Origin of the sequence: Sneathiella glossodoripedis JCM 23214 (assembly GCF_000616095.1) — a bacterium.
Lineage (GTDB): Bacteria > Pseudomonadota > Alphaproteobacteria > Sneathiellales > Sneathiellaceae > Sneathiella > Sneathiella glossodoripedis.
Genome location: NZ_BAMS01000001.1, coordinates 918,665 through 976,335 on the forward strand (window position 1 = coordinate 918,665; position 57,671 = coordinate 976,335).

The window sequence follows — 57,671 nt, forward strand, 5'->3', positions numbered from 1 at the left end:
CAATGATCAGGCCCAGAACAAGCGCGGTCAATGATGACCAGAACCCGCCGGAAGAAATATTAAAATAGCCAAGAGCCTGGCTGTCCCCCTTGGCGAGGCGAAGACAGCCTTGAATGGAACTTGTGATCTCGGCAAAACTGGTCATTGATTATGTTTTGAAATACCCGTCAAGAATACTTGTGTAGATATCGGCAAGTGTCGTTATATCTTCAAGGGCAACGCATTCATCTACTTTATGCATAGTCTGGCCAACCAGCCCAAATTCTACAACAGGGCTGTAGTTCTTGATATAACGTGCATCTGAGGTCCCGCCAGTCGTCGACATATCTGGTCGAGTTCCTAAATGACGCTCAATGGAACCCGCAACAAGCTCGCTGAAGTCACCTTCTGCCGTTAAGAAGGGTTCTGAATTTTTAAGGACTCTTAGCTCGTATTTGGCGTTTCTTTCTGTTGCGACCTGATCTAGGACAGATCTGATCTGTTGATCCAGGCTGTCAAGTGAGTGGTGAGTATTAAAACGGATGTTAAAAGTGGCACGGGCTGTTTTGGGGATAACATTCGTTGCTGGATTTCCAACATCAACCGTTGTGAATTCAAGATTGCTGGGTTGGAAATGATCGCTGCCATCGTCAAGCTTGAGGTCATCAAGTGCGCCCATCATTGCGACCAGATGCGGAATTGGATTGTCTGCCAGGTGCGGGTAGGCCACGTGGCCTTCAACGCCTTCCACAGTTAAAAATCCTGTAAATGACCCTCGTCGGCCAATCTTTACCATTTCCCCCAGTTTTGTCGTTCGTGGGTTCACCAACCAGGCAGTGGTCAATATGTTCCCCCTGTTCTGACATCCATTCGAGTACTTTTCGAGTGCCATTTATCGCAGGCCCTTCTTCATCGCCTGTAATCAGTAGGCTAATCGATCCATTAAGTTTGCCATTACGGGATTTGATTAGACGCTGAGCTGATACCGCAAAACATGCAACTGCGGCTTTCATATCGGCTGCACCGCGACCATAAAGCATGCCGTCTTTAATTACCGAGTCAAAGGGGTCTACGCTCCATTGCTGCAAGTCACCGGGCGGAACCACATCTGTATGCCCGGCAAAGCAGAAATTTGGAGCTGAAGTTCCATACCGTGCATACAGGTTTTCAACGTCCGGAGTATTTGCGTCTGAAAATTTCAGCCTGAAACATTCAAAGCCAATGGATTCAAGCGTTTCTTGTAGAACGTTCAGTGCACCAGCATCATGAGGAGTAACGCTAGGGCAGCGCATGAGTGCCTGCGTCAGTTCAATTACGTCAATATCATTCATATAAGTCATAGATGAGCAATAGCGCTGCTAAACAGATTGGTCAATAATCTTGACCCGCATGAAGGATAACTTTCTTGACAGTGCACTTAAGCAGTGCAATTCATTGAACAAGTTTCAATTACCAGCGGCCGCGCTGTTATCCCCATAAATGAGTTTGCGAATGTCAAATCCAATTCACATTGTGAATAATAATCTGTTGGGCATTGTCTACATCGTACTCGCGATTTTCATGCTTGCCAGCATGGATGCGGTGGCAAAACTTCTTGTGACAAGCGAGTATTCGAGCTTTCAGATTTTGTTCCTGCGTGGCTGCATCAATATGGTTTTGTTGAGTGCGCTCATGCCATTTATGGGAGGAATTCGGCTTGTCAAAACCAGCAGGTTCTGGGCGCATGGCTTGCGCGGATTGTTTGGGTTTCTGGCACCGCTGTGTTTCTTTACCGCGCTCACTTCAATGCAATTGGCTGAGGCAACGGTAATTTTCTTCATCGCACCATTTGTTATGACCGCGTTGTCCGTACCTTTGTTCAAGGAAAAGGTAGGTATTCATCGATGGGGTGCCATTATAGTAGGCTTCTGTGGTGTATTATATGTTGTTCAACCGACAAGTGATATATTTAACCCAGCCGTATTTTTGGTTCTGGCTGCAAGTCTTTTTTATTGCCTGTTGATGTTAAGTAGTCGGTGGCTCGGGCGCGTGGATCCGACTTTCACTATTGTGTTTTATGTAACATTCTGGGTTACGTTGCTCAGCTCCACGACAGTGTTTTTCGTTTGGAAAGACATGCCGTTTCCTGATTTACTGGCAGTTGCTGCGATGGCAGTTTTATCGTTGGCAGGAAATTTTTTCATTGTGAAGGCTTTTACGATTGGGGAAGTTGGCGCCATTACACCGTTTGAATATACCGGTCTGTTATGGGCTGTAACATTCGGGTTTGTTTTCTTTGGTGAGGTGCCAGGATTAAACGTGTGGGTAGGGATGGCAATAATCGCAGCGAGCGGACTATATATGGTCTACCGGGAAAACAAAAAAAAGCCCGCTATCAGCTAGCGGGCTTCAATTCGTTGTGTTCACTCTGCTCAGTCACGAAGCAGGTCGTTAATTGAAGTCTTAGAGCGTGTCTGTTCGTCTACAGTCTTAACAATCACAGCACAATACAGGCTGGGACCTGGAGTTCCATCAGGAAGCGGTTTGCCAGGCATGCTGCCGGGTACGACCACCGAATAGGCTGGAACGCGACCAATATGAACTTCACCGGTTTCCCGGTTTACAATTTTTGTGGAGGCACCAATAAAGACACCCATTGAAAGCACTGCACCTGTTTCAACGACAACACCTTCAACTACTTCTGAACGAGCGCCGATAAAGCAGTTATCTTCAATAATGACTGGTCCCGCCTGTAAAGGTTCCAGAACGCCGCCGATACCAACACCGCCAGACAAATGCACATCTTTACCAATTTGAGCACAGGAGCCAACAGTTGCCCAAGTGTCCACCATTGTTCCGCTGTCCACATAGGCGCCCAGATTGACGAAGCTTGGCATTAACACAACGTTTGGCGCGATATAAGCACTACGCCGAACAATTGTTCCCGGTACAGCACGAAAGCCAGCATTTTTGAATTCGCTTGAAGTCCAGCCTTCAAACTTGCTTGGAACTTTATCCCACCAATTGGTGTTTTGTCCGGGGCCACCAGCGATTTCGGCCATATCGTTTAGGCGAAATGACAGTAGGACCGCTTTTTTAAGCCATTGATTGACGTGCCAGCCGTCAGCGTTTTTTTCCGCGACACGGGCTTGCCCGCCATCCAGAGCGTTAAGCGCAGTTTCAACGGCATCTCTATATTCGCCTGTAGTTGCAGGGGAAATGCTTTCTCTGTTATCCCATGCGGCTTCAATTACAGGCTGTAGGTCTGCAAAACTCATCAGTGTTTCCTTGGAGTTTAGTAAATATTGCACGAAACATACCTGCCCAACTGATTAAGTCAACAAGCAGTCGCATGCCATATTCATTATATAGCGTTGCGACTGGAAATCAGTTCAGTTAGCCAGTCGCCAAGATCTTCTGCAATATGATGAATGTGATCACCTGTCGCCTGTTCATGTGACCATTTTTCTTGATTCGGAATCCAGACCGTTTTCATACCGAGTTCATGAGCAGGCTTCAGGTTTTTTGCCATATCCTCAAAAAAGACGGACCGGTTTGGATTGATATCCAGATCGCTTATCAGCTGTTCATAAACTGACTTTTCAGGCTTGGGGACAAAGTTTGTTTTATGAATGTCAAATACATCTTCAAAATGGTGATCTATTCCCAATTGCCGTGATACATTCATTGCATGAGCTGTGGACGCGTTAGTGAAGATTATTTTTCTGCCGTCAATCTGTTCAAGGGCTGAGTTTAGTCGCTCATCTCGCTCAATGTGTGTTATGTCGATATCATGGACGTAATCCAGATAATCCTGCGGCTCTAACCCGTGACAGGTCATCAGACCGTTCAATGTTGTCCCATATTCTGAAAAATACTGTTTCTGCAGCTTTTTGGCTTCGTCGTAGCTTATGTCCAGGAAGTTAGCGACGAATTCACCCATTTTTACATCCATTTGAGCGAATAAGTTGCAATGAGCGGGGTATAGAGTGTTATCCAGATCGAAAATCCAGACGTCGATTTCTGTAAAATGTGACCAGTTTGCTTCTTTAATCATGTGACGGATTATGCCTGTAGCTTATATGCCTGCAAGTATTTTTCAGTGTAATCGCACTGAAATACACAATTTAAGCAGCTGTTAAGTTAAGCTTAGTAAGGTTCAATCCATTGAGTTCTGGACTAATTTTCAGCGTATGGATCACTATGGGCTTTATTCGTAATCAGCTGGCTTTTTGGGAAAAGTGGAGGCGAAACTCTGATGGGAGTTTGGGCCAGTTTGATATTCGCCAGCATAGTTTGCTTGATAGTTTTCCAGGGCCCGCTTTTGTTGTGGACCAGCACTTGTCTATTGTTTTCCAAAATCCTGAAGCCAAGGAGTTGATCCTTGCCCTTGATCATGAGGAAACCGGGACGCTGCGTGATGCATTGATAAAAGGGTGCCGCATGCAAGGCCCCAGTTTTCAGGTTGCGTCCGTTGAGCGGCAGGGCTGTGAAACGGAAGTATATGATCTCACCTTTTTGCCATTGGAAGATGTCAGGGGCCGTTATCTGGTGTTGGCAAAGAATGTGTCGATTCAAAGAAATCTGACCAATGCGTTGGTAGCATCGCGTCAATTGTTCAAGGACCTGGTCACGTGTACAGCCGAGTTTGTTTTTGAAACTGATGAGGATGGATTGTTTAAATATGTCTCCCCTCGAGGTGGAATGGGTTACAGCGCAGCGGAGCTTGATGGAATGTCCGCAGCGGGCTTGTTGATGGGGGAGGGAAGCAACCAAGCAGTGGATATAGAAAATCCGTTTTCCACCCCGACCCCGGTTTCAGATAAACTCGTCTGGTTGCGCGCTAAAGGCAATGCATTGGTCAATATGCGCGTTACATCCATTCCTTTATTTGACGAAGACGGGAAATGGAAAGGAAGTCGGGGAGCAGGACGTGATGTAACTGAAGAAATGGCAAGAATTAGTCGGATGGAGAGACTGGCTGCACAGGAGGAAGTGCTGGGCGCCATTGTGAATGCCATCAGAACAGAGTTGGATCCGGATAAATTGTTCAATTTGGCCGGTAACGGTGCTTGCGAAGCTCTTAACTCGTCACGGTTGGTAATCGCGAGAAAAGATACATCTGGACATCTTGCAACTGTTTTTCATCAAGGAGTAGATGCAGCTACTCATCAATTTTTGAACGACTGGTTTCAATCTCAAGACAAAATCGCACACCAGACGGCGACATTAGTTCAACAGCAGTTTGAGACATGGAGACTGTATATAAGTCCACTTGTCGCGAAAGGGGAACTTGATGGTTTTGTCGCCCTCGTAAGGACTGAAGAAGCTCTAGAAATTGACGAGGAAGAAAGTCATTTGCTGCGCCATTTAGCAGAGCATCTTGAAGTTGCCCTTATTCAGATTAAAGCGCGTGAGAAGTTAATAGAGATTACCCGTACTGATGAGTTAAGCGGACTGCTTAATCGCCGTGCTTTCCATCAGGATGTCACTAAAAGAATCGCCCACGGGAAACGCACAAAGGTTAATAACGCTTTGTTCTATGTGGATCTGGATAACTTTAAGCCAGTAAATGACCGCTTCGGCCACGAAAAGGGAGACGAGGTGCTCAAGGCTGTGAGCAAGTTACTGGATGAAAACAGTCGGGTAGGTGATTTGGTTGCTCGTCTTGGCGGTGACGAGTTTGCTGTTTGGTTTGAAAATATGACTTCGTCTGAAGCGATTGAAAAGGCAACCGAATTGCAGCGAAAATGCACGGTGGTTTCCAAAGAACTGGATGTAACTGATCCTGCATTGAGTTTTTCAATTGGGATCGTGTGCGCATCGGGCGAGGATGAAGAAACACTTGAGGGGTTGTTGGCTGTCGCTGATTCAGCGATGTATCAGGTGAAAGCCAAAGGCAAAGGTTCCTATCATTTGGCGACTGAATCCGCTCAGCTTAAACAAAAACAAGGATAAATATGATGGTTCTGGGGAAACTGTTTGGACGAAACAAGGTAAAAGCGATCAGCTATGAGGAAAGCAAGTTGCTCGCGAATGATAAAAATCCGAAAGTTCGGGCCAAACTTGCGGCAAATCCTCATGCCAAGCCGGAGGTTTTATATTATTTGACGGAGGACAAATCGAGCGACGTTAGAAAAGTTGTCGCGAAAAATGAGAATACTCCCTATCAGGCAAATAATATTCTGGCGCAGGATGAAAACGACGAAGTCAGGTCCGAGCTTGCGAGAAAAATATGTAGGTTGCTGCCAAGTCTCTCAGGCGATGAAGCCGGCCAGGTCCGGGAACAGACGATTGAAACACTGGAGTTACTTGCTGCGGACCAGCTTCCGGCTGTCAGAGCGATTGTCTCTGAGGCCCTGAAGGAAAGTCTGGAGGCGCCAAAGCACATCATTCTGTCTTTGGCCAAAGATGCCGAGGAAATTGTAGCTAGCCCGGTTCTGGAATATTCACCACTGCTTTCCGAAGCGGATCTTCTTGAGATAATTGCGAGTGGAGTTGCAACCGGTAGCTTACCAGCAATCGCGCGGCGTAAGAATTTGGCAGAAGATGTGACGGATGCCGTTGCGGCCACTCTTGAAGTTCCGGCAGTTGCCGCTTTGCTCGCTAATAAATCCGCGCGTGTTCGGGAGGAAACACTTGATCAACTGATCAGTCAGGCGGAAGGTATTGAAACACTTCACGAACCACTTGTAATGCGCGTTGATTTGTCCATACGTGCGATGAAGCGCATTGCAGGGTTTGTTGCATCATCTCTCGTGGATAAGCTGGTTGAAAAAAACAACCTCTCAAAAGAGGTTGAGAAGGAGCTCAAAAAACAGGTTAAAGGCAAAATTGATGAAGCCAATGATCTTGATTTGGCGGAAAGTAAAGAGCAGGAAAAAAAGGCTGAAAAATTATGGTCAGCGGGTCGGTTGAACGAGGAATCGCTTCAGGAAGCTGTAGATAAGCGACAGCTGGATTTTGTCCATATGGCCCTGTGTCTCATGTCTGGCATTAGTGTTGGCAAAGTGCGTGCGATATTAAAGTCGAGAAATGGAAAAGTTGTGACTGCTCTTTGCTGGAAAGCCAAGTTGAGTATGCGTATGGCGATCAAGATGCAAAAGGAAATCGCTCATGTTTCACCACGGGAATTGGTTAATGCCCGTGATGGGGTTGAGTATCCTTTCAGTGACAAGGATATGGATTGGCAGTTGTCGTTCTTCGCGGATGAGTAGAAATTTTCCATGAACCTTTTAAGGTTCGGGTTGATGGATCATTGTTCCAATCCCGTGTTCTGTGAAGGTTTCCAACAGCAGAACATGGGGGATACGTCCATCTAGAATATGGGCGGCATCTACACCATTTTCCAAGGCAAACAGGCAGGTTTCCAGTTTTGGAATCATGCCACCAACAATGGTTCCGTTGTTTTGAAGTTTTTCTACTTCAATTGGAGTCAGGCGATTAATCAGCTTTTTCTCTTTGTCCAACACACCTTCAACATCAGTCATCATGATCAATTTGCTCGCGCCAATTGCAGCGGCGATATGTCCAGCCGCAGTATCTGCGTTGATGTTGAATGTTTGACCGTTTGGTCCAACTCCGATTGGGGCAATAACGGGGATTACATCTATTTCTTCAAGGCTTTGCAGAAGTTCGGGGTTGATACGGCAGGGCTCCCCTACAAATCCTAAATCCAGAATACGCTCGATGTTACTGTCAGGATCCCTTTTGGTGCGGGTGAGTTTCTGCACCTCAATTAGGTTCCCGTCTTTGCCTGACAATCCAACGGCAAGCCCTCCGGCTTCGTTAATATCCATAACGATATTTTTGTTAAGCGATCCACTTAGAACCATTTCAGCGATTTCAACTGTTGCTTTGTCAGTGACACGCAACCCATCGACAAAAGAGCTTTGAATTTTAAGGCGATCCAGCATTTGTCCAATCTGTGGGCCGCCACCGTGAACAATTATGGGGTTTATGCCAACCTGTTTCAGTAGAGCTATGTCTCTTGCAAAGTCTTGCGCCAGGGCTTTGTCCCCCATCGCATGTCCGCCATATTTAATCACAAAAGTCTGTCCGGAGAACTGATGCATATAGGGGAGGGCTTCGGACAGTATTTTTGCTTTTTTCAGCTGCTCTTCCACAGGCATTTGATTGTCACTCATATTCTAGTCCCCAACATTTTATACCAAAGAAGCCAATTCGGCCCTCAGCTCAGCGATTCCAACAGATTTTGCTGAACTGGTCAGGAATACCTGAGGATGCGCAGCTGGCCGCTTTTTAAGTTCAGCTTCTGTTTTCTCAATCACTTTTTCAAGCTCACTTTTTTTCGATTTGTCCGTTTTTGTGAGCACAATTTGATAACTTACCGCAGCTGTATCCAGCATTTTCATTACGTCTCGGTCTATATCTTTTAAACCATGGCGACAGTCAATTAGCAGACATACGCGGCGGAGCCTGGCTCTGCCTTTGAGATAGGTGTTTACGAGATGAGTCCAGTCAGCGATTTTGGACTTTGAGGCTTTCGCGTACCCGTGCCCGGGTAAGTCTACCAAAGATAGCTTTCCGCCAAGCTCAAAGAAATTGATTTGCTGGGTTCTACCTGGCGTGTTTGAGGTTCGCGCAAGTGTATTCCGCCCGGTAAGGGCATTGATCAAGCTGGATTTTCCCACATTTGAGCGTCCAGCAAACGCGACTTCATTGAGCGGTAAATCTGGTAGCATATCAAGTGTAGCTGCACCTGCTACAAATTGACAGTCCTGTGCAAAAAGGAGGCGGCCTCCTTCAATAAAAGCCGCCTCATTTTCAGTTGTATTATCGTTTGTCATACAAACTTTTAGCTTTCGTTACGCATTAACGGAAACACCCATGCGACGCATGATATACCATTGTTGTGCGATGCTTAAGATATTGTTCCATGTCCAGTAAATCACCAGTCCAGCAGGGAAGCTTGCTAGCAGGAACGTAAAGAAAATTGGCATCAGCATGAAAATCTTCGCCTGCATCGGATCCGCTGGCTGCGGATTGAATTTTTGTTGCAGATACATGCTCAGCCCCATTAGCAGCGGCAGCGCACCAATCATCAGAAACTCAGGTGGAGTCCAAGGAATTAGACCGAATAGGTTGAAAATTGAAGTGGGGTCCGGAGCCGACAGATCTTCGATCCAACCGAAAAATGGTTGATGGCGCATCAGCAGGGTTACAAACAAAACCTTATATAGCGCAAAGAAGATCGGGATTTGTATCAGGATTGGCAAACAGCCTGCAGCAGGGTTTGCTTTTTCCCGTTTATACAAGGCCATCATTTCTTCGTTCAGTTTTTGCCGATCATCCCCGTATCTTTCACGAAGTTTGACCATTTCCGGCTGAAGCTTTTTCATTTTGCTCATGGACACGTAAGATTTGTGAGCGAGCGGTAGCAAAATGATCTTGATCACAACAGTTAGAGCCAAAATTGCGAGCCCCAGATTTCCAATCAGGGTGTTAAGCATTTCCAGACCAAAATAGAGTGGTTTGGTGAGGAAGTAGAACCACCCCCAGTCAATGGCGAGCTCAAGACGGTCAACGCCCAAATCTTTTTCATATTCATCAAGAAGATTAACTTCTTTCGCGCCGGCAAACATGTGGTTCTTGACGGTGTTGTTGGAGCCAGCGGCGATGGTAACGCCTTCCTGATTTATGTAATCAGTCTGGTATCTGTCTGATTTCCCAATATAGGTAAAGCGGCCTTTGATGCGTGCGTTTTGATCAGGCATCAAAGCAGTTAGCCAAAACTTGTCGGTTATACCAAGCCAACCGCCAGTAGTTGGAATAATTCGACTACCTTCCTCCTGAAGGTCATCGTAATCAATTTCTTCCAGTGTTTCATTGAAGACGCCAATGGGGCCTTCATGGAGGATATAGAAACCTGTTGTCTCTGGTGTGCCTGTTCTTGAAATTAAACCGTAAGGGTACAGTGTAACATCATTTCCTGTATTGTTTTGCACCGATTGTTCAACGGTGAACAAATAATCCTTATCGAGGGAATAGGTCCGTTGAAAGATCAGGCCCTCACCATTGTCCCAGGTGAGTACAAGTGGTTTGTCTACAGTGAGTTCACTGGCGTTTGTGGACCAGATCGTATTGGAATCAGGAAGTTTAACAACTGTTCCTGCTGCGGCACTCCACCCAAATTCCGCATAATATGGATTTGGAGAGCCGGCTGGAGACAACAGCTTGATTTCCGGGCTCGTGGGATCCACTTCTTCGCGATAATTGATAAGAGTTAGATCATCAAGTCGCGCACCTTTTGTGGAAATGGATCCATGCAAAGACGGTGTGTTGATTTGAACTCGGTTTGCCTGTTTCAGCGCTTCTTCGCGGGACATCTTTGCCGCAGAAACTGTACCTGGTGCGGATGGAGCGTTGGCATCAGGGCTTGGTTTGTTGCTTTGATCGCTTTCAGCCGTATTTTGCTGGCTGGCTTGTTCGTCAACTACAGGAGGTTCCACGAAATACTGAAACCCGACAATAATCAGGAGACACAATACGATCGCGAGAATCATATTTTTTTGTTCTGACATTAATTTAAGCCCTAATGCTACTCAATTTGTCCACTATTTGCGCGGTGTGCGTCATAGTGATGACAGGTTTTAAATTTTGGTGGAACCGGATCGAAGCCATGTCCCCCCCACGGATGACATCTGCAGATACGTTTTACCGCAAGCCAGCTCCCTTTTGTTGGGCCATGCTGATGCAAGGCTTCAACGGCGTAGGCTGAGCAGGTCGGTTCATATCGACAATTCGCCGGAAGATAAGGGGATATGCAGTATTGGTAAACCCTTATTGGCAGTTTCAGGCAAAATGTAACTGCATTACGCATTACGTTCACTTTCCACTCTGGCCCCGACTTTATTCAAAGCTTTTAACAAGTCTTCTCGTAAAGCGTTGAAATCACGATCAAACGTTGCTTTTCGGCCGATCAGGACATAGTCCCAGCCTGTTTTGGCGTGGCTTGGTAAAATTTCATCTGCCAGTGCCCGCAGACGCCGTTTGATGCGATTTCTTTTTACTGCATTTCCGGTTTTTTTGGTTGCAGTGAAGCCAACACGCAAAAATCCCGCATCTGCGCCTGAATCAGGCGCAGCTTGCAGGACAATTCCGGGTGTGGCCCATTTGCGACGAACGCTTGCTACGCGCAAAAAGTCCGCGCGTTTTTTAAGCCGCTCGACGCCTCTCGGCATGCCTTAAGCAGAAAGGCTCTTACGGCCTTTGGAGCGGCGGTTTGAAAGAACACGACGTCCACCAACTGTGGCGCTGCGGGAACGGAAACCGTGGCGACGGGCGCGAACAAGTTTACTTGGTTGATATGTACGTTTCACAGAACTTCTCCGTAGTCTTCCACGCAACTATGCGCGAAGCGAAAATTAAGCCCCGCTGTATAAGGGGTGTCGCAAAGGAAGTCAATGCAGTAGATGCCTCTTTTATTACTCTGCCCTACATTCCGGTAAATGAAGAGTGTTCAACAAGTCTCACGTTTTCTTGAACGGAGCTTTTACTTTTGATGCCTATGGTTATGTTCACTCTTCTAGTAAGTCGTGTTTTTAGCCTGTGTATGTGACTATTTTGTCTGCATTTCTTTCATCGTTCACTTGGATTGAAGACTTGCTGTAAACACGGTGGGCCTTAAAGTTTAGGGTGTTTGGTAATATGGGTGTGGAATGAATGAGATGACAAATGGTAGCCAATCAACTAACAACAACCGGGTTCGAAGATTCCTTCCACTAATCATTATTTGCCTGCTTTTCGTGTCCTTTTTCCTTTTGGGATTCGATAAATATCTTTCTTTCTCTTATGTAAGTGAGAATCGCGATAAGCTTTTGGCCATGGTGAACGATCACTATGTCTTAGCGCTCTTTCTGTATTTCTGTTTTTATATTATCGCTGTTGCAGCCTCTTTACCCGGTGGATTGTTATTGACCATTAGCGGAGGCTTTTTGTTTGGCTGGATTGTCGGTGGACTTGTAACAGTGGTTGCCGCAACACTTGGCGCAACCGTATTGTTTGTCATTGCCGCGACTTCTGTTGGAGAGGCTCTTCGTCAAAAAGCAGGCCCATGGCTAGCTAAGCTGGAAGCAGGATTTCAGGAAAATGCCTTGAGTTATTTGCTGTTTCTTCGGTTGGTCCCCGCCTTTCCCTTCTGGCTTGTAAATATTGCGCCAGCCTTTTTGGGTGTCAGGCTTCGTACCTACATGTTGGGGACGTTCCTCGGAATTATCCCAGGTACCTTTGTATTCGCGTATCTTGGTACCGGATTGGATAGCATAATAGTCGAGCAACAGAACCGGGTGGAGAAATGTTCTGCGCTGGGGCAAGGTAACTGTCAGGTCAATTTTGAGTTGGGTTCACTCATCACGCAGGAAATAATCTTTGCGTTCATCGCGCTGGGAATAATTTCATTAATACCGGTTGTTCTTAAAAAGCTTAGAAAGTCTTGAAAATACAGGGTTCACAAGCATGACTAAAAATATCATCAAAACTGATTTATGTGTCATCGGTGGAGGTTCCGGCGGATTAAGTGTGGCCGCAGGTGCGGTACAAATGGGGGCAGACACTGTGCTTGTGGAAGGTGGTAAGATGGGGGGGGATTGTTTGAATTATGGTTGCGTTCCCTCTAAAGCGTTGCTTGCCGCCGCAAAGCATGCTGTGGCCCTGAAAGGGGCTGGCAATTTCGGTGTTCAGGAACTGTCGCCTGAGGTGAATTATCCTGCCGTTATGAAACATGTGGAAGAGGTGATTGCAGGCATTGAACCACATGACTCTGTTGAGAGGTTCGAAGGTCTGGGCGTTCGTGTAATACAGGGATATGGGAAGTTTACGGCACCAGATTGCCTTGAAGTCGCTGGTCATATTATCAAGGCACGGCGATTTGTAATAGCGACGGGGTCGTCCACCGCCTTGCCACCTGTACCGGGATTATCTGAAATCAGTTATTTGACCAACGAGACTCTTTTTGAAAATCGTCAGTTGCCGGATCATTTGATAGTAATTGGGGGTGGTCCCATTGGAATGGAGATGGCCCAGGCGCATGCAAGACTGGGTGCGAAAGTTACAGTGCTTGAGGCTTTCAAAGCTTTGTCGAAAGATGATTCGGAACTTACTAAAATTGCTCTTGAATGTATCCGTGAAGACGGTGTTGAAATCAAGGAAGGTGTCAAGATAGCCCACGTCGCCCAAAAAGGACAAAAATCTTTCGAAATCACACTGGAGGAAGAGGGAGAGCAGATAAAGCTGACAGGTTCACATGTGCTGGTGGCAGCGGGGCGAAAGCCGAATGTAGCGGGCTTGGGGCTTGAGGCTGCTGGTGTGGAGACCAATAAAGCAGGTATCATCGTTGATAATCGCCTTCGAACATCAAACAAGAAAATATTTGCAATTGGTGATGTGGCGGGTGGGTATCAATTTACCCATATTGCTGGATACCATGCTGGGATTGTTATTAGAAATATCCTATTTAAATTACCGGCCAAAGTGAATTACGACGCTGTTCCGTGGGTGACTTATACCTCTCCAGAGCTCGCTAACGTGGGCCTCACTGAAGCGGCCGCTCGGGAGCGATATGATGAAGATCAAATTAAAGTATTAAAATTTGAATATGCGGAAAATGATCGCGCACGCGCCGAGCTTCTCACGACTGGCATGATAAAAGCCATTGTTCACAAAAATGGTAAAATTTTAGGAGCCGGTATTGTTGGGGCACAAGCCGGAGAGCTCATTCAACCATGGGGTCTTGCGATTTCATCTGGCTTAAAGATATCCTCGATGGCAAGTTATATCTCTCCCTATCCAACACTTGGGGAGATTAACAAACGAGTAGCTGGTAGTTTCTATACTCCGAAACTTTTTAGTGAAAGAACCCGTAAAGTAGTCAAATTTCTTCAACGCCTGCCTTTTTGAGTGTTAAATCGATCAAATTATTGAGCTGTTCTGGCTCGTAATGTTTGTGTATCTCTGCAGATCGTTTACTCTTCATTTTTATGAGTTATTTTGGAAAAGTTGCAAAAGGTTTCAGAAGTCTGTCGGCACGTTTGTTGCTGCTGACTGTTCTTTTTGTGATGCTTGCCGAGATATTGATTTTTGTACCTTCTATTGCCTTTTTCAGAGAGAATTATCTGGTAAAGAAAGCGGAATTTGCACATCTGGCATCTCTCGCTCTATTGGCATCACCTGATCTGATGGTATCGAAGGAGCTAAAGGAAGAGCTGTTATTTCGGGTAGGTGCTCGTTCTATTGTTTTCAGAAGCGCAAACTCCTCCATGCTGATGCTGTCGGAAGATATGCCTGTGAGTGTTGATGCGAGCTATGATTTATCACAAAAATCCGCTTTTATACTGATAGAGGATGCTCTTGTAACGTTGATGAATTCGGAAAACAGAATAATTCGCGTTACCTCACCAATTGAAAATAGCCCAACATCGTCTCTCGAAATGGTGATTGACGAATCTCCGTTGAGGGTGGAGATGCTGGAATATTCATGGAATATATTCCGGTTATCGCTTGTTATTTCATTGCTGACAGCTTTTTTGGTTTATCTGTCTCTTCACTGGTTGATGGTTCGGCCAATGGGTAGACTGAGCGCGAGCATGATCGCGTTTCGGCGTTCACCTGAAAATGTCGCCAGTGGTATCGTTCCTTCCGGTAGAACCGATGAAATTGGTGCTGCTGAGCGTGAGCTTGAAATCATGCAAACGCGCCTCAGGTTTGCCTTAAAGCAAAAAGACCATCTGGCTGCCCTTGGGGTAGCTGTTACGAAAATAAGTCATGACCTTCGAAATATTTTATCTACATCGCATTTGGTGAGTGACAGTCTGGCTAAAATTGATGATCCCATGGTTCAAAAGATTGTTCCACGTTTGGTTGGCAGCATCGATCGCGCGATTGAGCTTTGTAATCACACCTTGCGTTTTGGACGGGCAGAAGAACATAGTCCCCGCAGGGAACGCTTCTTGTTGTTACTATTGATCAATGAAGTAAAAGCGACTGTTCTGCAAACTGATGCCGAGGATATCGACTGGGTAAATGATTTTGATGATGATTTTGATGTGTTCGCGGATCGTGAGCATATGTATCGGATTTTGATGAACATTTGTCGCAACTCCATCGAAGCTTTGTCCGGTCAACACGGGAAAATAAAAATATCGGCGGTTAATACGGAGACCGAAACGGTCATTCGTGTTGTCGATACAGGTCCGGGGATACCGCCTCGCGCACGGGAACATCTGTTTGAACCCTTTGCGGGATCTGTGAAAACAGGTGGTACAGGACTAGGTTTGTCAATCGCACGGGAGTTGGTTATTGCCCATGGCGGCGAGATAGAGGTCGAGTTCACAGGTGAAACCGGAACCTGTTTTCGTATCCTTTTACCAAATTAACGCTTTGGAAACCTGTTAATTCTAAACTGAAAAATGAGGTGCGTTTGCCTGTTTTCAGGGATGTTACAGAATGTTTCGAATTTTAATGTTAGGTTTTCTTGCGGTTGTTACCTTGTCGTCAACAGGGTGCACAACAGCTGCGGTTGCAGTGCTTGATGAAAAAGTTTCTCAAATGATGGGACAAGACTGTACATCTGTGAATATCATGCTTGGCGAAAGTTATTGCAAAGAAAAACGTAAGGAAATCAAGCAGGAACAGGTTTATTGCTATCGTACACTTGGCAGTATTAACTGTTACGATCGCAAAGATCCCTATTCTAGTAAAACACCAAGGGTTCGTGAGGTGACTGAGCTTGGTTCTTTAGGAGCTAAAGTAGAGTATATTGGTAATAAACCGGTTGTTGAAGAAAACATAGGCGATCCTTTCGCAACTCGCAAAATTGATACCTCCGAAATCGAATAAAATCCCATTTATACTCATCTCTCTTGACAGTTCGTGGTCAGGGCTGGTTTTTTTCTGTATAATTCCCACATAGCACTATGAGGCTTTTGTTTACTCGCAAGCGGAGGCGCCCTTAATGAGTTGGAGCCCTGATCAGTACCATCTTTATACAGATCATCGTCTGAGGCCTGCCCTTGATTTGCTCTCGCAGGTGGATCTGGTCTCGCCAATGATAATTTACGATTTAGGCTGTGGCACGGGGAATGTGACATCCATTTTGTCCCAGAGGTGGAATTCTGCAGTTGTAACGGGGGTGGATAGTTCTGAAGAGATGCTGTCGGTTGCCAAGCGAGAACATCCCTCAATCGAGTGGCAAAACTCTGCGATTGAAGAGTTTGATCCTGCAAGCAAACCAAATCTTATTTTTAGCAATGCGGCACTTCATTGGCTGGATGATCACGAAACTCTGTTTCCCAAGTTAATATCTCAGTTGAGGCTGGTGGTGTACTTGCTGTGCAAATGCCTAATAATTTTTCTGCTCCCTCACATGCTACACTTTATGAGTTGGCCCAATCCGATAAGTGGCTGGATAAGCTCGGTGAGCTGGTGCGGCCTGCTCCTGTCCACAATAGTGAATGGTATTATGATTTGCTATCGCCACTGGTCGAGAAGCTAAATATTTGGGAGACAACCTATTATCAGGTTCTGAATGGTAAAAATGCGGTGCTTGAATGGACCCGATCCACCGCCTTAAGGCCATTTTTGCAGGCTCTGGAAGGAGACGATGTTTCTAAGTTCGAAGAGGAATATGCAGAACTTTTAATCGAAGCCTATCCTCAAAGAGAAGACGGCTCTACATTATATCCGTTTTCAAGGCTGTTTATCGTAGGGCATACATCTGAAGATTAGGTGCAGATGATTGTCCTTTTTACAGACTTTGGAAGCGAAGGCCCCTATCAGGGGCAAATGATTGCAAGTGCCAGAAAACACGGTTTCAAGGGCGATATTGTAACTTTGTTTGCTGATGCGCCAGCGTTTTCTGTTAAATATAGTGCACGGCTGTTGGAAGCATATTATCAGGATTTTCCAGAAAATTCAGTGTTCTTGTGCATTATTGATCCAGGTGTTGGATCAAGCCGTAAGCCCCTCATCATAAAAAGTTGCAACAGATGGTTTGTTGGGCCTGACAATGGATTGTTTGAATATCTGTTGAGGCTGGATAAAAAATCCAAAATTTATGAAATTTCATGGGTTCCAGAAAAATTATCTGCAAGTTTTCATGGGCGCGATTTATTTGCCCCTGTTGCCGCAGAGCTTGCGCAATCGCAGACTGCTAAAAACTTGGGTAGAAGCGTTGATCCCAATAGGATTGTACGGACCAATTGGAGCGATAGTATCGCTGAGATCATATATATAGATCATTATGGGAATTGTATGACCGGTATTGCAGGGGACGCAAATATTAAAGAATTACGGTTTGGAGATCAGGTTTATCCAATAAGTCGTACTTTTTCTGATGTTGCCGTTGGAGCTCCACTTGTTTACGTGAATGCTAATAACCTCGTCGAAATTGCGGTTAATCAAGGACGGGCAGACCAGTGCCTGTCATTGCGCACGGGGGCGACCGTTAAACCAATTGGGTTGGATTAATTTTTCAGTACAACGCCTTCTCTTCTGGGGTCAGCGCCTCCCATCAATTTGCCTGAATTGACTTCAATTCCATGTAAGCCACTATTGAGAGTGCGGGTTTTTACGGCGTAGCCATCTCTTCAAAAACAGATTTTAGTGGTTCAAGTGGGGTCCCTGCCTCCAGATCCAAGGTGCCATTTCGATTAATGTGGTGGGGCAGGTTAATGGCATCCTGAACGTTCATTCTCCAGTCAAGAACAGCAATAGCAGCTTTTGCAACATACCCAATAATACGGCTTCCGCCTGGAGATCCTATTACAAGTCGCAGGTTGTCATCGGGATTGAGGATGATCATTGGGGACATGGAGCTTCGCGGACGTTTGCCCGGCTCAATTCGGTTATTAACCTTTCGACCATCTTGGCTGGGGGAAAAGGAAAAATCCGTGAGTTGGTTGTTAAGGATGAATCCGCGCGTCATAAGCCGTGAGCCAAATACGTTCTCTACAGAGGTTGTCATTGATACCGCATTACCAAATTTGTCAACGATACTGAAATGGCTGGTTGAGGGTAGTTCAATGGAATTGTCTTCATGCAAAAGATCAGCTCTTTTAAGGGGTGTTCCGGCCTCATACGGTATATTTGTTGCGTTAGGCTTTATTAAGCGTGATCGACGTGCCAAATAATCTGTAGAAAGGAGGGTGTCTTTTGGAACATCAACAAAATCTTCATCGGCCAAATACATTCCTCTGTCAGCAAAGGCGAGCGCGCTTGCTTCTGAAATCAGGTTAATGCTTTGAGCGGAAGAGGGTTTCAGGTTTTCAAGCTCATAGGCTTCCAGAATTTTCAGAATTTGCAGGACAGTGATGCCCCCAGATGTTGGTGGTCCCATTCCGCATACTTTGTAAGACCGATAGTTACTACATACTGGAGCGCGTTTTACAGCTTGATAGGAGGCAAGATCCTGTAGTGTAAGGAGGCCTGCATTTTTGGTGTCATTATTTACAGTCTGAACAATGCTTTTAGCAACTTCACCACTATAAAAGCCCTTGGCGCCCTCGTTAGCGATAATGCGAAGGGTTTTTGCGAGCTCTAGATTTACAAGTGTTGTACCTGTCGCTTTTGCGGTGCCGTCGTCATTATAAAAGTAATTTCCTGCCGTTTCTTTTGTCTTTAGAAATTTATCCCGGTCGAGCAGATAATGCAGGCGAGGAGAAATCTTGAAACCGGCTTCAGACAGTGCAATCGCGGAATCAAACAAATTTTTCCATGGAAGCTTACCATGCGTCTGGTGCGCCAATTCAAGCATTGCCACGACACCGGGCACCCCAACTGATTTACCGCCAACAACAGCTTCGTAGAATTTGTATTTTGAACCGTCGGATTTCAGGAAATAGTCTTCGGTGACCGCAGATGGTGCCCTTTCTCTCCCATCATATGTTGCGATAGTTTTTGTTGCAGCGTCATAATGAACAAGAAAAGCGCCGCCCCCAATACCCGATGATTGTGGTTCTACCAAGGTTAGGACCATTTGCACAGCTATTGCGGCATCGACTGCGCTCCCACCATTATTCAAAATGTCGTATCCAGCCTGCGCAGCAAGCGGGTTCGCTGCTGAGATCATGAATTGACCATCTAGATTGGAAGAATGTGCAGGTCTGGTTGCAATGGCACTCGCACATAGCAAAAGGAGTACAGCAATGAGGTTTGAAAGGAATGTGTTTTTCATAGGACGCCTGATAGTCTGTCTCTGTCAAAATTGTTTTTACTCAAACAAATATCTTGATACACTCTTGCTATAAGAGGTTGACCTAAAATATTAGTTTAGTCTACCGCCCATTGACGCGAAAATAATAGAATATAAAGTGTGACGATGATTAAACCGGGTGCGAAAAACCTGATTACGGATGTAGATGGCATTCAAGTTGGGAATGCTCATGATGAAACCGCAATGACGGGTGTAACAGCCGTCATTCCAGATAGCTCCGCTGTTGCAGGTGTTGACGTCCGCGGCGGTGGTCCTGGAACTCGGGAGACTGAGGTCCTTCGCCCCGATTGCTTGGTAGAACGAGTGGATGGCATTGTTCTAAGCGGTGGGTCCGTTTTTGGGCTTGAAGCGGCAGCCGGCGTTACGACAGCGTTGGCGAAAATGTCACGCGGGTTCGAACTTCGGGGACTTAATATTCCTATTGTACCATCAGCGGTGTTGTTTGACCTGTTGAATGATGGCGATAAAAATTGGGGTGACGTGCCGCCGTATCGTCAACTTGGGCAACGAGCAACAGAAACAGTCAGCCATGATTTTGGGCTGGGAAATGTCGGTGCTGGTTATGGCGCTGCTGCGGGTACATTAAAAGGTGGGCTTGGAAGTGCATCTGCGGTGAGTGAAGATGGAATACAGGTGGGAGCGGTCATTGCCGTAAATCCGGTTGGAAGTGTTTTGATTCCCGGTACATCAAGCTTTTGGGCATGGCCACTGGAGCAAAACGGTGAATTTGGAGGTGAGGGGGCACCTCAGCTAACTGAAGATATTTCGCTAGAAGCGATAGCTGAGGGGCGTTTGATGGAAAATACGACAATTGGTGTCGTTGCAACAAATGTTGCAATGAATAAGGCACAGGCACAACGTGTTTCCATTATGGCGCAGGATGGCTATGCCCGCGCAATACGACCTGTACATACACCGATGGATGGAGATACAATCTTTACGTTGTCTACCGAAAAAAGATCGTTGGACGATCCTGAACCACTTGCGCTCGCCCGTATTGGGGCAATCGCAGCGGATTGCGTCGCAAGGGCAGTAGCCCGCGCCGTATATAATGCAGAAAGTTTAGGGAGACTACCTGGCTATCGTGCGCTTTTTAATAAGAACTAAACAGGAGACTGGGATGAAGAAGTTATTGGTCGCTACCGCTCTTGCATCGGCCATATTGGCTCCGATGTCAGCTGAGGCAGCAAAAGATACATTAAATTATGCTATGCGATTGGAGCCACCCGGGCTTGATCCGCGCACAGGTGCCGCAGCTGCGATTTCGCGTATTACGCTTTACAATATTTTTGAGGGCCTCACCCGGATTGACGCAAATGGTGAGGTTCAGCCCCAGTTGGCGAAAAGCTGGACAATCAGCCTGATGGACTGGTTTATACATTCAAGCTTGAAGAAGGCGTCAAGTTTCATGATGGATCGGATTTTGACTCATCTGATGTGAAGTATACTTTTGAAGAAAATGCATCTGAAGATAGTCAAAACAAGCGTAAAGGGCGATTTACGAATATTGCTTCGATCGAAACGCCTGACCCATACACTGTCATTCTGACATTGAAGGAGCCAAGAGGTGACTTCTTGGCACAGCTGGGGGAATCAACAGCCGTAATTGTTGATCCGGACTCTGATGCAGGAAATGCAACCAATCCTGTTGGCACAGGGCCGTACAAGCTGGATCGCTGGATTAAGGGTGATCAGGTTCGGATGGTTATGGCTGATACATATCGGGATAAAGCAAATCTCAAGATCAAAAAAGCAACTTTCCGATTTATCAACGATTCTGCAGCTCGTATGGCAACGCTGCTCGCTGGCGATGTTGATTTTACGTTTGTGCCGAACGAAACCATTCAGCAGTTTAAACTGGGTGATGAGTTTTATGTGCTTGAAGGGACAACAAATGGTGAAACCATTTTGAGCACGAATAACCAGCACGAGGCATTGTCAAAACTTAAAGTACGTCAGGCAATTGCGCATGCTATCAACCGTCAGGAAATTATTGATGGCGCAATGTTTGGGTATGGGACACCTATCGGGTCGCATTTTGCACCCCATCATCCAGACTATGTGGATTTGACTAATACATATCCATATGATCCCGAAAAATCTAAAGCGTTGCTGGCGGAAGCTGGGTATCCAAACGGTTTGGAACTTTCGTTGAAATTGCCTCCGGTTGACAACTATGCCCGTGCAGGCGGTCAGATTGTCGCCGCTCAGCTTGAAAAAGCAGGGTTTAAAATCAAAATTGAAAATGTGGATTGGCCGAAATGGCTCGACGAAGTCTACAAGAAGCGTAACTACGATTTGTCAATTGTGAGTCATGTTGAGCCAATGGACATAAATATTTATGCCCGTGACAACTACTACTTCAATTATAAAAATCCGGAATTCAACAAGGTTATTAATGAGGCTGAAACAGCTCTGACACCTGAAGTCCGCAGTGCGAAATTGAAAGAAGCTCAGATGATGCTTGCGAAGGATGCTGTGAATGGCTTTATGTTCCAGCTGGCAAATGTGCAAGTGGTCCGCAAAGGTTTGCAGGGCGTTTGGAAAGATGCACATCTCTTCGTAACTGACGTTGCGCGTATGAGCTGGGCAGAGTGACGTAAAATCACTTAGGGTAATGTGATGAAGAGCCCGTCGTTTAGGCGGGCTCTTTTTTATGGGGTTGAGCAAGCTGGATAGCGTTGGCCTCTAAGGCCCTTGAAAATAAAAAAGCAGCCAGTGAGGCTGCTTTTTTAATTCGAAAATCTGCTATGTCTTATCTTACATAAATATGAACTTCATTTGTTGCTGCCTGACCACTTGAAGCCGCAGAGAGGTTCACACGTGAAGCAGGAAGCCCCATGTCGGTCAAAGAGCGTAGAACCTTATGGGCATTTCGTGTCGCTTTCGACTGATTGAGCGCGACATCTGCAGCTCCACCTGTCATTGGAGCTACTGCGACAACATCAAACACGGACTGTGGGCGGCTCTGCAGTGTACGATTGACGGCAGTATATAACGCTTGCTCGTAGGGTACGTCTGCACGATCAAAGCGAATGACAACAAGTGGTTGACGATTGCCTGCTGCAAAATTTTGCGTGTTCATCGACGATACTGGCGATGCATTGGCAACAGGTGCCGCAGAGAGGTAAGCTCTGTTTGCGAGGCTTGCTCCCAACAATTCACCATTTTTAATGGAGTGTGAAAGTGTCGTCAGATTTGCACGCTCGTTGCCGACATAGGCGGTCTGGCGGCTGATATCTTCGGATAATTCGTTGAGAAGCCGATCCACCAGCACCACTGTCCGATTTGTTTCATCTTCGAGGATTGCAAGCTGACGGTGGTCTTCTTCGATTGCACCTGAGAGCCCATATGCCGCCCGAGTTGATTCCAGTAGATAGGCAGACATGCTTGAATCGCTCGCTACGGCATTTGCCAGGCTATTCATGGAGGAAATATCAGCACCGATTCGCTCTAGTTGTAATTGGGCCTGATTCCACTGATTGATAAGCACTGGATTTCCAGGTGTCGTTCCCACCTGAAGGCGCGCATTTACTGCCGCGATGGTGCCGTGATAGGCCTGTGAGTTGGCTGTTGTAGCGGCCCTTATCTGCTGCAGTTGCTGATTGCGTTGTTGCAGGCGTTCCTGCAACGCGCCTAGTTCATTTCTCAGAACGGCAACTTTCTGGCCGACGAAAGTACCCGTGTTAGGCGCTGCTGTTACACCCGGGGTTACAAAATTTGTTGTTCCAAGTGCAGGCGGTGCTGCTGTTGGAATTTGTGGAGCTGAAGCAGGTGGTAACTGCGATGCTGGACTTAAAGTGGGGTTTGGGTTTTTTTCTGCTTCGGACTTGGCAATTGGTACAGGAGCACCGCTGCCGTCTGAGCTATCACCTGTGAGGGCAGGCATTAAAGATTCGTCTATAAAAGAACAGCCTGCAACAAATAACGCAGCAGTTAGCGCAATTGGTCGGGAAATGCGAAAAACCATATCGTGAAACACTCTATTTTTGTGATCGTAAACATACACTAAACAGTTTACGAGGCCCCCTATTCGAACAAGTCTGTCATTAAATACAGTAAAACAAAGACAAATACTACCCATTCAAATGCGGATGGACAAGAAAGGATTTAATTTGTGTTTTTTGTGTTTTTTTGGATTCAGCGCTTGCATTGTTCGAACGTTTTGATTAGGTTCCCGATCCGCAGACAACGGCAACGCAAGTTTGCTGTGAAAGACCCTAGCTAATGGGTCCATGATGCACCGGTAGCTCAGCTGGATAGAGCACTAGACTACGAATCTAGGGGTCGGGAGTTCGAATCTTCCCCGGTGCGCCATTTTCAGGGTAATAATTTACAAGTATGCGGTTGAGCCTCGCTTAAACATTTTTTACCCCAATCGATTTATTGGCAAATAGAATTTCGTGTTGAAACAAAGAGCGGATCGTCTCGAAATTCCGGGTAGAAATCCAGTAATCGGGCAAGGCTATCTTTTGCCGGTTGGCTAAGATATGCGCCTCGTCCTGGTTTTCCGATGTTAAAGCGCAAAGATCCTTTAGATTGTGCTTTTTTGATTGCTTGCTCAATTGTCTCGGAATTTTGACCTATATTGAGGTCCTTCGCCACCTTCATTATAAAATTGAGAGGTTCAGTTGTATAATCATCATAGTGGTAAATTGGAGCCGCACCTGAATACCTCCAGCTTCCATAGAAGCTGAGGAACCAGGGAATTGATAAACGAGCAATCATTTCCTGGAGTGTAGAGTCGTCTAACTCCATATGTTTCCTGTCCATAGCAACCATTGGTGATTTGATTGTTTCGGTGCGCAAGTGATCACAGATACTTACGACAGTGTCAGCCAAATTCCTTACCAAAACTATCGGTTTTAGGTTGTATTGTTTAATATATTTCTCGAGGGTGTCGCTATATTTAGTGTGATGTTGAGCTACATAATGTGTCAAGTTATACCTTGATAATCTAATCGCGCAGAGTTCTTGTTCTCGCTCCCCCCAACCAGGTACAAGCGATCTGCGTTTCATTCCAGGTAATTCAGCGAATACATGACTAATAAATGTAGAGGCTGATTTCGGTGCGCAAGCAATAAACAAATGATTTTTTTGCTTTCCCAAGAGGGGGCTTAAGGTAGCATCTTTGGAAATATAGAAAATATTCAAAAGTCGATTATTTCGTTTGGCCATTTTTCAATATTTTGGTGAGAATTTGTTTTAATGAAGGAGGTCACTTTAGATGTGAGGGTAACACTTTTAGAAAATTTGTCATTTGAAAAGGCGTTAATGAGGGGGCGCAGGTGCTGCCTATTACTTTCCAAGCATAATCCACTTGTAACCATTACCTCGCAGAGGTAGAAACTTGGCAAAGCAAACTGAAATTGATGCTGGAGTGTTTTCAAAATGACTAATGTTGATAAAGACCCGATTGAAGCATTTCGGCAAGAGGTTGTTGATACAGTATCTTCTTATGCCGACGAGAAGGAATGGCGTGATTTAACTCATGAGTGGACTAAGCATGCGCTTTCCAAAAGGTATGTTTATAATTTTTCATCATTTGGAAGACCAATTATTCAGTTCCCAACTGACATGGTCGCGTTTCAGGAAATAGTCTGGGAAGTTAAGCCTGATTTAATAATCGAAACGGGGATTGCTCACGGCGGTTCTCTAATTCAGAGTGCGGCTTTGATGGCGAATTTGGACTATTGTGAAGCTGTACAAAGTAACTCAGTGTTGGATCCTTCTAAATCCAACCGAAAGGTCTTGGGAATTGATATTGATATTCGTAAGCACAATCGACAAGAAATAGAGGCACATCCATTCAGTCATTTGATTCAAATGATTGAAGGATCTTCAGTGGATTCCGACATTATAAGTGAAGTTAGATCTGTCGCATCTGAGTACCAAAAAATATTGGTTTGTTTAGATAGCAACCATACTCATGAGCATGTATACGAAGAATTAAAGGCATATGCTCCTTTAACCAGTAAAGACAGCTACTGTATTGTTTTTGATACGGTTGTCGAAGATATGCCTGACGATTTTTATCCTGACAGGCCTTGGGGGCCCGCGAATAGTCCAAAAAGCGCCGTATATCAATATTTGGATGAATTAGAGCAGTCTGCACATTTAGGGGCCGATGGTGAAAAGCTCCTATTTGAAAACAACCAGATGATTGAAGACAAGTTGTTCTTTACAGTAAATCCCAATGGGTTTTTAAAGCGCGTTTAATCTGTTGATGAGTATGAAGCTGGACTATTCAAAAAAAATAAGCATCGTTATTCCAACTCGTAACAGGGCTGAATTTCTTGGACCATGTATAGAAACGTGCACAGCCTCTGACGATCAAAATCTCGAAATCGTCGTTAGTGATAATTTCAGTTCTGATAATACTAAACAGGTTGTTGAAACATTTACCGATCCGCGTGTCAGGTATGTGACTCCCGGTAATGATGTGAGCATGCGTCAAAATTTTGAATATGCACTTTCACAGGCCGATGGGGACTTTGTAATTTTCATAGGTGATGATGATGGAGTATTGGCTAACGGGCTCAAGACAGTCAGATATTTGATTAATAAATTTGATCCAGATGTGCTGCTGTGGAAACACATCACGTATCTTTGGCCTCACATACAAAGTGAGCCTAAGGAAGGATTGCTCAAATTTCGTCTTAGAGATTTTTGTGGACCCATGAAGACATTGGATCCCAAAACTGTTTTACAAAGTTTTGCTGATGGTCGCACGGTTGCCTATCGAGAGGGCGCAAATATATATCATGGTTGTATAGCTAGAAGATTGATTGATGCCGTGTCGTCCAAAGGAGGACAATATTTTCAAGGGCAGATTCCTGACGTGAATACTGCAGTATCAAATCTTGTTTACGCGAAAAGTATGTTGTGGATCCGGAACCCTGTGACGATCGCAGGGCAGGGTGAAAAGAGCAATGGTGCCGCTATGAATACAAGCGCTCAAACAACTCAATCACAAAATAACATTGCCGCAAACTTTAAGGAGTTAGCTGAAGCGGATAGTGTTCTTCCTGAAATTGATTTGAGAATTAGATCTATTCCCGCATACACTTACGCCAATCTTAACCTAGTGAGTCAAATTCACCTTAAGGGGCAGCTGAAATTGAATCATGAACGGTGGAGGCATATCATTGTTGATGATCTTAAGCGTTTTCCAAAGCAACATCGATGCTGGAGTGTGCTCGAAGAGTTTTTTGAGCAAATGGATCCAGATTACGTCGCAAACGGTAGATTAGCGAAAATCGAAGAAACACTTGAAAAACGTACAGAGTTAGCAACAGAAGGGCGCGCCCGAGTGAAGAAAAAAAAGCGCGGGCCAAAGTCGTTACATATTTCTACAGTCAAAAGCACTGCGGATTGGATTAATGCTGTAACTAATCCACCATACAAACCGGTGAATAATTTATTGTTTGCGCGGTGCAAACATTTTTACAGAATGATTTTGATGGTTATCAACCGCCTGCAAGTCACTTGAACGACTTTAAGTACTGACTAATTCCTTGTTCAATCGTCGTCAATTCCTTGAGATTGATTACACTTTTGAGCTTGGTTGTGTCGCCTTGGATAGAAGTTAGTTTTGATACTTTTTCCAGGCGTTCTTTAAATTCGAGTATCAGTTCTTTTTGCTCAAGGATTTGCGCAAAAATTAGTCCGATTTGATCGGGTAGTAGAGCATTGCCGCTACATATGTTTATCGTGCCACAAAAATTTTGCTCACCAAGCTCGGTGAAAATTTTTGCGACATCATCTAGTTGAATTAGATCAACTGCTCTGCGTGGATTATTAAAAGTTGGCAGACTAGAAGCTTTAACGTTTGTAGCAATGTAGTGTAGTAATCGATTTGGGTCTTCAGCAGCATGGTAGGGAAAGAAGATTCTTGCCCAAACCAGTTCAATTTCTTTCGAGATTACATCGGCTATGCCTTTAAAGGCCAGTTTGGACGCTGAATAAGCTGTTAAAGGATTCAATGGAGAACTGTCCTCTGACAGTGACGTGTTTGCCCATTGGTATTCGGCGCAAGTGCCAGCTAGGATTGCGCGCCGTCCGCCGGCAGAGACAAACGCGTCAAGTAAGTGAGCACTAGCTGAAACCCAGTCGAAATTTCTGCTTGAATGCCAAAATTCACCCGGAGTCGCTTCCCAAGCCAGATGAATTAATATTTCGGGTTTTTCTTGAGAGAGAAATTCGGCTACTTCAGTCTTATTCCAAAGGTCTAATTGTAATGACGTTAGCTTGGGGGATGTGATTTCCAGTTTTCGGGTTTTGCTTATAGCAATTACTGAGTTACCATTTTTTAAAAGTTGCTCAACTGTTGCGCGACCGATATTTCCTGTTGCACCTGTAACTATAAACTTAGCCATCTTAATGCCTTAGTGCTTCATCGAATGATGGGAGCATTTGATCTTTCTCGGAAATTACGGTTGGTGTTGCCGGCCACTGTATTCCAATGTTCGCATCTGCCCAGTTAAAACCTGACTCAAAGCCTGGTTTGTAGGCCGGGCTCATCAGGTATGTGACTTCACTATTATCTTCGAGCGTCAAAAAACCATGTGCACATCCTTTGGGAATATACAATCCTTTGCCATTTTCTCGGCTTAGTTCTACTGCACACCATTTGCCGAAAGACGTTGTGTTTTCTCTAATGTCGACAATGACATCAAAAATACTGCCTGAGGTGCAATAGACTAACTTTTCCTCTTCATGTGGTGATATTTGAAAATGCATGCCGCGTAACGTGTGTTTGCGCGTGTTGTAAGAAATATTGGCTTGTGCGGGTTGAAAGTTGATCCCTTGGCTTTTGAATTCGTTTTCGCAAAATACCCGCGCAAAATATCCTCTGTGATCCTCTAATTTTTCTCTCTCTAGGAGAAAGGCGCCGGCTATTTCAAGGCTTTTAAAGATCATCAGATTATTTTCAGGCTGGGAATAGGGGTGACAAACTGTCCATCCCACTGCTTAATTGAGGACATTTGTTGGGTGATTTCTTGTGTGAGATTCCAAGGTAAAATCAGAACGTAATCGGGTTTAATTTCCAGTATTTTGTCTGGAGAATATACTGGAATATGGCTTCCAGGAAGATAAGTCCCTTGCTTCTCCGGGTTTTTATCTACGACAAATTCAATCTGATTTGCGCTGATTTTGCAATAATTCAGTAATGTGTTGCCTTTCGCAGCTGCTCCATAACCAACTACCTTTTTGCCATTTTTAACTGCAGTGTTTAAAAAAGATAGCAAATCCTTTTTCACTTGTTCCACCTTTGGAGCAAATCCTTCATAAGCAGACAAACAATCCAGAGAAGCTGATTTTTCTTTCAGGCGGATTTCTTTTAATTGATCGGAGGTTTGATGAATTGAAGAGCTATCATGACATGCGTAGACTCTGAGGGAGCCTCCATGCGTTGGTAATTCCTCAACATCAAATACACGAAGCCCGTGATTTCGAAGAATTGTCTCTACGGTTAGAAGTGAAAGGTAGGAATAATGTTCGTGATAAATTGTATCAAATTGGGTTTTATCTATAAGGTTCAAAAGGTGAGGGAATTCTATTGTTAGAACTCCGTCTGCTGCCAAAATGATCGGAAAACCAGCAACAAAATCATTTATGTCAGGAACATGAGCCATCACGTTGTTGGCTGCAATTAGATCCGCTTTGTAGCCATCATTGCTTAAACGTTTCGCCGTTTCTTCACCAAAAAAAGCGATTTCTGTAGGTATGTTTTTGTTTTTTGCAACCGAAGCAACGTTTGCCGCGGGTTCGATGCCTAATACGGGAATCTGGTGTTCAGCAAAATGTTGAAGCAAATAACCATCATTACTGGCGACTTCCACCACAAGGCTGTTTTTATTCAAGCTAAGCTTTTGGATCAGGCGTTCACTGTATAATTTTGCGTGCTCAACCCAACTGGACGAAAAGGAAGAGAAATAAGCATAATCTGAAAATATTTCTTCTGCTGGAACAACATCTTCCACCTGGACCAAAAAACAACTGGAGCAAACCCTAGCATGGAGCGGGTATGATTTTTCTGTTTCGAATTCGCTCAGATCTTTAAGATAGCTATTCGCAAGTGGAGTTTCTCCCAGGTCCACGAAGGTGTTTTTCAGCTCTGTTCCACAAAATCGGCACTTTGGTATTGATGTCATTTATTTTCGCCCAAATAATCTTGTATTTGTGAAAGAGTATAGCTGTACATATCCTGCTTATCACGTAGAGCTTGATACCAGGTGACTGTCTTTTCCAAGGTCAATTGTGAATTCCATTTCGCCCTCCATCCTAGTGTTTTTCGTGCGAGGGAGGCATCGAGTGCAAGCGCAGATTTTTCTGCAAATTCGGGCCCTTCTTCAAGCTCCCAATCTGAATTGATGCCGAAACTGCGTTGGATACTGTTGGCAATGTTGCCAACGGTTAGTACTTCTTGGTTGTCCGGTCCAAAATTCAAGGCGCGTGGAATCTGTTTTTCGTCACTTGTAGCTAAAGCTTGCAGATAAGTTAAGTAGCCGGATATTGACTCGAGTACATGTTGCCAGGGGCGAGTTGCGTTTGGATATCTCAGTTTAACAACTTCACCTTTTTCAGCCGCTCTCCAGATATCGGGTATTAGGCGATCTTCGGAAAAATCACCGCCACCGATCACATTTCCGGCGCGGGCTGTCGCAATTGGTATTTTGGAGCCAGTGAAGAAGCTTTTAGCGAAAGATGCTGTAGCAATTTCACATGCTGCTTTTGAAGATGAGTAAGGGTCATCACCACCGAGAGGATCATCTTCTGTAAAAGGTCGTCCATCTTCATTGTTTTGATAAACTTTGTCGCTTGTAACGACAAGAACAGCCTGCAGGCATGAAAGGTCCTTGACCGAATCCAGAATATTTAGAGTACCTATTACGTTTGTTTCATAGGTGTCTAGTGGAAAACGGTAAGATCGCCTTACTAAAGCTTGAGCTGCCATATGAAGTATTATTTGAGGTTTACATTCATGTATAATGTCGCCAACAGCCGTACGGTTGCGGATATCTGCAAAATATGACTTTTGCGGTAGCTTTTGCTTGAGCATATCATGAAGGGAGCGGGGGGGGTCTGGGGGAAGTGAAATCCCTGTCACATCTGCCCCTAGATGAGCTAGGTAAGTTGCTGCCCACGCCCCTTTAAAGCCCGTATGGCCGGTAAGAAGTACTCGCTTTCCATACCAAAACTCTTTGTTGATTTGGTTTGCAGACATCAGTCCCAGACCCGCCATGGTGCCTTGCCACTAGACCAAAGATCTTCCAGGTAGTTTTTTTCTCGCAGCGTATCCATAGGTTGCCAAAAGCCGTGATGCTGATAGGCTGACAGTTGTCCGTCTCGCGCAAGACTAGTCAACGGATCTTGCTCCCAAGGCATTTCGTCACCGGAAATACGGTTAATAACTGAGGGTTCAAGCACAAAAAAGCCGCCATTTATCAGAGCATTATCCCCGGCAGGCTTTTCGGTAAATTTGGTGACCGAGTTATTCTCAATAATTGTTGCACCGAAGCGCCCAGGTGGTGACACTGCGGTCAAAGTCGCTTCTCTTTTTTGCTCTTTGTGAAATGCAATCGAGGCTGTGATGTCTACGTCTGCGACACCATCTCCATATGTCATACAAAATGTTTCATTTGGGGTTAGGTGGTTGGCTGCTCTTTTGAGGCGACCACCGGTCATCGTGTCGGCACCTGTTTCAACCAATGTTACACGCCATGGCTCCGCTTTTTCATTATGGTAGGTTATTTCATTGTTGCCGAGATCAATGGTTACATCCGAACGGTGCAAAACATAGTTCGCGAAGTATTCTTTCACTACGTAGCTTCGATAGCCCAAACAGATTATAAAATCTGTAATGCCGTGGTGGGCATAGATTTTCATAATGTGCCATAGTATGGGCTTGCCCCCAATTTCAATCATCGGTTTTGGTCGAAGATGGGATTCTTCTGATATACGAGTTCCAAGCCCTCCCGCCAAAATGACAGCTTTCACCTTTTGCTCCGTTGATTGTTTTCTCAATAGTTGCTTTGTTCTAATACCTTTATTTCGAAAGGTCCATAATCTGTATGGATTATTTTCAACACCTCATTACTGTTTTCGCCATTCCACATGGTAGAGATCAAATCGTCTGTCTTTTAGATTTTGCACTGTTCCGGAGTTTCGGCTGATGGTGAGCTGATCAAGTCGCAGGTCTGCAAATATGATACTTTCGGTATTGGTATCGGCCAGTGCTGCAATGCCGTCACGTGCGAAGGGGAAATCGCAAGGTGTGAAAATGCCGCTTTCTGCGTAGTGCACGTCCATATTCTCAACGTCGGGTAAATTTCCCACAATTCCGGATGTGACCACATAAATCTGATTTTCGATCGCGCGTGCCTGGCAGCAGTATTTGACCCTTAAGTGACCCTGACGCTCATCTGTGCAATAGGGGACAAACAGGATTTTTGCTCCCTGATCCGTAAGATGTCTTGCGGGTTCTGGAAATTCCGCATCGTAGCACACCAGAACACCGACAGGGCCACAATCTGTCTGGATGGTGTTCAGTCTGTCACCTCCTTTAATATTCCACCAGAAACTCTCGTTAGGGGTTGGGTGCAGTTTGGGCTGAGTATGGCATTGGCCGTCACGCAGAAAGATATAGGCATGGTTTTCGATGGTGTCGTCATCAATACGGGTTGGATGTGATCCGCCGATAATATTGATGTTGTAGGAAACGGCCAGTTTCTGCATCAGGTTGATGTAATCGTTCGTGTATTCCGTAATTTTTTCGATGGATTGCTGAGGAGAAAGGCGCTCAGGTTCAATCGAGACAAGCGGAATTGTCATAAGTTCAGGGAAGGTTACGAAATCCGCTTTGTAGTCGGCCGCAACATCGACAAAATATTCAACCTGTTTTGCAAAGTCTTCAAATGAAGAGACTTTACGAACTTGATATTGAACAGTTGCGATGCGAACAGAGCTTTGGGTGCGTCCGCGCTGTTCCGGTGTACGGTTATCGTTTTCCTCGACCGCCGGGTTGTGCCAAAGCATGTGGGTCGCATGGCCTTTTGAGGCTTTGTCAGAGGGAAGATAGTTTTGTAATACGCCCAGAGGTTCAAAGCCGTTGCGAATATGAAAATTGATGACACTATCTTTGATATGCCCTTCAATTACCTGCTCCAGATATTCCTGAGGATCGGGGAACGCTTTTGCACGGCGGGCATAACCGGGCATGCGGCCACCAAATATAATGCCTTTGAGGTGGAAATCTGTACATAATTTTTTACGGGCATTATACAGTCTTTGGCCAATGCGCAAGCGCCGGTAATCCGGATCAACGCAGACTTCCATGCCATATAGATATTCTCCGTTCGGGTCATGCCGGGATGCATAACCGTAACCGGTGATCTGGTCCCAGCTGTGTGATTGTAGCGCCAGGTGCCGGGAGATAATAAAGGTCGCGCAGTGACCGACAATGCGTCCATTGTATTCGGCGACAAATTGCCCTTCTGCGAAATTGGAAAGCTGGCCGGAGACCATTTTTTCCTGCAAGTTGAGGCCCGGTCCGTATATTTTTGCGCTTAGTGCGACAATGCCTGCAATATCGTTATGTTGAGCCTGGCGAACGATCAGTTTGATTTTGGCGCCTTTGGTGGTTTTTGGGGCAGTCATAGGTTTGTCTTTTTTCATGGAAGTTGGAATGCGTTGCCGGATTTCAGTGCAATCGGACAGGTACATTTAGTGTACCAGTTTTTTCCAATATTCTAAAAATATTAGCTTGTCTATTTGATAATGAATGCTTGCACTAAATAATAAATTTTATTGAATGTTCTCTTTTTGTTCTATATAATGAGGCGTTCCCTATAATCTGGTGAACAGGATTCTCAAGTTACAATGTCGGGCACTAAAGAGCAGGTACTTGCGCGGCTTAAGCAACAGATACATGACCTTGGGCATCATGTGGCGTTGCCTGAAGGTGATACATCTGACTGGCAGCGGCCAAACAGTTTAACGCTAAGGCAGGGTTTCTTTGGGATACCCCAAATGGATAAATGTCTGCCAGATGGGCAATTGACAGATGGGGCTGTACATGAGTTTGTGCCTGCCAGTCATTCTGATTTTCCTGCGGCTCTCGGGTACGCATTATGCTGTCTGCAACGCTTGCAGAGACGAAATGTAAAAGAGCGCCCTGTTTTATGGTGCAGCTCAACGCATCGAGGGGATTATCCGGGTAACCTGCATCCACATGGCCTCATGTGTCTGGGGCTTAACCCCGCCAATTTTTTGCATATTCGGGTCTCTAGTGAGAAAGAGTTTTTGTGGGTTTTAGAAGAAAGTTTGGCATCAGAAGCCTGTCCATTGGTGATTGGGGCCTATATCGGGGCTGAAAAAAACTATGATTTTACAGTCAGTCGCCGACTTGCGCTACGGGCGTCACGTGTAGGCAGTACTTTGCTGATAATCAGGAATTACAGGGCGGTTGAGGGCGAAGAGCGGAGCAGTGTGACAGCGGCGTTAACGCGCTGGTCGGTTCAGGGTGCGCCCAGTGCGCCGGAGTTTTTTAAAAATGCACATATACCCGCGATGGGCAAGCCGCGCTGGCAAGTGAAATTGACACGATGCAGGGGAGGGCGAACAGGGCAGTGGCAGTTGGAGTGGCAGCATGAGACGCATTCTTTCAATTTGGTTTCCTCGCTGGTCAATCGAGCGGCGGTTCATAAACCGACAAGATCCCCCTTTGCAGCAACAGCAAATGTCACAATACGGGACCAGGCCGGGGCATCCCGCAAAATACGTCGGGGATAGATCCCCCTTCGCACTGATAGCAAATGGGGGGAGAGGTATTCGTATTGTGGCGACCAATCTTCTTGCCGAAAAGGAGGGCGTTTTTATAGGGCAGGCTCTGGCTGATGCACGGGCGCTGTGCCCAACACTTGAAACTGCAAAAGCGACACCGGAGTTGGACCATATATCACTTGAGCGATTGGCATTTTGGTGCATGCGCTATAGTCCGTTGGTGCGGGTTCAGGCTCCTGATGGAATAGCGCTGGACATTACCGGTTGTGCCCATCTGTTCGGAGGTGAGCCGGACATGATGCAGGAGTTGTCCTCTCGGCTTAATCGATTTGGTTTGACTGTGAGGATTGGGCTTGCAGATACAATTGGCGGTGCATGGGCAGCAGCACGTTTTGGGGAGGATCAATTAAACAGAGTGCGCCCCGGTGAAATGGGAGACTTTCTCGCCCCTCTGACAATAGCCGCTCTGGATTTGCCAGCAAATATTCAGGAGCAGTTGGAGCAGTTGGGGTTGCACCGGATTGGACAATTGATTGAAACACCTTCAGCACCGTTAATGGCACGATTTGGGTGCTCATTACCTGAGAGGCTGGATCGGGCTTTGGGACGAGCGGCTGATGTTTTTGAGCCTCTTGTATTGCCGACAGAGTATCACGCTGAATGTTCCTTGATGGAGCCTGTGACATATGTGGAAGGAGTGCAGACATGCTTGCAGAAACTTGGAGGGCATCTGCAGCACCTTCTTAAGTCGGAATACAAGGGTGCGCGTGCATTCGAGCTCAGGCTGTTTCGTGTAGATGGGCATGTGCAGAGGCTGGCTGCAGCCAGTCGGACTTTGTGTGATGACGCAGAATATATACAGTTGCTGTTTAAAGAGGCTTTAGTCCGCTTACAGACAGATGTGGATTTAGGGTATGGGATTGATTTTATATCCTTGTCAGCATTTTTTGTTGAAGAAAGAGCCTCTGAGCAGCGGGGGTGGGGGGATGAGACGCATGCCAAAGACCAAACGGTGGCAATAAATCGATTGCTTGATCGTTTTGGCAACCGGCTGGGGTTTGAGCAAATTACCCGCAGTATTCCAGAAGATAGCCATATCCCCGAGCGGAGCCATCGTGAGGTGCCTGTTCATATTGATACAGGTAAAACCTCTTTTTGGATGGGAAAGAAATCAATCTCACAGGAACGACCCTTGTTACTGTTTCGTCCGCCTGAACCAGTTTCAGTCCTGGCCGAAGTGCCGGATGGTCCCCCTGTGCGTTTTGAGTGGCGAAGACGGTTGCATCATATCACGCGAGCGGAGGGGCCAGAAAGAATAGCACCTGAATGGTGGCGGTTGGAGGGGCGAACTTCACAGCAGACCCGGGATTATTATCGTGTGGAAGACAGACGGGGGCATCGGTTCTGGTTATACCGAGACGGGTTGTATGAGCGTGAAAATGATAAACCGTGCTGGTTTGTTCAGGGAGTGTTTTCATGAGGCAACCACGGTCGGGGTCATATGCGGAATTGGCAGTTTGTAGCAATTTCAGCTTCCTGCGCGGTGCTTCCCATCCCGATGAGCTGGTAGTGACAGGAGCTGCGTTGGGGTTAGATGCTATTGCAATTGCGGACCGGAATACCTTGGCAGGTGTCGTGCGGGCGCATAAGACAGCTAAAAAATTAGGAATTCGGCTGGTTGTCGGTGTTCGACTGGTTCTTCAGGAGGGGGTCGAAATACTGTGTTTTCCAACCAGCAAAGTTGCTTATAGCCGATTGACGCGGTTACTTAGCCGCGGCAATCAGCGGGCAAAAAAAGGCGAATGTCATCTATATTTTGAGGATCTCGATGAATTCGCCAACGGGCAGATTTTTATTGCTATGCCGCCAACCGAACTGACAGATGAATTTAGAAAGAATGTAAACCGTCTGGCATCTGCATATCCCGAACAAAGTTATCTGGCACTGGTACAGCATTTTGGAGTATCCGATGCAAGAGTGCTAGAGCGCCTCGCAACACTGGCAGCTGAGCATGCAATTCCGACCGTGGTATGCAATGATGTCTTGTATCACATTCCAAACCGCCGTCCCTTGCAGGACGTGATCACATGTATTCGTGAGCATGTCCCAATTGATCAAGCAGGTTTGCGCCTTGAAGCAAATGCAGAGCGGCATTTGAAGAGTCCTGCGGAAATGTACCGATTATTTCCAGGCTTTAGCGAAAGTGTCGCGCGAAGCATGGAAATAGTTGAAAAATGCCGGTTCTCTTTGGATGAACTTGCATATCAGTATCCTGATGAACCATCTGGAAATAGTAAAACCCCGCAGGAGGAACTGGAGAGGCTGACATGGCTTGGGGCTGCTGAGCGATACCCAAGTGGTATCCCACAAAAAGTCAGGCAAACGCTCGAGCATGAGTTGGGGCTTATTGGGTCATTAAGGTACGCCCCCTACTTTCTGACTGTGTATGATATTGTGCGTTTCGCGCGATCACTTGACCCTCCCATTCTTTGTCAGGGGCGTGGATCGGCTGCGAATTCAGCCGTGTGTTATTGTTTGGGTATAACGTCCGTTAATCCTTCAGAAGTTAATCTGTTGTTCGAACGTTTTATATCCGCAGAGCGTGGGGAACCCCCGGATATTGATGTGGATTTTGAACATGAGCGCCGAGAAGAAGTCATCCAGTATATTTATAATAAATATGGCCGGCATCGAGCTGGACTGGCGGCAACTGTTGTAACTTACAGAACCAAAAGCGCAATTCGAGAAGTAGGCAAGGTCATGGGCTTGTCCGAAGATCTTATAAAAGCGCTTTCCAGTAGTGTGTGGGGCCAAAGTTCGACGGGCCTTTCATGGGAAGAGGCTGCGCAGCTCGGAATTGGACCAGCAGATAGAAATATTCGTTATGTACTGAAACTGGCGAAAGAACTGATTGGATTTCCACGTCACCTTTCCCAGCATGTAGGTGGCTTTGTCATTACGCGTGATCCGTTGATTGAGCTTTCACCAATATCCAATGCAGCGATGCAGAACAGAACTATCGTTGAATGGGATAAGGATGACCTGGATGCTCTGGGCATTTTGAAAATTGATGTTTTGTCTCTTGGCATGCTGACCTGCATCCGCAAGGCATTCGATTTGCTAAAAACGCATTATAATGTGGATATGGATCTGGCCGGTGTTCCTAGGGACGATCCGCAGACATATGAAATGATCCAAAAGGCGGATACTGTTGGCGTGTTTCAGATTGAAAGTCGCGCGCAGATGTCCATGTTGCCTCGCCTGAGGCCAGCAGATTTTTACGATCTGGTTATTCAGATAGCCATTGTTCGTCCAGGACCAATTCAGGGTGATATGGTCCATCCATATTTACGCCGTCGTCAAGGACTGGAGGAGGTGGAGTATCCATCGGAGGAGTTGGCGGGCGTTTTGAAAAAAACATTGGGCGTGCCTCTGTTTCAGGAGCAGGCAATGCAAATCGCCATGGTTGCGGCTGGTTTTACGGCTGAAGAGGCTGATCAGTTGCGCCGAGCAATGGCGACGTTCAAACGCACAGGAGATATTGGGAATTTCAAGATTAGATTTATTGAAGGGATGATTGCACGCAAATACACTGCAGAGTTTGCAGAACAGTGTTTTCGGCAAATTGAAGGTTTTAGTGATTATGGCTTTCCCGAAAGCCATTCGGCCAGTTTCGCCTTGCTGGCCTATGCGTCAGCTTGGCTCAAATGCCATTACCCGGATATTTTTGCGGCAGCCATTCTGAATTCCCAACCGATGGGTTTTTATTCAGCAGCCAGTTTGGTTCGTGATTTTAGAGAACATGGTGGCACTGTTTTACCGGCGGATATCAATTTTAGTCAGTGGGACTACGTATTGGAGAAAAACCGGGATTGTACTGGCCGATATGCATTGCGATTAGGGTTGCGGCAGGTCAGAGGCGTTAAGGTTGATATGATCGAAAAATTGATTCAACGACGCGGTGAGGGCTATGACAGTGTGCGCGATTTATATTTTCGCTCCGGTATGGATATGCGCACCTTGGAATGTTTGGCGCAAGCGGATGCATTCCGATCGATTGGATTGGATCGCCGAGGAGCCCTTTGGGCTGTTAAGGGGCTTTCCGGAGTGGGAGGGCGCCGCGGAGCGCTGGAGGATTTACCGTTATTTGCATCCGTTGCTAAGGAAGGACGTAACTTGCAGCGCGAAGCTGAAGTTCGGCTGCCAGCAATGCCGCTTGGTCAGCATGTAATCGAGGATTATGCAAGTTTGCGTCTGTCGTTGAAGGCACATCCTGTTTCTTTTTTGCGAGAGCAACTTTGGCGGCGGCATATCATTTTCGCAAGAGAATTGAAAACACGGCCTACAGGAGAAAAGGTTCAGGTTGCGGGGCTTATACTGGCGCGGCAACGCCCGGGCACAGCCGCCGGAGTTATTTTTATGACACTGGAAGATGAAACAGACACGGTTAATGTGATTGTGTGGCCAAAGGTTTTTGAAAAATATCGACGCGCTGTATTGGGGGGGCGTCTGGTCCGTGTGTATGGAGAGTTACAGGTTGAGCAGAATGTTATCCATCTGATCGCTAGAGAGATAGAGGATCTCAGTGATCAGCTGTCGCTTCTGATGGAAGAGGATACAAGGCCAACCCGTATTTATCATAAAGAAATTGAGAAACCAAATTTATGGCAACATCCACGAACAACCTCTGTTATGCCAAAAGGGCGTAATTTCCACTAATTGTATGAACTATATATGATGCTTTTTTACACGTTCTCTGTGAAAGACATACAGGCCGCTGGCGCTGACAATCGCAATACCAATCCAAGTCAACATACCGGGTAAATGTCCAAAGACAATAAGCCCAAAGAGGGTGGCGCTTATAATCTCAGCGTAAGAAAAGGGTGCCAGGCTGGATGCGTCACCATTTTCAAAGGCTTTGATAATAAAAAAGTGACTAAGTGTACCCAGAATACCGGTAAGGGCCATTAAGCCAAGCCCCTTAAGGTCTGGATTTGTCCAGTAAAAGGGTAAAATTGCAGTCATTACCAATGTGCCAATTATTGCGGTAAACAGGAGTGTGTTTAACGGTGCGGTATGGCCAGAGACCTTCCGTGTAAGTAACAGATATAGTGCGTAAAATGCAGCGGAACCAAAGGCGAGAATATATCCGAGAAGCTCACCATCAGCTTCAGGCCTCAGGATAAACAATGTTCCACTGAAACCAATGATAACCGCAAGCCACCGATGAAAGCCGACTTTTTCAGCAAGAACAAATGGCGCAAGAGCGTCATAATCAGCGGGGAGACAAAAAACACGGCTTTGCCATTTGTTAAAGGAATAAACGATAAGGCGGCAAAAAAGAGCGCCGTATCAATCAAAAGAAACACTGCCCGTGTGAATTGGAGGCTGAGATTGTCAGGTTTAAAACTGATATTAACGCGGAGTATGAGAAAGAGAGGCAACAGGGAAAGCAGATGAAAAAAATAGCGACCCCAGACCACCTGCACTACCGAAAAATCAGCAACGAGTAACTTTGCTGTGCCATCCATTAAAGGCACCAACAGCATTCCCAAAATCATATAAAGTGGGGCAAGAAGATTTGCCCGCGCGCTAATATTTGCAGAATTACTCATTACTCCTTACTAGGGGTAAAAAAATAATTGTGCAATCAAGATTGTAGGGCTTCTTCTAAAGTCGAAGCTGTTCGATTTCCTTAATGTCTTTTTGCATTTCTGCCAGCTGAGTTCTTGGCATCGTTGAATAGTCTGCAAAAATTCTTATTTTGCTGACCTTCTCTTTCTCAAACGTCCAGATTTGCATCCAGCTTGAATTCCATGTGTCGTGCGTGGAAAGCAGTTCACATTTCAAATCACCTCGAACGATCAATTTATGTGTGTTGTGGTGAAACTCAGTTGGGATAATTTTATGGAACTTAAAAAATTGTCCGCAAAGATTAAACAGGTTTACGGCTCCTCGAATGCCGACAAAGGTCCCAGAGTAGCTTTCCGCATAAAACTGATTTCCCAGACAGACATGAATTTCAGTGTTTTGAGCTAAACAGTCTATAAACAGATTCGCTTCACCGTTTTTTATTCCATTCAAAAATGTATGTACCAGTTTTTCTGTAGATTGCATTTTCGTTGCCTCCTAATCCCTCCAATCCGGATAAGGCTTCATTGGATAAGCGAAAATTAAATTTCGCCTTATATCTAATTATACTAATACATTAAAAAGAAAAGTAAAAAAAATGCACATTTTGTAATAAAAATGTGCATTTTGTGATTTCGACTATAAAAACAGTGGTTTAGGCGGCTGTATTTAGAGCGCTCCAGACTTTTATAGGGGTGACCGGCATGTCGATATGGCTAATACCCTTGTCATTGAGTGCATCAATAGTTGCATTGACGACGGCGGGGGGGGCCGCGATACAACCTGCTTCTCCGCAACCTTTGACACCCATTGGGTTCATTGTGCAAGGAACCTCAATTGTCTCATATTCGAGATCCAGTGGAATATGGTCGGCACGCGGCATACCATAATCCATAAATGATCCAGTCAGAAGCTGCCCGTCTTCGGAATAAACGGTACTCTCGGTCAGTGCTTGACCAATACCCTGACCAACACCGCCAATTACTTGGTGCCTTACAAGCGCCGGATTTACAATCGTTCCAAAGTCATCAACAATAACGTATCGAACGACTTCAACAGCGCCAGTATCAGGGTCAATTTCGACTTCTGCTATGTGACAACCGTTTGGATAAGTGAAGGCCTCTACAGTAAAGCTCGCTTCACTATCAAGCCCTTCTTCTAACCCTTCTGGAAGTTGCCCCAATCCTCGTGCGCGTTCTGCAACTTCCAGGATGCCGATTTTGCGATCTGTTCCTGCAATGGAAAAAGTACCCTCTTCCGAAGAAAACTCTATATCCTGTGCGGCGGCTTCCAGAAAATGGCCCGCAAGCTGAGAGCCTTTTTCAATGACTTCGTCGCTGGCGGCGTGAATTGCAGGGCCTTGTGTTGTTAGGGAGCGAGACCCACCGGTTCCACCACCAGTTTTGATTTTATCTGTATCACCCTGAATAATTCGGATGTTTTCAAAAGGGACACCAAGCCTTTCAGTGAGCACTTGTGCATAGGCGGTAGAATGTCCCTGTCCACTAGATTGTGTACCCACAGCGAGAGAAACTATGCCATTTTCTTCAAATCGAATTGTGGCAGTTTCTGTAGGATTTCCTGCGGTGGCTTCAATATAGTAACACATGCCAATGCCGCGAATTTTCCCGTTCCGTTCGCTTGTATTTTTTCGCTCGTTGAAACTTTTCCAATCAGACTTTTCAAGAGCACGGTCCATAATGCGCTCAAATTCTCCGCTATCGTAAACGCAGCCAGTCGCCGTTTTGTATGGGATGGCGCTTGTGGGGATAAAGTTGATCCGACGAATTTCATCTGGCCCGAGGCCTAATTCCCGAGCAGCCGTATCCATAAGCCGCTCAATAATATAAATTGCTTCAGGACGCCCAGCACCGCGATAAGCATCTACAGGAACCGTGTTGGTAAAGACGCCGACACTTTGATAGTACAGGACCGGTATGTCATAAACACCCGGCAAAACCTTTACCATTGCCATAGTCGGGATCATCGGGCCGAATGTGGAAAGATAGGCACCCAAATTGGCGTTGGTTTTGATCTTCATGCCAATTATTTTGTGATTGTTGTCAAAGGCTAACGATGCAGTCGTCATATGATCGCGGCCTTGTGTGTCAGATAAAAACGCATCACTTCGCTCGCCAATCCATTTGATTGGCCGCCCCAGTTTTCGGCTGGCCCAGACGGTAACTGCGCATTCGGAATAGAAAAAGAGCTTCATTCCAAATGCACCCCCAACGTCCGGGGTAATAATGCGTATTTTCTCTTCAGGTATATGGAGCACATGATTTGCAAGGATCGAACGGGTTACCCAGCCTCCTTGCGTGCCCATACGGACGGTCATCTTCTCTTCGCTGTTATCCCAATCGGCAATAACGCCTCTGGGTTCCATGGAATTGACAACAACCCGGTTGTTGACAAGGTCTAGAGTTGTGACATGCGCAGCTTTTGAAAAAGCTTCATCTATTTCGTCTCTTGACCCGTGCTCCCAATTAAAAGCGCGATTATTTGGAACGGATGCGTGAACTAGAGGTTGACCCTCTTTATCTGCACTTGCTGTGTCTGTTACAACGTCAAGCTCGTCAAAGTCTACATAGATTAGCTCGGCTGCATCTTTTGCCTGCTGCAGGCTTTCTGCGATGATAAATGCAATATTATCGCCTACATAGTTGACTTCATCAGTTGCCAGAACCGGGTGACCGGGGTCAGCCCGGTCACTGCCATCGGCATTTTTCAATGGGATCATACAAGGGCGTTGATTGGCGTTATCTGCCTCAAGCTCCTTGCCGGTAATAATGTCAACAATTCCGGGCGCAGCGATGGCTTCTTCCAGATCAATGGATAAAATCTTTCCATGTGCAATAGGCGATCGCAACATATATCCATAAAGTTGCCCCGGCAGGTTTATATCATCAGTATATTCACCTGCCCCGCGGATCAGTCTGTCATCTTCTACGCGTGTGATCGACTGATTAACCCCAAATTTCACCATATTTCCCATCCATTCCCGTTGGAAGAACCTAACCCGGTCGGCTCTTATCAGTTTTGTCTATTTTTATGCGCCCTGATAGTGTCGTCAAGTGGGAGTGCTTAAACCTTAGGCTCCTCCCATAAGACACCTTCCTTCAACAAGCTGGTAATTTTTTCTTCCGAATAACCATAATCTTGCAGGATCTTTTTGCCGTTTACCCCAAATGCTGGCGGTGCAGCTTGAACAGAGCCAGGTGTTCTTCCCATTTTAATCGGAATCCCGGTACCGGAATATCCGTCCTTCTCAACAACCATATTGCGATGTTTTGTATGGGGGTGATTTAAGGCTTCAGGAACGCTCATAGCGGCACCTGCAGGAACACCGGCATCCAGCAGAATTGTTGCAAATTCAACGCCATCCTTGTCCTTCAGGCGCTCTTCAAGCAGTTGATTCAATTCATCGCGATGCGCAAGTCTTGAAGAGTTGTCTTGAAGCGAGGATCGTCCGGAAGTTCGGGGCAGCCAGAGCAGCGCAAAGTTTTCTAAATTGTCCATTATTTCCGATCCCAAGAAAAATGGGTGCGCTTGCAGTTCTGTACAAATCATAAGGCGCGATATTCGGGTGCGAGTTTCCGGTAAGTTTGGGTTCTTTCCCGCTCATCAACGTATTGGGTGCATGCGGGTGTTGTAACTGAATTCCGGTGTCATATAGAGAAACTTCGACAAACTGACCTTTACCCGAGCTGTGACGCTCATTCACTGCCATCAGGATTCCGATTACAGCGTTCATCCCAGTTCCCAGATCAACCAGTGGAATGCCAACACGAACCGGACCGGATTGAGGAGAGCCATTGACGCTGATCAGTCCTGCCCATGCTTGGATAACCGCATCATAGCCCGGAAATCCGCCAAAGGGTCCGTCAGCACCAAATCCAGTCACACGGCAATGGATTAGTCTTGGAAATCGGTTTTTTAAAACGTCATCATATCCAAGTCCCCATTTTTCAAGTGAGCCCGTTTTGAAGTTTTCTACAAGAATATCGGCATCTTCCAGTAGCTTGAGAAGAATATCCCGGCCCTTTTCATTCCGAATATCCAGAGCGATTGATTTTTTGTTTCTGTTTGCTCCTGAAAAATATGCGGATAGTCCATCCTCATTGAAAGGAGGGCCCCAGGTACGGGTTTCATCTCCTTGAGGGGCTCTACTTTAATTACGTCTGCGCCATGATCTGCCAGTATCTGTGTGCAAAATGGACCACCCAATACACGGGATAAATCAACGACTTTGAGGCCGCTTAATGCGCCTTTGCTTGACATTTTATAATTTCCTCAACTTGTCTAACTACTATGCTTTTACGAAGTCTGTTCAGTGTTTGCAAATAGAGTTCTTGCAAACTGGGGGTAGACTTCCTCGATTTTCGGTCGAGTGTTCTGTTGAAGTGTTTGCCTCATTTTTTGGGATGAGAGCACTGTTTGGGGAGTGTTTGGCTGATAATCAAAACTAAAGCCAGTGTTATTCAGAATATCTTCTAAAGATGATCCTTCATGTATGGATTGTAACGAAAACCGGCGTGTTTGCTTGTTAAATTTGAAAAACGCCTTATTGGTTAGCAGGCCATAAGGACCGCCCGTCCGATATATGTTGTCTTCGCTTGCGCCTGGGGCACTGATGAAATCAACCTTGTCCACGAGAACCCGCCTTGAATGTTCCTCCCGAAACAGAATTACTTTGGGGATCAGAAAATAAAGATATGCGGATCCAAAGGTTCCTGACCAGCGAGGACTATTTGTTGGGTAATCACCGACACCCATCAAGTTGATGTTGGCACTTCCGTCAATTTGTCCACCACTTAGAAAGAACGCGTCAATTCTGCCTTGAGCAGCGCAATCGAATAATTCCTGTGCTCCATTTGTAAAAAAGTTGTTTTTAACCGAACCTAGAATATTTACATGTCGCGGAGAACCATAGACTTCTTTTGCAAGAAGAGCTGCTGCACCGGGAATGGGGGACGCAGCGCCGACGGCCACGTGGTTAGTATCTTTTAATAGATTGGCTATAAAGCAGATCAGTTCAATTTTGGTGTTGATGTCAGTCATTGGGACACCTCCTGAAAAACAAACTGATCCAGATATTCGCGGAAGCCCTCTTCGGTTTTCGCCATCTTGCAATATAGTTTTAGATGTTCTGAATCTTCATCCCGACCATGCCAGAATGAAAGCGGCCAGCTTCCGTTAGGAGTAACCGCGCTGGCAGTAACGTATAGTGAAGGTAATGTTCCTGCGGCCAGTTTTTCATCTTCCAGAAGGTTCCCTTCATATAACTTTTCTGCAGTAACAAGAGCCCCGCGGGAGGCTTGAGACATCGTCACGAGTTCTTTTCGTCGGCCAACCCAGACATTGCCGTGTTCGTCCACAAGAGGAGCATGGAAAAGCGCAAAGTCGGGTTTAATTGCTGGAATGATGACAATCGGGTCTTCCTGCTCAGCAAGCGGGTTTTGAATAGTTTTCCAATTGGGATGATGGTTGAGAAGGTCGCTGCCGATAATTCCTCGCAAAGGCATAAAAGGTATTCCTTTTTGCGAGGCCTGTAGTGCCGCATGAATAGCTGGGCAGGTAGCATCGATTAATTTGATTGTAGAGTTCTTTACTGCACGACTAAAACAGGGGGCGGGATTGTATTCGCCGAGTGTTAAAGCTGAACTTTCGAATACCTCAACAGCACCTGCACCGATCAATAATTCGGCTTGCAAGCCGCAGGTAGGGACCCCAATTAAATGCAGCTTTTTGATATCTTGTCGGATGATTTCACGAATAGCAGACATGGCTACGCCGGAATAATCGGTTGGAACGGCAACCGACATTCCGCTCTCGATATGAGCCACGAGTTCCCTCAGAGATGTTGTCATATGCATCTTCCCGTTATTTTCTTTTTGATTTTGGGACAGCAATTTAAAAATTTAATCGCTTTTTTTGATAGGTGGTAGTCTAAGCTAATCTTTGCGGGTTTGGAAACACTATTGCTAATCTTTTCTAAAGATTGCAGAGGCAACCCAACCTGCCAGCAAAGAGATGATGATAGCCACGAGACCATGCAGATATGGGTGTTTATGAGCAAATTCATAAATTCTTCGCCCAATCCCGAATTTCTTAATAAACAGGGGGGACGTTTGAGCGCTGATTAACTCAGCGTTATGAAACAAGTAAACCTCTGCGATATAGTTTCCAACGGGAACATGAGCCGGAAATTTGATTGTTGTTCTGAATAGCGCGTTTCCTAGAAAATTGACGGCGGATTCACTATCCACATACAATTTGCTTTGGCCGTTTTGACGAATGACTGCATCTTCAAAAGGTTGTTGATCTGCAATACTGCTTGTTGACGAAAAATTCAGCCGCTCATAGCCAATTCGTAGTCTTCGCAATGTGGCATCGTCGGTTATATCCTTTAAGGGGCGATTGCTTGCGACTGCATAAAAGCCCGGGACATCTGCGAAAGTGACAGACTCAGTATTAGCCCAAATACCTGCCACGCGTTCTTTCTTGCGAACAATGACATTTTTTTTGGGGCCTCTGACAACTACGATGATATCACCATGGTTAGTTATACCATACTGATCTGCGGTTTTAACGGCGCCGAAAATTAACAGCTCAGTCCCGGTAAAATCCGATGTTACAGAGATCAAATGAGAAGATATATCGGTTACAAGAGATTCATCAGCTCGCAAAGTGTGACTGAAATGCAGTATCAAAGCTATGGCGCAAAGAATGTTGAATGGCCAGCGCATCAGCTACCCGCCTTCGAAGTGATGATACCGAAGGAATAAAGGTCTTCGGGGGTCAAAAACAAATCCAATGCCAGTTTGCCACATACGATCAGAACCATTAACGCAAGTAGGGATCTCAGCTGTTCCCCTTTTAATTTTGCGCCTACGCGGGTCCCGATTTGGGCGCCAATTACAGCGCTGCTCATGAGCAAGAGCGCTAACAGGATATCCACTGTTTGAGTGGTCGCAGAATGCAGGAAGGTCACATTGGCTGTTACAAAAATAATCTGAAATAAAGAGGTTCCGATTACGACAGATGTTGGCATTCCCATCAGATAAATCATTGCCGGAACCATAATAAAGCCACCACCAACCCCCATAATAGCGGAAAGGATGCCAACAAAAAACCCGAGGCTGAGCGGAAGTAGAGCGCTAATATATAGCTTGGATTTTCTGAATCGCATTTTGAACGGGAGGCCGTGAATCCAGTAATGCTGATGGAGTTTTTTACGCCGTATGGTTCCTTTTTTGGTCTTGAGAATGGATCTTACGCTTTCAAAAAGCATTAGTCCGCCAATCACCCCCAAAAACAGAACATAAGAAATGGAGATGAGCAGGTCGACTTGGCCCGCTGTTTTCAGGACTGCGAATATCCACGTCCCTAACGCAGATCCAACTATACCGCCCACGAGCAGGACGGTTCCCATTTTGAAGTCTACATTCCCTCTGCGCCAGTGTGCGATTACTCCCGAAACGCTTGCGGCGACTAATTGATTTGCACCTGTTGCCACAGCGACAGCGGGTGGTATGCCTGTAAAAATCAGTAGCGGGGTCATGAGGAAGCCACCGCCTACGCCAAACATGCCTGACAGTAGTCCGACTGCACCACCCATGCCCAGAATCAGAAATAAATTCACTGAAATCTCGGCAATGGGTAAGTAGACTGGCATATGGGGGGTGCCCCGGTATTTCTGATTATTAGACCTATAAACTGAGCTATATACTAAATTGACAACAAATGTAATCGCGTCAACAAGAAAACAGGCTTGTTGGGGTCTAAATATCTAATGAATTACGCGGCAAGTCGCACAGATTTAAGCAGATTGAGAATTTTTTCATTATATAATGAATAATAAATTGTCTGAGCATCTCTTCTGGTTGTGACAATTTCGTCTCGACGAAGTCGTCCCAAATGTTGCGATAGCGCAGACTGGCTAATCTTGATTTTTCTCTCCAACTGACCAACAGATAGTTCCTGTTCAGCAAGACATGTGAGTATTTCAAGCCGTCTTTGATTACTCAGTGACTTTAGAATTTTGCTGGCACGGTATAGTGATCCAGTTAGTTGAGTAAAATCTTTTTCGATGTCTACAGTAGCGGTTTTAATCATCAGTACCTCCCCCCAGAGGCTGTGTCACCATCAGGCTTACTCCCTGATTGCATTAGATCTAAGTTCCCGACCAAGATTGCCTCTGATCCACATGAAATACATACGAAAATCACTTATGAGTGACCAGAGCGGATACTTAAAGGTAGCAGGTCGGTTTTTTTCAATAAAGAAATGCGCAATCCATGCGGGGCCATATCCGCATATTAATGCAGCCAGAAAAAAGACTGTATTGAGTGTAACTAAAAAAAGCGCAAGCATTATCAAGGAGAGGGTCGTGCCAAAATAGTGAAGTGCACGGCACTCGGGTTTTGAGTGCTCCCTTAAATAGTAAGGCCAAAATTCCTTATATGACGAAATTCTCCTGCCCATAAAATACACACCTTCCCATGTGTATAAACTTGATAACGGCGTATATAGTATAGAAATTTTCAGAATTTGCACGTTTTTGTATCATTTTTAATGATTTTTTTTACGTTTACGTAAAGGGGAGTTGACGTTTACGTAAACGTCAACTATATTTTCTGGCATCTGACAACATTCTTTTGGGAGATGGAATGGAAAAAGAACGCTTTTCGATCACCGATCTGGCTGAGCAGTTTCAGGTGACTTCCAGAACTATCCGATTTTACGAAGACAAAGGATTGATTACTCCCTCTCGTGAAGGGTTGACGCGCATTTATTCCAGAAGTGATCGTGCAAGGCTGAAGCTCATTTTGCGGGGAAGAAGGCTTGGTTTCAGCCTTCAGGATATCAAGAAGATGATTGATTTATATGATCCTGCGGAAGGCTCAACAGAGCAGCTCAATTATACTTTGGGAAAATGCAAGGAGCAGCTGGAAAAGCTGAAAGTGCAACGCCAGGATATTAATGAAGCGATTGATGAGCTTGAAGATAGCATTTCGGATCTGGAAGACTATTTGAAAAATGGAGCCCCAGCTGAATTAAAAGCTGAGAAAAAACTCGCATAGTATTGTTTCTAAGTGTTGGTGCGGATGCACCAGATCAAATTCAAAAAACCCCCTTCGTCTTTACTAACAGGAAATGGGCGATATATCGAAAGGAAATTGGATTATGAAGAACGTGGTCATCGCTGGTTACGCTCGCTCTCCGTTCACACTCGCAAATAAAGGCGAGCTTATTAAAGTTCGTCCTGATGAAATGACTGGTCAGGTTGTGCGAGGCCTTATTGAAAAAACAGGTGTTAATGTCGAAGATATTGAAGATGTTATCATCGGCAGTGCTTTTCCAGAAGCAGAGCAGGGGTTAAATGTTGCGCGTATTGTGAGTTTCCTCGCAGGGATCCCGAAATCAGCGGCGGCAACAACTGTAAACCGGTTCTGTGGCTCATCCATGCAGGCTATTCACATGGCGGCGGGTGCAATTCAAATGGGGGCTGGTGATGTCTTCGTGTGTGGCGGCATTGAAAGTATGACCAGGGTGCCTATGGGTGGTTTTAACCCGGCACCGCATCCGCGCCTTTACAAAGAATATCCAGAGGCATATGTGTCTATGGGGATTACAGCCGAAAATCTGGCGAAACAGTACAACATTTCTCGCGCTGAGCAGGAAGAAATGGCTGTTGAAAGCCATGCACGTGCAACGGCGGCTCGTGCTGCAGGCAAATTTACAGATGAAATAATTCCGATCGTAGATGGCAATATCCGTGTGGAACAGGATGGATGTATCCGTCCGGAGACAACAATGGAAACATTGGCGGGGCTGAAGCCTGCCTTTGATGAAAGTGGTAGTGTCACGGCGGCGACTTCCTCTCCATTGACAGACGGTGCGTCTGCTACGCTGATCTGCTCAGAGGAATATGCTGACGCGAACGGCCTGAAAAAAATGGCGCGGATCAAATCTATCGCGGTGGCCGGTTGTGCTCCTGAAATTATGGGGATAGGTCCCGTTCCAGCAACCGAAAAAGCACTCAAGAGAGCCGGTCTTCAGCTTTCCGATATTGATATTATCGAGCTTAATGAAGCGTTTGCGGCTCAGTCGATTGCCGTTCTTAAAGAGGCAGGAATGTCTTATGAGAATACCAACATTGATGGCGGGGCAATCGCGATTGGTCATCCAATGGGGGCCACTGGCGCACGGATCACTGGTAAAGTTGCAAGTCTATTGCAGCGTGAAGGCAAGGCATTAGGTCTTGCGACGCAATGTATTGGTGGCGGACAAGGCATTGCGACAGTTCTGGAGGCGTGCTGATTATGGCTATTGAAAAAGTAGCCGTTATTGGCGCTGGTGTTATGGGCGCAGCGATTGCCGCTCATGTCACAAATGCTGGATATCAGGCCGTACTGCTAGACATCGTGCCTGAGGGGGCTGAAAATCGCAATATGCTTGCCGAAGGTGCTGTTGCGACAATGCTTAAGACCAAGCCAGCACCTTTTATGCATAAAAAGAATGCGAGGCTGATTACAACCGGCAATCTTGAAGACAATTTGGATCTGGTATCAGACTGTGACTGGATTTGTGAAGCGATTATTGAGCGTACAGATCTGAAGCAGGATCTTTACAAAAAGCTTGAAACAGTCAGAAAGCCCGGTTCAATCGTTACTTCTAATACCTCAACGATTCCGCTAAAGACGCTGATGGCGGGAATGCCGGATAGTTTGCAAAAAGATTTTGCGATTACCCATTTCTTTAATCCGCCGCGTTACATGCGCCTGTTCGAACTTGTAAAGGGTGAGCAGACGCGAGCAGACGCAATTGAAGAATTGCGCCGCTTTGCAGACGTTGCTTTGGGTAAAGAAGTGGTCGATTGCTATGACACGCCCGGCTTTATCGGAAACCGTATTGGGATCTACTGGTCATTCGTTGCAATCAAATCGGCGTTTGATCTTGGCATGACTGTTGAGGAAGCAGATTCCGTTTGCGGCAAACCAATGGGTATTCCAAGTACAGGTATTTTCGGACTTGGTGACTTAACCGGAATTGACTTAGGGCCAAAGGTCAATGCTTCTATGTTAAGCGAATTGCCAGAAAGTGATCCGTTCTGCCAGGAATATGATGAAAACCATCCAATGGTTTCTACAATTTCAAAAATGATTGATGAAGGTTATACCGGTCGTAAAGGTAAAGGTGGCTTTTATCGAATTAACAAAGAGGGCGGCGGCAAAGTCAAAGAGGCCCGTGATTTGAAAACCGGTGCTTATGCTCCGGTTCAAAAGCCAAGACTTGCATCCGTTAAAGCTGCAAGGAAGGGCCTGCGTGCACTCGTCGAATGTGAAGATGTGGGCGGAAAATATGCATGGGAAATCCTGTCCAAGGTAATAAGCTATTCCGCAAACTTGGTTGGCGAAATTTCCGATGATATCCGTGCTATTGATCTCGCAATGAAGACCGGATACGCATGGAAATACGGCCCATTTGAGCAGCTTGATCAACTGGGTAATCAGTACTTCATAGATCGGTTGGCAGCCGAAGGAAAGCCAGTTCCCGAATTTCTTGCTAAAGTTGGTGACCGTCCGCTTTATAAAGAAGAAGGGGTCGATGCCTTCTATATGGGGCTAAGCGGTGAATACGAGAAAATTGAGGTGCCAGACGACGCTTGGATGCTGAGTGACATTAAGCGAGGCAAAGAGCCGTTCATGTCAAACAAGGGTGCCAGCATCTGGGATCTAGGTGACGGCGTTGCCTGTCTTGAACTGCATACGAAAATGAACAGCATCGATCAGGATGTGGTGAGTATGCTGCAACAATGTGCGAAGCTGGATAAGAAAGGTTTCAAGGCGCTGGTCATTGGTAACGATGCTGATAACTTTTCAGTTGGCGCCAATGTAGGTGTTGTTCTATTCGCGGCAAACGCAGCCATGTGGCCGGTCATTGAAAATTCCATCAGTGAAGGTCAAAACGCGTTAATGAAGCTGAAATATGCACCCTTTCCGGTGGTGGCAGCACCTGCAGGCATGGCCCTTGGCGGTGGTTGTGAAATTGTTTTGGCCGCCGATGCTGTACAGGCGCATGCTGAAAGCTATATGGGACTGGTCGAGGTTGGCGTCGGTGTATTGCCCGGTTTTGGTGGCTGCAAAGAGTTGGTCATGCGCGCCATGACTAACAAGAAGCGGCCTGGTGGCGCGATGCCGGCTCTGTCTGCTGTATTTGAAAATATTTCAACAGCGAAAGTTGCAACAAGCGCAGCTGAAGCAAAAGATATGTTGATTATGCGCGAAGGTGATGCTGTCACCATGAACCGTAAGCGTGTGTTAGCGGATGCCAAGGCGAAAGCGTTGCAGTTGGCTGAAGGGTATCAACCGCCGGAACCCGTTGAGGTCAATCTTCCCGGTCCAACTGCGGCTGCGGCATTCGATATGGCTGTTCAAGGGTTTGTAACCATGGGACGGGCAACTCCTTATGATGCTGTTGTCAGTGGTGCTGTAGCGAGGGTTCTCTCGGGTGGTGATACGGATATTACCGAAACTGTATCTGAGAAAAAATTGCTGCAGTTGGAGCAGGAAGGGTTCATGTCCTTGCTTCGTAATACCAAAACGCTTGACCGGATTGAGCATATGCTCACGACCGGTAAGCCTCTTCGAAATTAAGAGAGGTCAAAATGCCAATTTATAATGCACCTGTAAAAGACATTAAATTCGTACTGAATGATTTACTCGGTCTGGACAAACTGACCAATCTGCCGGGTTTCGAAGAAGCAACTCCAGATATGCTGGATGCAATTTTGAATGAAAGCGCTAAACTGATGAGTGAGGTTATTCAGCCTCTCAATCAGGTCGGCGACAAGGAAGGTTGCACCTGGAATGATGGGGAGGTGAAAACACCTACTGGCTTTAAGGAAGCCTTTGATGAGTATCGTGAAGCTGGCTGGATGGGTATCGACGCCGATCCGGAATATGGCGGGCAAGGCTTGCCACATGTTGTGGGGATTGCGCTTGCTGAAATGATGTCATCTGCCAATATGGCGTTCGGAATGTATCCGGGGCTGACCCATGGCGCCTATGCTTCAATTCATCGTCATGGAACTGAAGAACAGAAGCGCACCTGGCTTCCCAAAATGGTGACGGGTGAGTGGACAGGAACCATGAACCTGACTGAGCCGCATTGTGGTACTGATCTTGGTCTGATGCGTACGAAAGCCGTGCCTCAGGAAGATGGCAGTTATAAAATCACAGGGACGAAGATTTTTATCAGTGCCGGTGAGCATGATATGGCAGAAAATATCGTTCACCTTGTGCTAGCCAAAATTCCTGGGGGACCGGAAGGCATTAAAGGTGTTTCCTTGTTCATCGTTCCAAAGTTCATTCTGGATGCTGACGGTAATCCTGGCGAGCGGAACGGGGTGGCCTGTGGTTCGATTGAACACAAGATGGGCATTCATGGAAACTCCACTTGCGTGATGAATTATGAAGATGCCACTGGGTATTTGCTAGGCGAGGCACACAAAGGCATGCGTGCCATGTTTACAATGATGAACGCGGCTCGTTTAGGTGTGGGAATTCAGGGGCTGTCCCAAGCGGAAGTGGCTTATCAGAACGCTGTCGAATATTCCAAAGACCGGTTGCAGGGGCGTTCCATTTCCGGCACGAAAGCCCCAGAAAAGCCAGCGGATCCGATCATCGTGCATCCTGATATTCGCAGAAATCTTCTTATGTGCCGTGCCTTTACTGAAGGGGCTCGCGCTTTGGGATTGTGGGCTGGGTTGCAGGTGGACATGGTTGAAAAACATCCTGATCCGGATGTGCGCCGTGACGCGGATGATGCGCTTGGTCTTTTAACACCTGTGATTAAGGCCTATTTCACGGACATGGGATTTGAACTGGCTGCAACTGCAATGCAATGTTACGGTGGCCATGGATATATCCATGAATGGGGGATGGAGCAATTTGTCCGTGATGCGCGTATCACGCAGATTTATGAAGGTGCAAACGGAATTCAGGCGCTCGATCTTGTAGGTCGTAAATTACCTGCCAACATGGGGCGTGCGCTGCGTCAGTTTTTCCATCCGGTAGATGCCTTTATTCAGGAAAATATGATGAACCCTGAATTGAAGGACTACGTTATGCCACTCGCAAAAGCATTTGCCAAATTACAGCAGGGCACAGCTTTGTTGGGTGAAAAAGGAATGGCAAATCCTGATGAAGCAGGTGCAGCTTCAAGTGAATATTTGAGAATGTTCGGTATTGTTGCACTGGGCTTCATGTGGCAAAAATGGCCAAGATAGCGAAAGAAAAACTCGCGGAGAATGTAGAAGACAAGCAGTTCTATGAAACTAAATTGGTGACAGCTCGTTTCTTCTTCGAACGAATTATACCCGATGTTTCTTCTTTGCTTGTTAAAATGAGCGCAGGTTCCAAAACCATGATGGAGTTGGAGGCAGAAGCGTTCTAGCAAACCGGGACTTGATGAACAGGCCGTAATAGTGAACACTATTGCGGCCTGTTTCATTTGAGTGTGTATAAATGCGTTCAAAAAATGACAAAATGTCATATGTGGTTAAAAATATTAAAAATAACAATATTTTAGGGAAGAAAACGAAATGGCAGCGAGAAAAATATTTGGGGAGGAACATAACATTTTTCGGGAATCGGTAAGACGTTTCTACGAAGAACATATAATCCCGCATCATGCTCAGTGGGAAAAGGATGGTCAGATTAGCCGGGAAGCCTGGCTGGAAGCAGGTCGGCAGGGGTTGCTCTGTATGACGATTCCGGAAGAGTATGGTGGTCTGGGAGTGGATAAGCTGTTTAGCGTTATCATGATGGAAGAGCAGGCGCGAGCAGGCACATCTGGACCGGGTTTTGGTCTGCATTCTGAAATTGTGGCGCCTTATATCCTAAATTACGGCACGGAAGAGCAGAAAAGAAAATATCTGCCCAAACTCGCTAGCGGCGAAATGATTGGCGCAATTGCAATGACCGAGCCAGCTGCGGGTTCTGACCTGCAAGGTGTGAAGACACGAGCTGTAAAGGTTGGCGATGAGTACATCCTAAATGGATCGAAAACGTTCATTACAAACGGCTTCATGAGTGATCTGGTAATTGTAGTGGCTAAAACTGACCCTGATGCGGGGGCGAAGGGAACCACTCTGTTTCTTGTTGAGGCAGACACTCCTGGTTTTTCCAAAGGTCGTAATCTGGATAAGTTGGGCCTTAAAGCCCAAGACACGGCGGAGCTCTTTTTTGAAGATGTCAGGGTGCCTGAAACTGCAATCCTTGGGGGAGAAGGAAAAGGCTTTTTCTGTCTGATGCAGGAGCTTGCATGGGAACGCTTGCAGATTGCAATCGGTGCGACCTCTACCATGGAAGCGGTCCTGGATGAAACCATTGAATATACGAAAGAAAGAAATGCTTTCGGGCGCAGCATAGTCCAATTCCAGAATACAAAATTCAAACTTGCAGAACTCAAAACCGAGGCAACTATTGCACGCACTTTTGTGGATGACTGCCTGCAAAAACTGCTGGATGGCGAATTAAGCGCGGAAACCGCCGCAATGGCGAAATACTGGTGCTCGGATTTGGAAAACAAATTGGTTGATGAGTGCCTTCAACTGCATGGTGGATATGGCTTCATGTGGGAGTATCGGGTGGCGCGGGCGTATGCGGATGCCCGTGTGCAGCGAATTTACGGCGGCACGAATGAAATCATGAAGGAAATTATTAGCCGGACACTTTGATCGCGGCAAAAGGGAGAAAAATTATGACAGAAGCATTTATTTATGATGCCGTAAGAACTCCGCGCGGGAAAGGCCGCGCAAGTGGTAGTCTGCATGAGGTTACGCCTGTAAATCTGGCGGCAGCGGCCCTGAAAGCCGTGCAGGAGCGAAATGAACTGGATACCTCGCTGGTGGACGATGTTATCCTGGGCTGCGTTGAACCCGTTGGGGAGCAAGGTGCTGTTATTGGTCGCGTTGCACCTCTTCACGCAGGGTATGCGGAAACAGCGTCGGGTGTTCAGATCAACCGATTTTGCGCATCCGGGTTGGAAGCTGTGAATATGGCAGCCGCGCAGGTCATGTCCGGTCAAAGTGATCTGACTGTTGGTGGCGGCGTAGAAAGCATGTCCCGAGTGCCGATGGGATCATCGGGCGGTGCATGGTCAGCCGATCCTCAGGTTGCATTTAAAACCTATTTTGCACCGCAAGGAATTGGTGCCGATATGATTTGTACCAAATGGGGATACAGTCGGGACGATGCTGATGCCTATGCGGTCGAAAGTCAGAAACGTGCCAAACATTCATGGGACAAAGGATATTTTGAAAAGTCAGTTATCCCTGTCAAAGATATGAACGGACTGACAATTCTTGATCACGATGAGCATATGCGGCCGGAAACAACGATGCAATCCCTTGGCGCATTGGAGCCGTCATTTGCTGTGCAGGGGGCTCAATATGGTTTTGATGCTGTGATCAAGCAACGCTACCCTGAAGTTGAAGAGCTCAATCACGTACATCATGCAGGAAATTCATCAGGTATTGTGGATGGTGCAGCCGCAGTGCTCATCGGTAACAGGGAAGCTGGTGAAAAAATAAATGTGAAGCCAAGAGCAAGATTTAAATCCTTTGCTTCAATCGGTAGTGAGCCTTCAATCATGCTGACGGGGCCATCCTATGCCGCAGAGAAAGCATTAAAGCGAGCTGGTATGAGTAAGTCAGATATCGATTTGTGGGAACTCAATGAAGCTTTTGCAGGAGTGGTTCTGCGGTTCATGGATGTGATGGGAGTAGATCATTCTGAAATCAATGTAAATGGTGGTGCAATTGCGATGGGTCACCCGTTGGGCGCTACTGGTGCAATGATACTTGGAACCGTTCTGGACGAGTTGGAGAGACGGGATCTGAACACAGCACTTGTAACCTTATGTGTAGGCGCTGGTATGGGAACCGCGACTATTATTGAGCGGGTATAAGGGAGGAACAATAATGATAAATTATTCAGTTGATACTGATGGAATTGCAATAATCTCCTGGGATATGCCAGAGCGTTCCATGAATGTCCTCAATAATGAAAGTATTCCTGCATTTGCGGAAGCTGTGCAAAAAGCGATTTCTGATACTGACGTCAAAGGTGTGATCATTACTTCAGGCAAACCGGATTTTATCGCTGGAGCCGACCTTGAAATGCTACAGGCCTGGAATGGTGCAGAGGAGATGTTCAACAACGGTATGGAATTGCAGATGCTGTTCCGATCCATCGAAAAATCGGGAAAACCGTTTGTCGCTGCCATTAATGGAACCGCGCTCGGAGGTGGGTTTGAAATTTGCCTTGCGTGCCATCGTAGAATTGTTGCTGACAATCCAAAAGCAAAACTCGGTCTGCCAGAAGTGAAGGTTGGTTTGCTGCCCGGCGGTGGTGGGACACAGCGCCTGCCACGTCTTATTGGCATTCAGGCAGCTTTGCCAATCTTGCTTGAAGGTACACATATGAGCCCTGAAAAGGCGTTGAAGTTGGGGGCCGTTGATGCCCTGGTCCCGGCGGAGAAGCTTCTTTCATCAGCGCGTGACTGGCTCTTAAGTGCGAAGCCTGAAGATGCAATACAGCCTTGGGATCTGAAAAAGTTCAAGATCCCAGGTGGTGCCCCGATGAGCCCATCTGGAATGATGACATTCACTGCCGGTAACGCAATGCTGCGTGAAAAGACACAAGGAAATTATCCTGCGGCGCTGAACATTATGTCCTGTGTTTATGAGGGATGCTGCGTAGATATTGACAATGGTTTGAAAATTGAAACCCGTTATTTCGTCAAAACCTGTTCTTCACCAGAAGCGAAAAATATGATCCGATCATTATTTTTCGGAATAGGTGCTGCTAACAAATTGGCATCACGGCCTAAAAATATTCCAACTCAGAAATATGGCAAAGTTGGTGTTCTTGGGGCTGGAATGATGGGAGCGGGTATTGCTTATGCTACTGCGATGGCTGGTATCGAAGTGGTGCTTATCGATCAGGATATGACAGCAGCAGAAAAAGGTAAGAGCTATAGTCAAAACCTGCTT

General features: G+C 46.1%; 51 protein-coding genes, 1 tRNA gene and 4 pseudogenes (2 of these 56 running past the window's edge). 26 read left to right on the top strand and 30 right to left on the bottom strand.

Annotated features, from left to right (window positions below; genetic code table 11):
* Positions 1-145 carry the start of a hypothetical protein gene (locus JCM23214_RS04605; RefSeq protein ID WP_025897819.1) on the bottom strand. It extends 434 nt beyond the left edge of the window, so the window shows 145 of its 579 coding nt (coding positions 1-145); the start codon lies at positions 143-145; its stop codon lies off the left edge, out of view.
* Between the two features lie 3 nt (positions 146-148).
* Positions 149-1,319, bottom strand: a pseudogene (dapE, locus tag JCM23214_RS26910) (succinyl-diaminopimelate desuccinylase).
* A 151-nt stretch (positions 1,320-1,470) separates the two neighbouring features.
* Between dapE and JCM23214_RS04615 the strand changes: the two are divergent.
* On the top strand, positions 1,471-2,361 hold the full coding sequence (locus tag JCM23214_RS04615) for a DMT family transporter (protein WP_025897820.1): 891 nt from the start codon (positions 1,471-1,473) through the stop codon (positions 2,359-2,361).
* A 29-nt stretch (positions 2,362-2,390) separates the two neighbouring features.
* Here JCM23214_RS04615 and dapD read toward each other — a convergent pair whose 3' ends face one another.
* The gene (gene dapD, locus JCM23214_RS04620) at positions 2,391-3,236 is read right to left on the bottom strand and encodes a 2,3,4,5-tetrahydropyridine-2,6-dicarboxylate N-succinyltransferase (RefSeq protein WP_025897821.1); all 846 of its coding nucleotides are present in this window, start codon (positions 3,234-3,236) and stop codon (positions 2,391-2,393) included.
* Positions 3,237-3,322: 86 nt separating this feature from the next.
* Positions 3,323-4,015 (bottom strand): pyrimidine 5'-nucleotidase, encoded by a 693-nt coding sequence (locus JCM23214_RS04625; RefSeq protein ID WP_025897822.1) that lies wholly within the window; start codon positions 4,013-4,015, stop codon positions 3,323-3,325.
* 110 nt (positions 4,016-4,125) lie between these two features.
* Between JCM23214_RS04625 and JCM23214_RS04630 the strand changes: the two genes are divergently transcribed.
* Both JCM23214_RS04630 and JCM23214_RS04635 read left to right on the top strand, forming a co-directional pair.
* Positions 4,126-5,916 (top strand): sensor domain-containing diguanylate cyclase, encoded by a 1,791-nt coding sequence (locus tag JCM23214_RS04630; protein ID WP_148301767.1) that lies wholly within the window; start codon positions 4,126-4,128, stop codon positions 5,914-5,916.
* A 2-nt stretch (positions 5,917-5,918) separates the two neighbouring features.
* Positions 5,919-7,175, top strand: a complete 1,257-nt coding sequence (locus JCM23214_RS04635) for a DUF2336 domain-containing protein (RefSeq protein ID WP_025897825.1) — start codon at positions 5,919-5,921, stop codon at positions 7,173-7,175.
* An 18-nt stretch (positions 7,176-7,193) separates the two neighbouring features.
* Here the strand turns inward: JCM23214_RS04635 and argB are convergent, their stop codons facing one another.
* Genes argB through rpmH form a run of 6 tightly spaced genes read right to left on the bottom strand, consistent with a single transcriptional unit; the run spans position 7,194 to position 11,300 of the window.
* A complete protein-coding gene (gene argB / locus JCM23214_RS04640; RefSeq protein ID WP_025897827.1) occupies positions 7,194-8,105 on the bottom strand; it encodes an acetylglutamate kinase in 912 nt (303 codons plus the stop codon).
* A gap of 18 nt (positions 8,106-8,123) precedes the next feature.
* Complete coding sequence (gene yihA / locus JCM23214_RS04645; RefSeq protein WP_025897829.1) at positions 8,124-8,768, bottom strand: ribosome biogenesis GTP-binding protein YihA/YsxC; 645 nt, start codon at positions 8,766-8,768, stop codon at positions 8,124-8,126.
* Positions 8,769-8,786: 18 nt separating this feature from the next.
* On the bottom strand, positions 8,787-10,502 hold the full coding sequence (gene yidC / locus JCM23214_RS04650) for a membrane protein insertase YidC (protein ID WP_025897830.1): 1,716 nt from the start codon (positions 10,500-10,502) through the stop codon (positions 8,787-8,789).
* A 17-nt stretch (positions 10,503-10,519) separates the two neighbouring features.
* Positions 10,520-10,801, bottom strand: a complete 282-nt coding sequence (yidD, locus tag JCM23214_RS23025; RefSeq protein WP_084264559.1) for a membrane protein insertion efficiency factor YidD — start codon at positions 10,799-10,801, stop codon at positions 10,520-10,522.
* The gene (gene rnpA / locus JCM23214_RS04655) at positions 10,794-11,162 is read right to left on the bottom strand and encodes a ribonuclease P protein component (RefSeq protein ID WP_025897832.1); all 369 of its coding nucleotides are present in this window, start codon (positions 11,160-11,162) and stop codon (positions 10,794-10,796) included. Before rnpA ends, yidD begins: the two co-directional genes overlap by 8 nt.
* Before the next feature lie 3 nt (positions 11,163-11,165).
* On the bottom strand, positions 11,166-11,300 hold the full coding sequence (gene rpmH, locus JCM23214_RS23030) for a 50S ribosomal protein L34 (protein ID WP_084264561.1): 135 nt from the start codon (positions 11,298-11,300) through the stop codon (positions 11,166-11,168).
* 339 nt (positions 11,301-11,639) lie between these two features.
* Between rpmH and JCM23214_RS04660 the strand changes: the two genes are divergently transcribed.
* From JCM23214_RS04660 to JCM23214_RS04685, 7 genes are all read left to right on the top strand, one after another.
* On the top strand, positions 11,640-12,416 hold the full coding sequence (locus tag JCM23214_RS04660) for a TVP38/TMEM64 family protein (protein ID WP_084264563.1): 777 nt from the start codon (positions 11,640-11,642) through the stop codon (positions 12,414-12,416).
* 19 nt (positions 12,417-12,435) lie between these two features.
* On the top strand, positions 12,436-13,875 hold the full coding sequence (locus tag JCM23214_RS04665) for a dihydrolipoyl dehydrogenase family protein (RefSeq protein ID WP_025897835.1): 1,440 nt from the start codon (positions 12,436-12,438) through the stop codon (positions 13,873-13,875).
* A gap of 80 nt (positions 13,876-13,955) precedes the next feature.
* Positions 13,956-15,350 carry a sensor histidine kinase gene (locus tag JCM23214_RS04670; RefSeq protein WP_025897836.1) on the top strand — a complete coding sequence of 465 codons (1,395 nt, stop codon included), beginning with the start codon at positions 13,956-13,958 and terminating at the stop codon, positions 15,348-15,350.
* A 70-nt stretch (positions 15,351-15,420) separates the two neighbouring features.
* Complete coding sequence (locus JCM23214_RS04675) at positions 15,421-15,813, top strand: hypothetical protein (protein WP_025897838.1); 393 nt, start codon at positions 15,421-15,423, stop codon at positions 15,811-15,813.
* Between the two features lie 115 nt (positions 15,814-15,928).
* Positions 15,929-16,468, top strand: coding sequence for a methyltransferase domain-containing protein (locus JCM23214_RS26475; protein ID WP_084264565.1), 540 nt, complete (start codon positions 15,929-15,931; stop codon positions 16,466-16,468).
* Positions 16,441-16,701: a class I SAM-dependent methyltransferase gene (locus JCM23214_RS22095; RefSeq protein ID WP_084264567.1), complete on the top strand. Its 261-nt coding sequence runs from the start codon at positions 16,441-16,443 to the stop codon at positions 16,699-16,701. The genes JCM23214_RS26475 and JCM23214_RS22095 overlap by 28 nt, the downstream gene beginning before the upstream one ends.
* Positions 16,702-16,707: 6 nt before the next feature.
* A complete protein-coding gene (locus tag JCM23214_RS04685; protein ID WP_025897840.1) occupies positions 16,708-17,442 on the top strand; it encodes an SAM hydrolase/SAM-dependent halogenase family protein in 735 nt (244 codons plus the stop codon).
* 100 nt (positions 17,443-17,542) lie between these two features.
* Here JCM23214_RS04685 and ggt read toward each other — a convergent pair whose 3' ends face one another.
* A complete protein-coding gene (ggt, locus tag JCM23214_RS19095) occupies positions 17,543-19,147 on the bottom strand; it encodes a gamma-glutamyltransferase (protein ID WP_199899298.1) in 1,605 nt (534 codons plus the stop codon).
* A gap of 144 nt (positions 19,148-19,291) precedes the next feature.
* On the opposite strand from ggt, the gene JCM23214_RS04695 reads away from it, so the two are divergent.
* The 3 genes from JCM23214_RS04695 to JCM23214_RS19100 are packed head-to-tail and all read left to right on the top strand — an operon-like array spanning position 19,292 to position 21,784.
* A complete protein-coding gene (locus JCM23214_RS04695) occupies positions 19,292-20,293 on the top strand; it encodes a P1 family peptidase (RefSeq protein WP_025897841.1) in 1,002 nt (333 codons plus the stop codon).
* A gap of 13 nt (positions 20,294-20,306) precedes the next feature.
* The gene (locus JCM23214_RS23940) at positions 20,307-20,627 is read left to right on the top strand and encodes a hypothetical protein (RefSeq protein ID WP_199899299.1); all 321 of its coding nucleotides are present in this window, start codon (positions 20,307-20,309) and stop codon (positions 20,625-20,627) included.
* Complete coding sequence (locus tag JCM23214_RS19100) at positions 20,555-21,784, top strand: ABC transporter substrate-binding protein (protein WP_234397670.1); 1,230 nt, start codon at positions 20,555-20,557, stop codon at positions 21,782-21,784. The genes JCM23214_RS23940 and JCM23214_RS19100 overlap by 73 nt, the downstream gene beginning before the upstream one ends.
* A gap of 157 nt (positions 21,785-21,941) precedes the next feature.
* Here JCM23214_RS19100 and JCM23214_RS04705 read toward each other — a convergent pair whose 3' ends face one another.
* Complete coding sequence (locus JCM23214_RS04705) at positions 21,942-23,075, bottom strand: hypothetical protein (RefSeq protein ID WP_199899300.1); 1,134 nt, start codon at positions 23,073-23,075, stop codon at positions 21,942-21,944.
* Between the two features lie 351 nt (positions 23,076-23,426).
* Here JCM23214_RS04705 and JCM23214_RS04710 point away from each other — a divergent pair.
* Positions 23,427-23,503: transfer RNA gene (locus JCM23214_RS04710), tRNA-Arg, on the top strand.
* A 66-nt stretch (positions 23,504-23,569) separates the two neighbouring features.
* Here JCM23214_RS04710 and JCM23214_RS04715 read toward each other — a convergent pair.
* Positions 23,570-24,364, bottom strand: coding sequence for a sulfotransferase domain-containing protein (locus JCM23214_RS04715; RefSeq protein ID WP_025897845.1), 795 nt, complete (start codon positions 24,362-24,364; stop codon positions 23,570-23,572).
* Between the two features lie 213 nt (positions 24,365-24,577).
* On the opposite strand from JCM23214_RS04715, the gene JCM23214_RS04720 reads away from it, so the two are divergent.
* Both JCM23214_RS04720 and JCM23214_RS04725 read left to right on the top strand, forming a co-directional pair.
* Positions 24,578-25,405, top strand: coding sequence for a cephalosporin hydroxylase family protein (locus tag JCM23214_RS04720; RefSeq protein WP_037492589.1), 828 nt, complete (start codon positions 24,578-24,580; stop codon positions 25,403-25,405).
* Between the two features lie 13 nt (positions 25,406-25,418).
* Positions 25,419-26,678: a glycosyltransferase family 2 protein gene (locus tag JCM23214_RS04725; protein ID WP_025897849.1), complete on the top strand. Its 1,260-nt coding sequence runs from the start codon at positions 25,419-25,421 to the stop codon at positions 26,676-26,678.
* Here JCM23214_RS04725 and JCM23214_RS22100 read toward each other — a convergent pair.
* From JCM23214_RS22100 to JCM23214_RS04755, 6 genes are all read right to left on the bottom strand, one after another.
* Positions 26,671-27,564, bottom strand: coding sequence for an NAD-dependent epimerase/dehydratase family protein (locus JCM23214_RS22100; protein WP_025897850.1), 894 nt, complete (start codon positions 27,562-27,564; stop codon positions 26,671-26,673). The two genes, JCM23214_RS04725 and JCM23214_RS22100, sit on opposite strands and share 8 nt — an antisense overlap.
* Before the next feature lies 1 nt (position 27,565).
* The gene (rfbC, locus tag JCM23214_RS04735; protein WP_025897851.1) at positions 27,566-28,108 is read right to left on the bottom strand and encodes a dTDP-4-dehydrorhamnose 3,5-epimerase; all 543 of its coding nucleotides are present in this window, start codon (positions 28,106-28,108) and stop codon (positions 27,566-27,568) included.
* Positions 28,108-29,343, bottom strand: coding sequence for a class I SAM-dependent methyltransferase (locus JCM23214_RS04740; protein WP_025897852.1), 1,236 nt, complete (start codon positions 29,341-29,343; stop codon positions 28,108-28,110). The genes rfbC and JCM23214_RS04740 overlap by 1 nt, the downstream gene beginning before the upstream one ends.
* On the bottom strand, positions 29,340-30,434 hold the full coding sequence (gene rfbG, locus JCM23214_RS04745; protein ID WP_025897854.1) for a CDP-glucose 4,6-dehydratase: 1,095 nt from the start codon (positions 30,432-30,434) through the stop codon (positions 29,340-29,342). Before rfbG ends, JCM23214_RS04740 begins: the two co-directional genes overlap by 4 nt.
* A complete protein-coding gene (gene rfbF, locus JCM23214_RS04750) occupies positions 30,416-31,189 on the bottom strand; it encodes a glucose-1-phosphate cytidylyltransferase (RefSeq protein ID WP_025897855.1) in 774 nt (257 codons plus the stop codon). Before rfbF ends, rfbG begins: the two co-directional genes overlap by 19 nt.
* Before the next feature lie 96 nt (positions 31,190-31,285).
* Entirely contained in the window at positions 31,286-32,848 is a 1,563-nt protein-coding gene (locus JCM23214_RS04755; protein ID WP_025897857.1) for a GNAT family N-acetyltransferase, read from the bottom strand.
* Between the two features lie 222 nt (positions 32,849-33,070).
* On the opposite strand from JCM23214_RS04755, the gene JCM23214_RS23420 reads away from it, so the two are divergent.
* The 3 genes from JCM23214_RS23420 to JCM23214_RS04770 are packed head-to-tail and all read left to right on the top strand — an operon-like array spanning position 33,071 to position 38,692.
* Positions 33,071-33,982, top strand: coding sequence for an ImuA family protein (locus JCM23214_RS23420; RefSeq protein WP_025897858.1), 912 nt, complete (start codon positions 33,071-33,073; stop codon positions 33,980-33,982).
* Positions 33,930-35,453 (top strand): Y-family DNA polymerase, encoded by a 1,524-nt coding sequence (locus JCM23214_RS04765; RefSeq protein WP_267879378.1) that lies wholly within the window; start codon positions 33,930-33,932, stop codon positions 35,451-35,453. Before JCM23214_RS23420 ends, JCM23214_RS04765 begins: the two co-directional genes overlap by 53 nt.
* The gene (locus tag JCM23214_RS04770) at positions 35,450-38,692 is read left to right on the top strand and encodes an error-prone DNA polymerase (protein ID WP_025897860.1); all 3,243 of its coding nucleotides are present in this window, start codon (positions 35,450-35,452) and stop codon (positions 38,690-38,692) included. Before JCM23214_RS04765 ends, JCM23214_RS04770 begins: the two co-directional genes overlap by 4 nt.
* Positions 38,693-38,701: 9 nt before the next feature.
* On the opposite strand, the gene JCM23214_RS22105 is transcribed toward JCM23214_RS04770, so the two are convergent.
* From JCM23214_RS22105 to JCM23214_RS26485, 11 genes and pseudogenes are all read right to left on the bottom strand, one after another.
* A complete protein-coding gene (locus JCM23214_RS22105) occupies positions 38,702-39,163 on the bottom strand; it encodes a DMT family transporter (RefSeq protein WP_051548025.1) in 462 nt (153 codons plus the stop codon).
* On the bottom strand, positions 39,151-39,588 hold the full coding sequence (locus JCM23214_RS23425) for an EamA family transporter (protein ID WP_051548026.1): 438 nt from the start codon (positions 39,586-39,588) through the stop codon (positions 39,151-39,153). Before JCM23214_RS23425 ends, JCM23214_RS22105 begins: the two co-directional genes overlap by 13 nt.
* A 55-nt stretch (positions 39,589-39,643) precedes the next feature.
* Entirely contained in the window at positions 39,644-40,090 is a 447-nt protein-coding gene (locus tag JCM23214_RS04780) for a nuclear transport factor 2 family protein (protein ID WP_025897861.1), read from the bottom strand.
* 169 nt (positions 40,091-40,259) lie between these two features.
* A complete protein-coding gene (locus JCM23214_RS04785) occupies positions 40,260-42,590 on the bottom strand; it encodes a xanthine dehydrogenase family protein molybdopterin-binding subunit (RefSeq protein ID WP_025897863.1) in 2,331 nt (776 codons plus the stop codon).
* Positions 42,591-42,688: 98 nt separating this feature from the next.
* Positions 42,689-43,885 (bottom strand): annotated as a pseudogene (locus tag JCM23214_RS26480) (CaiB/BaiF CoA transferase family protein).
* Positions 43,886-43,921: 36 nt separating this feature from the next.
* Positions 43,922-44,665, bottom strand: a complete 744-nt coding sequence (locus tag JCM23214_RS04795) for a CoA transferase (protein WP_025897864.1) — start codon at positions 44,663-44,665, stop codon at positions 43,922-43,924.
* Positions 44,662-45,474: a CoA transferase subunit A gene (locus tag JCM23214_RS04800; RefSeq protein ID WP_025897865.1), complete on the bottom strand. Its 813-nt coding sequence runs from the start codon at positions 45,472-45,474 to the stop codon at positions 44,662-44,664. Before JCM23214_RS04800 ends, JCM23214_RS04795 begins: the two co-directional genes overlap by 4 nt.
* A gap of 114 nt (positions 45,475-45,588) precedes the next feature.
* Positions 45,589-46,353 (bottom strand): TIGR02186 family protein, encoded by a 765-nt coding sequence (locus JCM23214_RS04805; protein ID WP_025897867.1) that lies wholly within the window; start codon positions 46,351-46,353, stop codon positions 45,589-45,591.
* On the bottom strand, positions 46,353-47,282 hold the full coding sequence (locus tag JCM23214_RS04810; protein ID WP_025897868.1) for a sulfite exporter TauE/SafE family protein: 930 nt from the start codon (positions 47,280-47,282) through the stop codon (positions 46,353-46,355). The genes JCM23214_RS04805 and JCM23214_RS04810 overlap by 1 nt, the downstream gene beginning before the upstream one ends.
* Positions 47,283-47,404: 122 nt before the next feature.
* The gene (locus JCM23214_RS04815; protein WP_025897869.1) at positions 47,405-47,722 is read right to left on the bottom strand and encodes an ArsR/SmtB family transcription factor; all 318 of its coding nucleotides are present in this window, start codon (positions 47,720-47,722) and stop codon (positions 47,405-47,407) included.
* 36 nt (positions 47,723-47,758) lie between these two features.
* Positions 47,759-48,091, bottom strand: coding sequence for an Mpo1-like protein (locus JCM23214_RS26485; RefSeq protein ID WP_025897872.1), 333 nt, complete (start codon positions 48,089-48,091; stop codon positions 47,759-47,761).
* Positions 48,092-48,276: 185 nt separating this feature from the next.
* Here JCM23214_RS26485 and JCM23214_RS19120 point away from each other — a divergent pair, with 185 nt between their 5' ends.
* From JCM23214_RS19120 to JCM23214_RS19130, 7 genes and pseudogenes are all read left to right on the top strand, one after another.
* Positions 48,277-48,690, top strand: a complete 414-nt coding sequence (locus JCM23214_RS19120; protein ID WP_025897873.1) for a MerR family transcriptional regulator — start codon at positions 48,277-48,279, stop codon at positions 48,688-48,690.
* Positions 48,691-48,793: 103 nt separating this feature from the next.
* Entirely contained in the window at positions 48,794-49,930 is a 1,137-nt protein-coding gene (locus tag JCM23214_RS04830) for a thiolase family protein (protein WP_025897875.1), read from the top strand.
* A 2-nt stretch (positions 49,931-49,932) separates the two neighbouring features.
* Positions 49,933-52,266: a 3-hydroxyacyl-CoA dehydrogenase/enoyl-CoA hydratase family protein gene (locus tag JCM23214_RS04835; protein WP_025897876.1), complete on the top strand. Its 2,334-nt coding sequence runs from the start codon at positions 49,933-49,935 to the stop codon at positions 52,264-52,266.
* A 281-nt stretch (positions 52,267-52,547) separates the two neighbouring features.
* A pseudogene (locus JCM23214_RS19125) lies at positions 52,548-54,067 on the top strand (acyl-CoA dehydrogenase C-terminal domain-containing protein).
* Between the two features lie 148 nt (positions 54,068-54,215).
* Positions 54,216-55,352 (top strand): acyl-CoA dehydrogenase family protein, encoded by a 1,137-nt coding sequence (locus tag JCM23214_RS04845; protein WP_025897877.1) that lies wholly within the window; start codon positions 54,216-54,218, stop codon positions 55,350-55,352.
* Between the two features lie 23 nt (positions 55,353-55,375).
* Positions 55,376-56,584 carry an acetyl-CoA C-acetyltransferase gene (locus tag JCM23214_RS04850; protein WP_025897878.1) on the top strand — a complete coding sequence of 403 codons (1,209 nt, stop codon included), beginning with the start codon at positions 55,376-55,378 and terminating at the stop codon, positions 56,582-56,584.
* A gap of 13 nt (positions 56,585-56,597) precedes the next feature.
* A pseudogene (locus JCM23214_RS19130) lies at positions 56,598-57,671 on the top strand (3-hydroxyacyl-CoA dehydrogenase NAD-binding domain-containing protein) (it continues 1,061 nt past the right edge of the window).

What these genes read in the sequence shown, in the direction of transcription:
- JCM23214_RS04800 (WP_025897865.1), bottom strand. Translation starts at nt 45,474, where the DNA reads ATGACAACATCTCTGAGGGAACTCGTGGCTCATATCGAGAGCGGAATG.
- JCM23214_RS19120 (WP_025897873.1), top strand. Translation starts at nt 48,277, where the DNA reads ATGGAAAAAGAACGCTTTTCGATCACCGATCTGGCTGAGCAGTTTCAG.
- JCM23214_RS04670 (WP_025897836.1), top strand. Translation starts at nt 13,956, where the DNA reads ATGAGTTATTTTGGAAAAGTTGCAAAAGGTTTCAGAAGTCTGTCGGCA.
- JCM23214_RS04835 (WP_025897876.1), top strand. Translation starts at nt 49,933, where the DNA reads ATGGCTATTGAAAAAGTAGCCGTTATTGGCGCTGGTGTTATGGGCGCA.
- JCM23214_RS22100 (WP_025897850.1), bottom strand. Translation starts at nt 27,564, where the DNA reads ATGGCTAAGTTTATAGTTACAGGTGCAACAGGAAATATCGGTCGCGCA.
- yihA (WP_025897829.1), bottom strand. Translation starts at nt 8,768, where the DNA reads ATGACAAACGATAATACAACTGAAAATGAGGCGGCTTTTATTGAAGGA.
- JCM23214_RS04685 (WP_025897840.1), top strand. Translation starts at nt 16,708, where the DNA reads ATGATTGTCCTTTTTACAGACTTTGGAAGCGAAGGCCCCTATCAGGGG.
- JCM23214_RS04720 (WP_037492589.1), top strand. Translation starts at nt 24,578, where the DNA reads ATGACTAATGTTGATAAAGACCCGATTGAAGCATTTCGGCAAGAGGTT.
- JCM23214_RS04780 (WP_025897861.1), bottom strand. Translation starts at nt 40,090, where the DNA reads ATGCAATCTACAGAAAAACTGGTACATACATTTTTGAATGGAATAAAA.
- JCM23214_RS04850 (WP_025897878.1), top strand. Translation starts at nt 55,376, where the DNA reads ATGACAGAAGCATTTATTTATGATGCCGTAAGAACTCCGCGCGGGAAA.
- JCM23214_RS04695 (WP_025897841.1), top strand. Translation starts at nt 19,292, where the DNA reads ATGATTAAACCGGGTGCGAAAAACCTGATTACGGATGTAGATGGCATT.
- JCM23214_RS26475 (WP_084264565.1), top strand. Translation starts at nt 15,929, where the DNA reads ATGAGTTGGAGCCCTGATCAGTACCATCTTTATACAGATCATCGTCTG.
- argB (WP_025897827.1), bottom strand. Translation starts at nt 8,105, where the DNA reads ATGAGTGACAATCAAATGCCTGTGGAAGAGCAGCTGAAAAAAGCAAAA.
- JCM23214_RS04845 (WP_025897877.1), top strand. Translation starts at nt 54,216, where the DNA reads ATGGCAGCGAGAAAAATATTTGGGGAGGAACATAACATTTTTCGGGAA.
- JCM23214_RS04660 (WP_084264563.1), top strand. Translation starts at nt 11,640, where the DNA reads ATGAATGAGATGACAAATGGTAGCCAATCAACTAACAACAACCGGGTT.
- JCM23214_RS04815 (WP_025897869.1), bottom strand. Translation starts at nt 47,722, where the DNA reads ATGATTAAAACCGCTACTGTAGACATCGAAAAAGATTTTACTCAACTA.
- ggt (WP_199899298.1), bottom strand. Translation starts at nt 19,147, where the DNA reads ATGAAAAACACATTCCTTTCAAACCTCATTGCTGTACTCCTTTTGCTA.
- JCM23214_RS04785 (WP_025897863.1), bottom strand. Translation starts at nt 42,590, where the DNA reads ATGGTGAAATTTGGGGTTAATCAGTCGATCACACGCGTAGAAGATGAC.
- JCM23214_RS04755 (WP_025897857.1), bottom strand. Translation starts at nt 32,848, where the DNA reads ATGACTGCCCCAAAAACCACCAAAGGCGCCAAAATCAAACTGATCGTT.
- JCM23214_RS04635 (WP_025897825.1), top strand. Translation starts at nt 5,919, where the DNA reads ATGATGGTTCTGGGGAAACTGTTTGGACGAAACAAGGTAAAAGCGATC.
- JCM23214_RS04665 (WP_025897835.1), top strand. Translation starts at nt 12,436, where the DNA reads ATGACTAAAAATATCATCAAAACTGATTTATGTGTCATCGGTGGAGGT.
- JCM23214_RS04810 (WP_025897868.1), bottom strand. Translation starts at nt 47,282, where the DNA reads ATGCCAGTCTACTTACCCATTGCCGAGATTTCAGTGAATTTATTTCTG.
- JCM23214_RS04675 (WP_025897838.1), top strand. Translation starts at nt 15,421, where the DNA reads ATGTTTCGAATTTTAATGTTAGGTTTTCTTGCGGTTGTTACCTTGTCG.
- rfbG (WP_025897854.1), bottom strand. Translation starts at nt 30,434, where the DNA reads ATGGCGGGTCTGGGACTGATGTCTGCAAACCAAATCAACAAAGAGTTT.
- yidD (WP_084264559.1), bottom strand. Translation starts at nt 10,801, where the DNA reads ATGCGTAATGCAGTTACATTTTGCCTGAAACTGCCAATAAGGGTTTAC.
- JCM23214_RS04715 (WP_025897845.1), bottom strand. Translation starts at nt 24,364, where the DNA reads ATGGCCAAACGAAATAATCGACTTTTGAATATTTTCTATATTTCCAAA.
- dapD (WP_025897821.1), bottom strand. Translation starts at nt 3,236, where the DNA reads ATGAGTTTTGCAGACCTACAGCCTGTAATTGAAGCCGCATGGGATAAC.
- JCM23214_RS04765 (WP_267879378.1), top strand. Translation starts at nt 33,930, where the DNA reads ATGTCACAATACGGGACCAGGCCGGGGCATCCCGCAAAATACGTCGGG.
- JCM23214_RS04615 (WP_025897820.1), top strand. Translation starts at nt 1,471, where the DNA reads ATGTCAAATCCAATTCACATTGTGAATAATAATCTGTTGGGCATTGTC.
- JCM23214_RS26485 (WP_025897872.1), bottom strand. Translation starts at nt 48,091, where the DNA reads ATGGGCAGGAGAATTTCGTCATATAAGGAATTTTGGCCTTACTATTTA.
- JCM23214_RS23425 (WP_051548026.1), bottom strand. Translation starts at nt 39,588, where the DNA reads ATGAGTAATTCTGCAAATATTAGCGCGCGGGCAAATCTTCTTGCCCCA.
- yidC (WP_025897830.1), bottom strand. Translation starts at nt 10,502, where the DNA reads ATGTCAGAACAAAAAAATATGATTCTCGCGATCGTATTGTGTCTCCTG.
- JCM23214_RS04770 (WP_025897860.1), top strand. Translation starts at nt 35,450, where the DNA reads ATGAGGCAACCACGGTCGGGGTCATATGCGGAATTGGCAGTTTGTAGC.
- JCM23214_RS04625 (WP_025897822.1), bottom strand. Translation starts at nt 4,015, where the DNA reads ATGATTAAAGAAGCAAACTGGTCACATTTTACAGAAATCGACGTCTGG.
- JCM23214_RS04795 (WP_025897864.1), bottom strand. Translation starts at nt 44,665, where the DNA reads ATGACTGACATCAACACCAAAATTGAACTGATCTGCTTTATAGCCAAT.
- JCM23214_RS04805 (WP_025897867.1), bottom strand. Translation starts at nt 46,353, where the DNA reads ATGCGCTGGCCATTCAACATTCTTTGCGCCATAGCTTTGATACTGCAT.
- JCM23214_RS23940 (WP_199899299.1), top strand. Translation starts at nt 20,307, where the DNA reads ATGAAGAAGTTATTGGTCGCTACCGCTCTTGCATCGGCCATATTGGCT.
- JCM23214_RS04830 (WP_025897875.1), top strand. Translation starts at nt 48,794, where the DNA reads ATGAAGAACGTGGTCATCGCTGGTTACGCTCGCTCTCCGTTCACACTC.
- rfbC (WP_025897851.1), bottom strand. Translation starts at nt 28,108, where the DNA reads ATGATCTTTAAAAGCCTTGAAATAGCCGGCGCCTTTCTCCTAGAGAGA.
- JCM23214_RS04705 (WP_199899300.1), bottom strand. Translation starts at nt 23,075, where the DNA reads ATGCCTGCCCTCACAGGTGATAGCTCAGACGGCAGCGGTGCTCCTGTA.
- rnpA (WP_025897832.1), bottom strand. Translation starts at nt 11,162, where the DNA reads ATGCCGAGAGGCGTCGAGCGGCTTAAAAAACGCGCGGACTTTTTGCGC.
- JCM23214_RS23420 (WP_025897858.1), top strand. Translation starts at nt 33,071, where the DNA reads ATGTCGGGCACTAAAGAGCAGGTACTTGCGCGGCTTAAGCAACAGATA.
- JCM23214_RS04725 (WP_025897849.1), top strand. Translation starts at nt 25,419, where the DNA reads ATGAAGCTGGACTATTCAAAAAAAATAAGCATCGTTATTCCAACTCGT.
- JCM23214_RS04740 (WP_025897852.1), bottom strand. Translation starts at nt 29,343, where the DNA reads ATGACATCAATACCAAAGTGCCGATTTTGTGGAACAGAGCTGAAAAAC.